Origin of the sequence: Microcoleus sp. PH2017_35_SFW_U_B (assembly GCF_020737865.1) — a bacterium.
Lineage (GTDB): Bacteria > Cyanobacteriota > Cyanobacteriia > Cyanobacteriales > Microcoleaceae > Microcoleus.
The window spans coordinates 1-46675 of the sequence record NZ_JAEQDE010000067.1 but is presented as its reverse complement, the minus strand read 5'-3'; the positions used below and the strand labels follow the sequence as shown (position 1 = coordinate 46675).

Genomic DNA, 46675 nt, shown 5'->3' with positions numbered 1-46675 from the left:
TGTGGCTGAAGCCGCGCACTCGCTCCAAGGCGACTGAAGTCGCTAATCGGCTAGACCCCAGCCTTAAAAGGACGGGGCTTGCGCCTCGTTTTTCGGTCAAGCTTAATGGGGATCGAAACTACCACGCCAACCACCCTATCGCCCAGCAAGCATACCGAATCGGATTGCAGTATCTTTTTCTCCCCTAATTTCACAGCGCTAGAGCCTAAACTCAAGCCTTTTTGCTTTCCAGGGCCCAGCGAGCTAGCTCTGTCCGGTTATGCAGACCTGTTTTGCCCAGCATATTGCTAACGTGGCTCTCTATAGTGCGCTGGCTGACATTCATCACGTCTGCGATCTGGCGGTTTGCCATACCCTGCGCTAGCAACTGTACCACCTTTAACTCAGTGGGAGTCAATTCGACATTGCGGCGCGCCTTAATTTTCGGGCCGCTCTCTATACCTGGATTTGAGTGACGAATCAAGCGGGATGCTGCTTTCAGAGAAGATTCTACTTGGGCTACCAGTTCTTCGGGCTCAAAAGGCTTAACTATATAAACATCAGCTCCAGTGCTCAAGCCTTTTACTCGATCGGAACTTTGACCTTTGGCGGACAAGAAAAGAACCGGAATCCAGCTCGTGCGCGGGTCTTCTCTGATGTGTTTGACTAAAGTGTACCCGTCCATTTCTGGCATCATCACATCACAGATGATCAAATCGGGGACTTCTTGTTCGAGTTTTTCTAGAGCGTGTCTGCCGTTTTCTGCTGTGATGACGTTGTAGCCCCGAAACTCTAAGTAATCCTTGACTAGCAAGATCAAGTTCGGGTCGTCGTCAACCAGCATCAGCCGTTTTTGCTCTCCTGAATTATTGTCCTTCATGTTTCTTCCCGCTAGAGTATCCCGCACAATTCCTTGTTTTTCACTCCTGTTTTTTCCGTCAGTCCAGTGTCAGCCCGGGAAAGTTGGGGGTTGAGGACGGCGGTGGGGTGAAGGGATGGCGGTGAGGGGAAAGCGGGGCGGGTATTACCGCTTCCTCTCCCAGTGTTCGATGCCCGTTTGTGAATGTCTTGCGACCTGGAACGGAGCCAAAACCTGTAATGGACGATCGCCTGTCACGATCGGCCTTGATTGATGGAAGACTCACGCTCCCTAGCCCAAGTTAAATATTTAATCTCGATCGGTTCAATTGCAAGTTGATGCCCCGGTTTTAAATGATACTTCTGATATAGAGAAATTTAAGCAGGCTCCCTACTTACGTATTTAACTATTTCTAGTGTAGTTTGGCAAACTGCCGGATGTCTGCTACTGAGAAACTTTTCGGCAAACTCTCGCCAGAGGGCGATCGAACTGCTTCGATACACCTCTTAAAAAAACACACAGCGACAAGCAAGACTACCAGAAACAGGTAGGAGAGTACAGTTGTTCGATCGATCCGCAGGTGCGATCGCCCAACGCGCTCACGCTCTCTACTTTACCGTCTTAAACCTAACACCTTACTTATCCTGCTGTGCTTTTTCACCGCGCTATAGTTAAATATCTGCTTTCGCCTCAGCAGGCTCCGGCAAAGGATGAGTCAAAAAAGCGTATTCTTCAACCACCTGTGAGCCGATCAGATGTTCCTGAATAATTCTCTCCATGACGAGGGGAGTAACATCGCGATACCACACTCCGTCTGGGTAGACTACCATAATCGGGCCAGACGCGCACACTTGCAGGCAGTTAGCTTTAGTCCGAAAAATGCAGGTTTGCCGATCGGCTTTTGGCTTGTCCAACCCCAATTCTTGCAAGCGTTTTTTTAAGTAATTCCAAGCCACCAGACTGCTTTCTCGATCGCAACACTTGGGCACGGTTTGGTCGGCACAGATAAAAATATGCCGTTCAATTCGCTCTATTCCCAGGCTTTGGACGCAAGCGCTCAAGCCTTGGCTGCAAGATTCATCGTTGTTATTTTCAGATATTTTATTCATTCGTTAATAATAATTAATTAGCGATCGAAACTCATCACCACTCTCCCACTCTCCCACTCTCCCACTCTCCCACTCTCCCACTCTCCCACTCTCCCACTCTCCCATTCCCCCACTCCCCCACTCATCCTCGGTTCGGGAACCCGTACAGACAGATAAGTTGCGATCGCCCCTTACTAAAGCTAAATTAGCACTCAGGAGTCGAGAGTGCTAATATGTCAGTGTAAGCAGTCAGCCGTTGCTTTCATCGCGACCACTGACGGCTAACTGACTAGGATCTGTAATCTGGAGATTTATTTATGGCAGCAGTATCACTGAGTGTTTCTACCGTTAAACCGCTAGGCGAGCGCGTGTTCGTGAAAGTAAGCGCTAGCGAAGAAAAAACCGCCGGCGGCATCCTTCTACCCGACACAGCTAAGGAAAAGCCCCAAGTAGGCGAAGTTGCGGCCGTGGGCCCCGGCAAGCGCAACGACGACGGCAAGCGCGTTGAAATGGAAGTCAAAGTCGGCGACAAAGTTCTCTACTCGAAATACGCCGGCACCGACATCAAACTCGGCACCGACGAATACGTCTTGTTGGCCGAAAAAGATATTCTGGCGATCGTCAACTAATTAATCATTAGTCATCAGTCATCAGTCATCAGTCATCAGTCATTAGTTTAAAGCGAACGCCGCCAAAAAACTAATGACACAAGACAAATGACTCGCCATCCATCCCCAATCTAAAATCTCAAACCCTCTCATCCCCAAAAACTATGGCTAAGCGTATAATCTACAACGAAAATGCACGTCGCGCCCTCGAACGCGGTATGGACATTCTCGCCGAAGCAGTCGCCGTTACCCTCGGCCCCAAAGGTCGTAACGTGGTTCTCGAAAAGAAATTCGGAGCTCCTCAAATCGTCAATGACGGCGTAACCATCGCCAAAGAAATCGAACTCGAAGACCACGTAGAAAATACAGGCGTTGCCTTGATCCGTCAAGCTGCTTCCAAAACCAACGACGCAGCAGGCGACGGCACCACAACTGCTACCGTTCTGGCTCACGCAATGGTCAAAGAAGGTCTGCGTAACGTAGCTGCTGGTGCAAATGCGATCGCCCTCAAGCGCGGTGTTGACAAAGCAACCGGCTTCTTGGTCGAAAAGATTGCCGAACACGCCAAACAAGTAGAAGATTCCAAATCCATCGCTCAAGTCGGCTCAATCTCTGCTGGTAACGACGATGAAGTCGGCCAAATGATTGCCAATGCAATGGACAAAGTGGGCAAGGAAGGCGTAATTTCCCTGGAAGAAGGGAAGTCTATGACCACCGAACTCGAAATCACCGAAGGGATGCGCTTCGACAAAGGCTACATTTCTCCCTACTTCGTCACCGACACCGAACGGATGGAAGCGATTCTAGAAGAACCCTTCATCTTGCTGACAGACAAGAAAATCGGCTTGGTACAAGACTTAGTACCAGTGCTCGAACAAGTAGCTCGTTCCGGCCGCCCGCTGTTGATCATTGCAGAAGACATTGAGAAGGAAGCACTAGCTACTCTCGTTGTCAACAAACTGCGCGGTGTGTTGAATGTAACTGCTGTTAAAGCACCTGGTTTTGGCGATCGACGCAAAGCCATGTTAGAAGATATCGCCGTATTGACCGGCGGTCAACTAATCACCGAAGACGCCGGTTTGAAACTGGAAAACACCAAGCTGGACATGATCGGCAAAGCCCGCCGCATCACCATCACCAAAGACAGCACGACAATTGTTGCCGAAGGTAACGAAGTCGCAGTCAAATCTCGCTGCGAACAAATTCGCCGTCAAATGGACGAAACCGAATCTTCCTACGACAAAGAAAAGCTGCAAGAACGTTTGGCTAAATTGGCCGGCGGCGTCGCAGTCATCAAAGTCGGCGCTGCGACTGAAACCGAAATGAAGGATCGCAAACTGCGTCTTGAAGATGCGATCAACGCAACCAAAGCTGCTGTCGAAGAAGGCATCGTTCCTGGTGGCGGTACAACTTTGGCTCACCTAACTCCTCAATTGGAAGAGTGGGCGAATGCCAATCTGAAGGGCGAAGAGTTAACCGGTGCTTTGATTGTGGCACGGGCTCTGGCTGCTCCCCTGAAGCGGATTGCTGAAAATGCTGGTTTGAATGGCGCTGTCATCGCTGAGCGCGTCAAAGAAAAGCCGTTTAACGTTGGTTTCAATGCAGCGACAAATGAGTTTGTCGATATGTTTGAAGCTGGTATCGTTGACCCTGCGAAGGTAACTCGTTCTGCTCTGCAAAATGCCGCATCTATTGCCGGCATGGTGCTGACAACCGAGTGCATCGTCGTTGACAAGCCTGAACCCAAAGAAGGCGCTGCTTCTGGCGGCGGCGGCGGCATGGGCGGCGGCGACTTCGATTATTAATCGATAGTTTGAGAGGGCGGGCTTTCGGGTCCGCCTTTTTCATAGAAATAGCTGTCGCTCCCAGGGGACAGCTAAATTTTTGTATGGCCTGACTGATATACTAAGAATGATTGAGTATCCGTAAAGCGATCGCATCGCAAGAGGTCAGGCCAATGTCAGCCACTATTACAATTAGCCCCAGCGAAATTCGGCAGATATTTCAGCCGCGCACATCCAGCGCTTCAAGGTTTTGGGAACTGGCTCAAAAAGCAAACAATTTAGCTGTCATAATTGACGCTCGTTGGGAGCAGATTCCCCCTGAGACTAGAGAATTACTCAAAATTTTTGCCTATGCCTTAATTGAACCCCCTCAAGGAATTAAGGGAGTTTTTAGTGAATTTTTAGGGCGTTTTTATTTGGCTTTTTCTTTATTTTCAATTGCAATCAAAGGTGAGCAAGACGCTTTTATAGCTTACGGTGCAGCATTTCAACGTCTTCTTAATGCGATCTTGAGTGGAGTAGAACGGGAAGATATTGCTTATCAAAAAGCACTATCTGAAGCCCTGGAACAGACTTTTGAAGAGTTAGAAACTATCGAGGCGATGACAGCGGAGGAGGCCTGTGAACGAATCAGAGCAATTTCATATCAAGCTCTCGAAGAACTTTGATAAAACTCAGCAAAAACTAATCCGCGATCACTATCGTAAAAATCAGGTAGGATTAGTGAAATTTGTCGAATTAATCCAAAAATTCCTCAGAATTTTGAGTGTTGACCCCCGTCCCCGTCCACCGTTGGGACATTTAGAACCTTGGCCCAAAGGCTGTAGCCGTGAGGGGTTGGAATTTTGGAAGCTTGAGTTTAAAATGCCTCAGCTTCGGGGAGCCGCTGAACAGGGGCGACTTATCTATTTGTTAGATATTACAAAAAAAGAAGTTGTGTTAATTTGGATTTACACACACGCAGAATTTGAGAAACGACCACCGGATAAGAATTTAAAGCATTTATTGCTTGAAATTATGGATAATTATGAAGTTTCAGATGAAAGTAACAATTTAGCCGATAGTGGAGACGGTGAAACGGTCGAGGATAAACTTGGAGAAAATAAATCAAATGACAGCTAAGCAATATGAATTTATCATTTAAAGATTTAAGGTTTATTATAGAAGCGATCGAACATCAAATCAATGCCTATCAAGAACGTTTGCAGGTAATTGAAGATATAGAAGAGGATGAGGCTGCGGATCTAGGGAACGATATTAAATTTTTAGAGCTTCTACTCGCAGATATGAAGAAAAGTTTAGAGCATAATACTTCAGTCAAGCCTTTAAGTTCTGATGAGGTTTTTTCGCCAGATCGGAATGATAATTCTTCCGAATATGCAAAAGAAGAATTATCTTTTCAAGAATTAATGAAATTAACGCTTAATTTGTCACTTAGCGAGCGATTATTTCTAGTAGAGGCGATTACCTCGTCTGTGCGCCAGGAAGTCACTATCAATCAATAATCAGCCCATCAAGAGTGTGAGAACATTCTTAATTGCCCAAATCCTTGTCTTCAGAGACTGCCAAATTTTTAGTCATCAGAAAACGGTTATGACTTTGATAACCTACTCTGTGATAAAGACGCTGTGCATCGGGATTTTCAAAATCTACTTCCAGATGAAGAGCTTGGACTCCCAAAACTCGGCAGGTATCCTCTGCAAATGCTAAAGTCTGAGTTCCAATGCCTTGTCCGCGATAGTTGGGTCGGATATAAAACTCGTCAATAAAGGCATCCCTGCCTCGGTATTCTAAACTGTAACCCAGCGTCAAAATAATATAGCCGATCGCCTCATCTTCTTGCTGAATCAGCCACACTTGTCCCAAAGACGCATCAGCCAAAAGATTTGCTAAAACATCACGATCGACTTTTTCGTCGAATTCCAATTGTTCTTTTTTATGAAACTCTTTAACAAGTTCTAAAAGAAGCGTAATATCAGCGATCGCTGCAACTCGGTAGTTAACGGTCATAATACAGCCTCGAAACTTGACAAGCGATCAACCGCTGTGTGCTGTACCAGTTTAGCAGCGTAAGTTATCAAATGCTATCCAAGCTCGATCGCACTACAGGTAATGATGTCCGATTGTGCCAGAAGTACGATCGCCCCCTGTGCGTGTAAAATTGACTAAAATCTAAATATTTTCAGTAGCCCGATCGGCAACTCAATCCTCAAAAGCTGACTCTCTCAACAAACAGGCACAAAATTTATGAAACTTTACCATACTCCCATTTCCACCAACTCCAGCCGCGTGTGGGTTGCCCTCATCGAAAAAAACCTCGACTTTGAATTAATAACAATCTACTTGGACGGCGATCATTTAGAGCCTGAATTTGTCGCAATGAATCCTTTTCATCGCGTCCCTGTTTTGGTCGATGATGGTTTCACCGTCGTCGAGTCTCTGGCAATTCTTGACTATCTAGAAGCGAAGTATCCCGAACCGGCCATGCTACCCAAAGATGCGAAAGATTTGGCAATTGTGAAAATGGTACAATTGGTCACGATTAACGAACTTGGGCCGGCACTTTACCCCCTCAGCAGTGAAAAAATGGGCTGGGGAATTCCTGAAGCGCAGGTAATCGCAAAGGCTAAGGAAAAAGTCGATACTGTGCTGACATTTTTTGAAGGTTTGTTGGACGATCGCCCTTTTTTCGGTAGCAACACCTTAACATATGCTGAATGCGTTGCTGGTACGGTCGTCCCTCTGCTATCTTGGGTTGATGTATCCACAGACGGATATCCCAAAATTCAAGCTTGGTGCGATCGGCTAATGTCTCGTCCCTCATGGCAAAAAACCCGATTCACCGAGGCAGATTTGGCAGTTTACGCCTCTCGGAGACAAAAATTTCTCGAACAATCTCAAGCCTGATGAACCAATTCATTATCAAGGAATCGCTATTTGTTGAGGCTCAAGTTCAACTAGAAGTGAAGCAGCAGGTAGAAATTGGGTAGTGCTGCTTTCTTCAATGATGCAATTGATACAACCCTTTCTCCATAACGATTGAGCGTGCGAAAAGCAGGCGCTCATGCAACACTACCCATACTTAGGTGATGAGAGGGAAATCTGCTTGCGTAAAAATAGCCGGCGCGGCTGGCCGAACAGCCAATAAGTCCAATGCCAATCTACCTGTTGCAAGCGGTAGCCTGCTTGATAGTACAATTGTCGCGCCCCGTGATTGTTTTCCAAAACGTGGAGGTAAATCTCCGAAAATCCCCATTCTCGGGCTGTATTCTCGCAGTTGTCGAGCAGTTGTTGAGCAATTCCCTGCCGCCGATACTCCGGGTGAACTGCTAAATTTGACAAGTAAGGATAGTCGGAATTCGGTATTTGCCAAGGGAATCGAGAACGCAGAGCCATTTCTATTGTTCCTGCTATAGACTGAGTTTGGTGCGATCGATAATTCTGCATTCCTGACTCCCGCGAGACTAGCTCAGCAACGAGACAAATATAGTGTTCTGCTTTAGAACGGAGTCGATTTTTTAAATCTTCGTAAATGCCTAAACGCAACACTGGATACACCCATTCTACAAACCCCTCGCGGGAGTGAAAGCTCATGGCCAAAATATCCGCTAGTTGCGTCAAGTCATTTGATGCAGCCACCCGGATCGAAAAGCCAGAAAGTCCGGGAGTTTGTTGTTGGTGAGAAGCTGAGGAAAAAAAGGAAGGATTCACAATTCCAGGTCACTATATTAATTTTTCTACGCGGGTTACCGATCTGCCCATCTGAGAAATTTCACTTCTGGTGATAATGTAATATCACTTTTAAAAAAAGAATGTAACTTTAGACCAACTCCCAATCATAATATTTGTCATCGAGAATCTTAAATTTAAGAGATTAAATTGTATGACTTATACTCAGAGTTTATGAATGCGATTCAGTCACATTCTTTTTGTACTTTCCTCTAACTATTATCTGATGTAAATTGGAGATATTCAGTATTTTAGACTAAATTTATTTCCAATGAAAACCCATCCCTTAATACTAGATTTGTGGGTAGCGGGAAAGTTATTAAAAACAATCAAAAAGGTTTTAACGTCTGGTTCCCGGAAGCGTACCGCTCTCTGCTTGCAGAAATACCCGATCGAATATAATTTATCCGTCTAGCGGTAATTGACAATATCAAGTATCTACTAGACTAATACCGGGCGCGATCGCAAGTCGGATGTTGGCTGCCTGTCCCAGAACCCGACAACCCAGCTTTCAGCAGTGCTGGGCAATCAGGAAGCCCGTCCCCTCGCGAACAGGCCTTACCTGTTGCGCCGGAGGGCTAGATATTGTCCAGCGATATTGTGCTGCGATACTGTGCTGCGGGCGATCGAGAGCTTCAAAACTTCGATCGAGCGGCTCGATCGGTTTCCACAGAGTACATCCCTAGCTAAGATTAACAGATGGATGCTCAAGATAGCGGTGTTTCGCCGCAGTAATTGCCTTGGGCGTTGGTCTGGACGAGGCATAAAAAATGCCGCGCTCTGCCCAAAAAGTGCCAGTCTCACTAAAATGGTACAGCAATTGCGTCACTCGCACTTCCCCGCCTGTGTTGTCTGTCTGTCTCCCCCCCCGAATATCAGTCAGGGACACAGGGGCCGGAGAGGAAAGCCATATCCTTGGCAGAATGTGAAAGTTGCTGTCACCTAGGCAGCAAAAACACAGGGGAAGATGTTGGTTGTCTATTGTATCCTGCTACAGACAGTTTTTACACACCAAATAAAACAGGAAGATGAGCGATAATAACACATAAAGAAAGGCAAATCCACTCACAATCAGGACGATTATTCCTATGTATTATGAGATATCCAGAGGGCAGTTAAAAGTTGCGGATTCCTATTTTCACGCTCAACATAGAGGTGAGGGGTTAAGGACACTTCCCGCAAGACGAGATTTTTGTGAATATCATTAAATAATAAAATTGGGGTGCACTACAGGCAACTGTGGCGATCGAAGAATTCGGAATTGAAAACCCATAAATTAAAAATCAAGGTTGATTCTTGCCTCGACCCACTCACAACAACTTCAGATTCACGAATTTGTGTGACACCAGTTTCAAAAAATAATGCAACTGCCGGCAAACTCCAAACCCTTATGTCATCAGTCATCAGTCATCAGTCATCAGTCATCAGTCATCAGTCATCAGTCATTAGTAGTAGGTAACAACTGTCAACTGTCAACTGTCAACTGTCAACTGTCGTATGACTCGTGCAATTGAAACCTGCGAATTCTTTTTTTCAACAGACTTATTAAATCGAACTGCCCCGGGGCACAGGAGAACGGTGCATGAATTCCCAATCAAATCCTAAGCTCAAACTTCTAATCGTCGATGACGAACCGGATAACCTCGATTTGCTTTACCGCACCTTCCATCGAGACTATAAAGTGCTCAGAGCCGAATCTGGCCCCGCCGCCCTCGAAATTTTGGCAAAAGAGGGAGAGGTTGCTGTGATTATTTCCGATCAGCGAATGCCAAAAATGAGCGGTACGGAGTTTCTCAGCCTGACTGCGGCTCAATATCCTGATGTGATCCGAATTATTTTAACTGGCTATACGGATGTTGAAGATTTAGTTGAAGCTATTAATGCTGGCAAAGTATTCAAATTCGTTACTAAGCCTTGGGATGCTGAAGAACTCAGAGCTCTTGTCAGTCAAGCTGTTGATACTCACAATGTCCTGAAAGCCCGCACGAATGAACTGCGTAGGGCTCTCTCGCAAGAATCGCTGCTTTATGCCGTTACCAATACTATTCGATCGGCTCCCAATTACCAGCAAATGCTGCAAAGAATTGTGGAAACTGTCGGGCAGATGTTTGAGGTGAGTTGCTGTTTGCTGCGGCCGTTCCAAGACGGCCGGGTGGCTGATGAGTGGTTCGTTTACCAGAAGGCCGAAAGTAAAGGGTTGCGGGGCGATTCTGAAGCTAGACGAGATGCTTCTAGCGCCCGACTTTCGCCGGATTTGTTGCCGGATTTGGTTTGGGAAACTCTGGATGTGGAGGTGATTCAAGATGCTCAAACTGACGATCGAGTTTTAAGCTGGGACAATGAGCAGCGATTGCAGGCTTACCAAGCTGCGAATATTCGATCGAGCTTAATCGTACCGCTGTTTTACCAAATGGAACTGATGGCAGTCTTGGCGCTGCACCAGTTCGATCGACCGCGCCAGTGGGAAGACCACGAGGTACAGTTAGTAATTACGGTGGCCGACCAAGCGGCTTTGGCCCTTTCTCAGGCCCGGGCTTACGAACAGGTGCGGGCGCTGGCAAAGCGCGAGACCTTAGTCAATACTATTACTACGGCAATTCGATCGAGCCTCGACCCCCAAAATATTTTTGCAGCGATTACTCAACAACTCGGCCAAGCTTTGCAAGTTGACGGCTGCGCCCTATCTCTGTGGACAGAAGATGATGAATATGTCCAGTGCGTTGGTCTCTACGACACAAATAGGGATACCGTGGCTGTAAAACAGGGTTTTAACAATTCAGAGGTAGTTGCGAATCCTCCAAGCCCTCAAACTGCTGCTGAGAGTGCTGCTGCGAACCCTCCCGGCTGGGTTTTTGCCCATCCTTCCCTGCCGCAGTCTTTGGTGCCGATTCGCGGCAATCCGGTGTTGCTGCAAGTTATGGTATCAAAAGAGCCCGTGGCGATTGAAGACCTCAACGAACGCCCCGATTTAAATGTTACAGAACTGCAAGTGCGATCGCCAGCCAGGGCTCTGTTAGTCGTGCCCTTAATCTCCGAAGGCAAAATCATCGGCAGCATTTCGCTGCGCCAAAATTGCAGCACCCGCCGCTGGAACCTCTCAGACATTGACCTGGCTCAAATAGTGGCAACTCAAGCTGCTTTGGCGGTGCAGCAGTCGCGCCTCTACCAGACTACCAGACAGCAGGCGGAACGGCTTTTGGAAGCCGATCGGCTCAAAACCGAATTTTTCCAAAATATCTCCCACGAATTCCGCACCCCTCTCACCCTAACTATCGGCCCTCTAGAATCAGCTTGCGGCCGCAAAGAAGACTTACCCTACGAACAAGCCGTCATCGCCTTGCGTAATTCCCGCCGCCTCCTGCGGTTGGTAAATCAACTGCTGGACTTGCAGCGCCTCGATGCAGGACGGATGCAGCCGAGTTTTCGCCCGTGCGATTTAGTCGGTTTTTGTTACTCTACGGCAGAGTCTTTCCGCGCCTACTGCGACAAAAAAGGACTGCACTTAATTACCCAACTGCAAGACTGTCCTTTACTTTATTTAGATATTGAAAGATTTGACAAAGTTATTTACAACCTGCTATCAAATGCTGTCAAATTCACCCCAGAAGGGGGAACAATCACCCTGACAGTTGAACCAGCCGGCGCTCACTGTTTGTTGCAAGTAAAAGACACCGGCATCGGCATTCGCACCGAACAAATTCCCTATTTATTCGAGCGCTTTCACCAAGCCGAAGGTTCCGCCAGCCGTTCCTACGAAGGCAGCGGTTTAGGTTTGGCACTTGTCAAAGAATTAGTCGAACTCCACGGCGGTCAAATTTCCGTCGATTCAGTTTACGGCGAAGGTACTACTTTTACCGTTTGGCTGCACTTCGGTTCGACTCATTTGCCCCCAGAACGGGTACTGGAAATCCCCGCCGAGTTTCACGCATCCAAAGCTGCGGTGGAACTGGCAGATGTGGAAGCTGACTTGTCGGAAGATGAAGCAGAAAATCATAACTTTGAGGCTCTAGAACCGATAAATTCCGAAACAGTAGCTGGCACGGTTTTGGTGGTTGACGACAATCCAGATTTGCGCTTTTATGTGTCGGGAATTCTGCGAGAGTCTGGCTTTGCAGTTTTGCTCGCCCGCAACGGAGAAGAAGGATTTGCCGTGGCAAAAAACCGCCGTCCGGATTTAATTGTCACGGATTTGATGATGCCTGTGATCTCGGGTTTGGATTTGATTCGGATGATTCGACAGGATGAAGACTTGCGGGGAACTCCGGCAATTTTGCTAACTGCTAAAGCCGACGCAGATACTCGGATTGAAGGAGTAGAACGGGGTGCTGATGCTTATTTATCGAAGCCTTTTAACGATCGCGAATTGTTGGCAGAAGTGCGGAATTTAATCGCCCTCAAGCAAAACGAGCGGCGAGTGCAGCAGTTGAACAATTATTTAACTGAGTCGGTGCTGCGCCGATTTTTGCCGCCGTCGATGGTGAAAGCCGCTGCGGCTGGAGATTTGGCCTTGGATTTGCGCCCGGAACCGCGATTGATTACTATTTTGTTTAGCGATATTGTCGGTTTTACTCAAATGGCAAATACGCTGCGATCGCGCCGGGTAGCTGAGCTGTTGAATGAATATTTGGCGGCAATGACTAAGGCTATTTTTGACAGCGGCGGTACGGTGGACAAGTTTGTGGGAGATGCGGTAATGGCTCTCTTTGGCGCGCCGGAGGAACTAACGCCAAACGAGCAAGTGCGCCGCGCTATAGCTGCTGCAAGGCTTATGCTGCGAGCTCTGAAGCAACTTAACGAGCGCTGGTTGGAGCAGGGAATTGTGGGGGAAAATGGGGTGCCTCCGGTGCGGTTTCGCTGCGGTATTCACCAGGGTACTGCGGTGGTGGGGATGTTTGGCGGCCCCGATCGATCGGATTATACTGCGATCGGGCCGAGCGTGAATATTGCTGCTCGTTTGCAAGAGGTGGCGGAACCAAACTCTGTGCTGATTTCGGCTGCGGTTGCAGATTATGTTGAGGAGAATCGAATTGTTAAATATAAGCCGCTGCAACTCAAGGGAATTGATGAAACAGTGTTGACTTTTATGCTGAATTGTGATTAGTCATTGGTTGTTTGTTATTGGTTATTAGTTGTTTGTTATTAGTTATTGGTTATTTGTTGTTTGTTGTTTGCGACCAACGCTCAATATCTAATAGCCATCTCTAATAATTATTGTGGAACAGGCATCCTGCCTGTTCAATACGAGTCTCGATCGCTATGAATGAGTAGGGAATTGGCGATCGCAATTTGTAGAATCATCGAAGTGTTTGGTATTTGGTGTCAGGGGCGATTCACGAAGAGGGATAACTTCGCTTCACGCTCTTTTTTCGGTGGGGCGAATCCGGTCGAGATAGCTACGCCGCGCGTACATTTCAACCGAGGACGTTGCAAGTGCACTTGAACCAGAGTGCGATCGAGAATAACGGTGAAATTGAGCAGCGGCGCGAAATCTCAAAACGCAGACGAGAAGACTTGATACCGTCCGCGACTATGAGTTATTCGCACGAACAGCAAATACAGAATGGGAATTGTTTTGAGATATACTTTTATCTATGCGTAGGAGGTAAACTTTCCACTTTGAGTTTAGAGCCGAGTAGTTTAGATGATATCCGTCTAGAGATAGCTAAAATTGCTACCCTTTATGGAGTTTTTCAATGTGTTGAATGTAGTCAGGCAATCAAAGAGTTCTTGACAGTCAGAAAGGTGCATGGGAAGCAAATTAAGCTCGATTTAGGCAGGCAAGACCTACCTTGGTCAGTGATTTATGATTTACGACGAGGGCAGCAAATTGCTACTAATGGCTACCACATCGGAATATCAATTACAGTTGACGGAGAGGAAATTGTTTTTGACAATATAGATCGTAGTGGCGTAACTCGGCAGGAATGGCTACAAAATTTAACATCTCCTACTCTGGAACTGGGTATGGGAAGTTTTAAGATTATAGAAGAGGAATTTTGAGCGGCAAAGCTGACCAACTTTTGAAAAATATTGAGGTGGATAATGCACGATTTATATACGCTGATTCACAAAATCAAGAAAGCTCCTTCAATGTACTTGGGAAGACACTCAATTATTTGCCTTCAGGCTTTTTTATCGGGTTACAGCGTTGCTAAACATGAGTTGGGAGAACAGCCAACAAAACAAGACAGCGATTTTATGTCGTTTCCTGAATGGATACGAAAAAGATTCAACGTGCAGACTAGCCAATCTTGGGCTAACATCATTCTTTTTTATTCTGAAGACGAAAGTAAAGCACTCGATCAATTTTTTGAACTGTTAGATGAATTTATCGATCGGAATTCTTCTACTGACACTTTACGCGAAGGCGAATTGGATATAGGGGAGAAGTTGCCAGCGCATCATTAGTTCAGAGAAAGTGCGATCGCTCTTGTTTGAAAAAAATAAGGACGATCGCTGCTGTTTCAAAATAATTTATAAGGGAGATCGCTGCCTTCTTTATGACCACAATCATCGTTTTTTTATTTGAGACATTACTATCGTAGGGCTGGGGAAGGCGATATCGACTCTACTGTTTTTTCTTCGGGTTGACTGGTAAGATAGAGGGTATCCGGACTAAAATCTTGCTCGTGGGGCCATTGAATGCTGCCAAAAGTAAGTTTGACTTGCTGAAAATATTCGATATTTTGAAGTTCGGTGAATATTCCTTTGTCGAGATAGGGAGTGACATTAAAGAGACGAATTTCGCCATTACTAAAGGTGAGGCGAAGTCGATAGTTTTCTAAGGGTTCGACCTTGATGACTTTGGGAGACATATAATTACTCCGAATCACTGGAGGGGGTTGATTTTGAAGACTTGTTGCCCATTGACTGCGAGTTGCCAATCCGCCATCAGTTCATCTTGATGGATTTCGATCCAGGCTTGAACCAGCTTGAGTTTAGATCTTTGTAGTTGCCCCTCAAGGATATCGCCATTAGGGATGGCAAATACGGCTTCATCGTCTTGATAGCTGACGTGGATGTGCGGGCATTGATGTTTTTGGTTATCAAAGTAGTACATTCTGACGATGACACCATAAAACATTGAAATTACAGGCATGGCGACTGATTTTGGGCGTTGATTATACTTTCTATTGTAAGCGATCGCGCTAAATCTTGCGATATTTGTGGGGTTTGGGCGATCTCGTTCTTGACGCTCGGTGGGGATCTCGCTCCGGGTTGAACAATAATAAGGGCCAGCGCTCTTTCATTTTCAACTATAGCTCATCAGAAACAAGAAAGGGCGATCGATCTGGGAAAACGGCAATTTACCACCAGGAGTTCATTTTTGCGATCGATCATCACCAAAGTCACATTAAACGCCGATGAATGTTAGGCTGAGAGAGGAAACTCAACTGACGGGAGAGGGGCGATGCCACTATATTTCCGTAGTAAAGCGTCGAATAAAGTTTTCCAAATTTCTCTTAGAGATGAGCCCTTTAACCATTTTCTTTGCAAAATTTTCTAGCTCATGTATTGAAACCCTAACATTATCAACATAAAGCTTTTTAGCTCTATATCCTATCATTCCAGCACAAATTACATAGCACAGCGTTTGTAGAACAACTCCAGCAGCATAGCCAGCAGCAGTTCCAAAACCCAGCGATACAGTAGTTCCAGAAAATCCCGCTACAAGTTTTGATATGCCAGTTCCCCATTTAATAAATTCAAATTTCCAGCCGAATTCTTGATGAAACTCACTATAAAAATTTTTTGCTTGCAATTCAGCGTCTTCAATATCTTCTTTAGTCAAGTTGCTGATAGATTTGCAAGCTAGAATTATTTTGTGGATCATTTGTATAATTTCTTCATCAAACTTCGGTATTTCATGGATTGGAATTCCTGAAGCTGCAAGAGAAGTTACTTTTATCATTGTTTCACGAATAACACTTGCACAGTCTTTTGATTTACTTCTAAGAATTAGATTGAACAAAAAAGCTTTCTGAGAATCTTCAAGTCCTCTGGCAATAGCCTCTTTTAATTCTTCAATTCCAATTTCTTGTGCCACCAGACTGCAAATTCCTAAAATTTTTGGAGAGGAATGACCTAAATCTCTTTCGATTTGATGCTTTATCTTTAACCAGTCCTCTCTTGGGGGAACTGTGTCTATTTTAGAGATGGCTATAACGATGTGAGAGGCATATATTTGTTTTAATATAAAAAAATCTGTCTTATTACTCGCAGTCCAGCCAGATGCAGCATTAACGAAATAAACAACTAAATCTGCTCCCCTGTAGAAACTTACATCTGTTCCTGGTGCTCTCAGTCCAGGCGTATCAATAATTTTCACAGCTTTAGACAATGTGGGTACTTCGTATGGATCATCAGTTACTGTAGATCCCGTGATGATAGATACCTCTGCAACTTCTTCGCCCCGAATAGCATTGACTGTAGAAGACTTGCCACTATTAACTTCTCCAACAAAAGCTATTTTTAACCCCTCTCTTAACTTTTTAATCAATTGCTTTGTGGATTCCGTATTTCTAAAATTTTGCATATGTCGAAGATTGCGTTTGTAGGTGTGTTGGCTGTTAAGGAAATTGAGCGCTATACGTCCTATGCTTACTCGGGCCACTTTGTGTATTGCAAGTTATACAAATCCGATGAGCTTACCCTGGATTTTTCAGCTTTTCTTGACTCCGGTTGGGAATCCGTTTGAGGCGATTTCACTTGTCATGAGGCATCAGTAGATTTAGCAAATAGCCAGAAACACCTTGATAATTTCCTCATTATTCCTTAGAAATAACGAATTTGCCTATCCAAAAAATGTTCTATTTTGCCGCCATTATTTTACCTACTTTCACTTTATTTAATCTGGTTTTATACGAAACTGTATGAAAATGTACCAAAAAGCTGGAAATGTGAGCTACAATACATAAAACATCACACTCCGTGACCAGATGGATCTTAAAGAAGTGTTAAAACTCGCAGATGATATAGTATTTGCTAAAACGGGTCAGCACCTTGACGATTTACAAGCAGCAGTATTGCAAGGAACTCTACAACGTGAGACATACAAGCAAATAGCGAAGGATTTTGACTGTTCTGAAAGTCGCATCAGGGAAATCGGATCGGAATTATGGCAGATACTTTCAGAAGACTTAGGGGAAGATGTTAATAAAAAGAATTTTCGATCGGCAATGGAGAGGTGGCAAGTTTCAAATGTCTCCAATTTTGCAAAAGATGCTGTAGGGATTGGTATCTTTAACATTTGTGGAGAAGCTAGACACCCGCCAAACGTACCAAACCCACACTCACCAAATCAAGAAACATCGCATCACGAGTTAAGCGAGATGCCGGAATTAGGTGCTTTCTACGATCGCACTTCCGAACTCAAAACCCTCACAACCTCGATTCTACAACAAAACAGCCGCCTCATAACCATCACCGGCGGACTCGGTATCGGCAAAACATCCCTAGCAATACAACTCGTACAACAAATAAAAGACGAATTTGAATACGTCATTTGGTGCAATCTCGACACATCCCCCACCCTCGGTGAATTTGAAGCTAACCTAATCCAGTTTTTCTCGCAGTCAGACAAGCAAGATTCACCCACAACCAACCAGAAAGCATTACCCCTAATTAAATATTTACAAAAACATCGCTGCTTAGTAGTCTTAGATGATATTCACAATTTGTTCAGCAGCGGCGAATTAGCAGGAAAATATAAACCAGGATACGAAGAATATCGCTCTTTATTTAAACAAATAGAAAAATTATCCCATCAAAGTTGCTTCCTGCTAGTCGGTTGGGAACCACCCAAAGAAGTTCCTCAACTCACCAGCGAAAATACTCCCATTCGTATTTTACAACTCACAGGCTTAGACACTGCGGCCGCGCGGGAAATACTCCGAGATAAAGGATTAACAGAAATCGAGAACTGCGAAACACTCATTCACCGCTACCAAGGCAATCCGTTATGGTTAAAAAGCGCGGCGACTCTGATTCAAGAGTTGGGAATCGGCGCGACAGAGTTATTATTAAATGATACCGTATTGTTGCCAGAAGATTTGAAAGATGTTTTACAGCAGCAGTTTAGTCGCTTATCGGAAATAGAAAAACAAGTCCTCTCCTTGTTTTGTAGGGAAAGCGAACCAGTTAACCTGGCAAAATTACTCGAATATGGCACTATGCGATCGCCAGATTTGCTCAATGCCCTACAATCTTTATCGCGGCGTTGCTTCATTGACAAAACAGGAAGTTTTTATACTTTGCCACCTGTCTTGAGGCAGTATGTCCAAGAATTATGATTGAACTGTTAAAAATCGCCTAATATGGTGTTGACTTTTCTCGGTCTTTTGCTGTACTATGAGAATGTATATAGAATAATGGAAATAGTGAGTTTTTTATTTTTAATGCGCCAATTCCCATTATAAATAAAGTATATGTCAATTCGCCAGAATTTGCAATACTAAAACAATACTTTTTTCCCGCCGATCGCACTTAAGCACCAATAAATGAAATATTCTGCATCCAGCCCCAGAAACAACAGCCAAACATCTCGCTTTGACGGATTATCTTTGGACGATCGCAATCCCGACTTCATAAAACTAATGCTGCCACTCTGGGAATGGCTGTACCGCTACTATTTTCGCGTCCAAAGCGACGGCTGGCACCACGTCCCCGCACGCGGAAAAATGCTCGTTGTCGGCTCTCACAACGGGGGAATCGCCGCTCCTGATATGTTTATGTTCCTATACGAATGGTTCCACAGATACGGCACTGAACGCTTGGCCTACGGATTGATGCACCCGACGGTTTGGGAAGTTTCTGCTGATATTGCTGGCATGGCGGTGCGGTGTGGCGCGATCAAAGCGCATCCAAAAATGGCGATCGCAGCTTTGCGAAAAAATGCCCCGGTTCTAGTCTATCCTGGTGGTGCCGAAGATACTTTTCGTCCCTATCACTTACGCAATAAAATCCACTTTGCCGGACGCAAGGGATTTATTAAGTTAGCATTGCGAGAAGAAGTGCCAATTGTACCAATTATATCCCACGGTGCCCACGATACTTTGATAGTTTTGGCAGATTTGTACGAAGAAGTTAAGCAATTGCATGAATTGGGGATGCCGTGGTTGTTGGGCATCGATCCGGTAGTATTTCCGGTGTATTTGGGATTGCCTTGGGGGTTGAGTATTGGGCCTTTGCCAAATCTGCCTTTTCCCGTGCAAATTCGGACTCGCGTGTGCGAACCGATCGTATTTGAGAGGTACGGTAAGGAAGCTGCGGGCGATCGCGATTATGTCGATGCTTGTTTCGATCTAGTTACAACTCAAATGCAACGGGAATTAGATTGTTTGATTGGCAATTGAGCATTGCACAAGTTTATTAATTCGGCCGACTGGTGACTAATTGCCCGATCGCCTTTACCGCAATTTTAGGATGAAAAAGTAAAGTCGGTGGTTCAATCATGTGCAGAACTTCCAAAAAAGCTTGACAAACTTTCGCATCTGTGGTCAACGCTTTTAACACCAGATCCATGTAATTAATTGTCAGTCGCGTAGCCAGGTTTGGTTTCGCACCCTCACTTCCCCGATAGCGCGAATCCTGGCTGATAGCAAACGTCCAAGGAATAGTATGTAATTTTGCGAGTTTTTGTTGAAAATGTCGCCCAAAGCCTGTTAAATCGCCTTCAGGATAGCGCTGCCGCTGTTTTTGCAGACATTCATCCAGCATCTGAGCATCCAATCCAGCAACCGTCATTCCTTGGCCGTAAACAGGGTTGAAAGCGCAAACTGCATGGCCGACAATTACCAAATTTTCAGGATAATGGGAGAGGCGTTCGTAGTGGCGCAAACGGTTTTCTGTACCTCGATAACTATACACAGGTGCGATCGCCTTTGCATCTTTAATCGCATCATAAATCATCGGAGTTGGCAGACTGCGCGCAAATTCTACAAAACCTGCTGCGTCTGCGGGCGGATAATCGCGATCGCCCCCACCGAGAGTCACCAGCCAGCGATTCCCCTCGATCGGGAAAATTGCACCGCCGCGAGTGCGAAATGGCGGTGCAGTTGACACAAATACAGGCGCTGTATCTGACAATTTACCGCTGCATTCATAGATGCGCGTCGCATAGCCGACAAAAGCATTGATAACCGTTTCAGGTGGCGGTTCATAGCCGAGTTTTTTCAACCATTTAGGCGTTTGAGAAACTTTGCCGCTAGCATCGACTACTAAATCTGCATTCAAATTCTCTTCATTAATGTTACCTGGGTTTTGGCGATCGCAAAAACGCACCGACACACCAGCAATCGCCGTGCCCTGAGTATTCGCCAGCAACCCCGTTACAGTCCCTCCTTCCAGGAAATGCACGTTCGTATTTTCAGTCAAGCGGTGGCGAATTTGGCGATCGAGTAAATCCCGACTGAACATAATTAAATCATCTGGATCGGGGGTAAAATGTGTCGCCCAACCAGCCGGACTAAACCAGGCGATCGACTTCGGATCTAACCTCGGAGCACCCGCAGCTATCAGTTCGTTTTCTAAGCCGGCAAACAACTGTTCTAAGATGATTTTTCCACGAGTCAAAAGGATGTGCAGGTGTCGGGATTGAGGAATACCGGGGCGAGGCGCAGCTTGTTCGGGAAAAAAATCTCGTTCAACAATACTTACGCGATCGAAGTGTTTCGCTAATACTCTAGCGGCCAACAGTCCTGCTAAACTCCCGCCCATAATAATCGCGTGACTTTCTCGCTGCATAATCAATTTTTTTGAAGGTTAATAACTAATACCATGTTTACAAAGTTTTCGACCAAACAAGTGTGGCGTTTGTTTACAGTCTACAAGCGATTAAATAGGTGCGTCGCGATCGGATTGTCGATATTTATTTAGGGATTTTTGATGTATCCGCACCCTACGACTCACAATTTTTTTCTCTCTCTTCTCTTCCTCAGCGTTCTCTGCGTCCTCTGCGGTTCGTTAAACAAAGTCTATTTGACAACGGACAGAAAACTGACATAGCACAATTATCCCTGAATCAACAGCAGGCCGCAGACATATTTATACACTTCCGACTGTAGGGGGATGCTTTAGCTCGTCAATAAAGCGATGCTTGCCATTGGGGGCATGAGTTTAACACTATACATTGGTCAAGTCGCGCCAATGAACGCGCGCACCCACCCTTTAACGAGGAATATACTATGTATCAAAATTTGCCAATAAATCCACAACTGTATAACATCGGGTTCTGGCTGGCCCAAGTGCCTGTAGAACAGACTACAACAACAACAAGCAGAGTAGAAGATGCAGCACTCCTTTATTCCGGGCCACAATTTTTTATCGCCTTAATATCTGGAGTCGTACTAGCCTGTGCTTTCCAACTCTTGCTGACAAATTTATCAGTAGCCGCAGGCCTTTCCTACATCGGACAATCCCACGACGATGGACACAAATCTGATAGCAGTAGTCCCGTCCGCCACATCGGCAGCAAAGTCGGTACTTGGACGCTAATTACTGTCACTGTCGCCCTATTCTTCGCTTGCTTGCTAGCAGTTAAGCTTAGTTTGATTAGCAGTCCTGGTTTAGGTGCGATCGTCGGTTTAGTCGTGTGGGCGGCCTATTTCTCACTCCTCGTCTGGGTGAGCTCCACCACCGTCGGTTCCCTGATCGGTTCCGTGGTTAACACCGCAACATCTGGCGTTCAAGCTATTTTCGGCACCGCAGCCGCAGCCCTCGGCGCCAAAGCAGCTAGCAATCAAGTAGTCGCCACGGCGAAAGCAGCAGCAGCAGCGGTGGGCCACGAACTCGGTAGCGCGATCGACCCTACAAGCTTGCGGGAAAACGTCGAAGACTACATCCAAGCCCTCAAACCGCCGGAATTAGACATCAAAGCGATGCGTAGCGAGTTTGAAAAATTGCTCAACGATCCGCAACTCAAAAGCATTGCGGGCGAAAATTTGCCGAATCTCGATCGACAAACTCTCGTAGATTTAGTCAGTTCGCGATCGTCCTGGTCAAAACGCGATGTCAACCGGATTGTAGACCAACTCCAAGATGCTTGGAAACAAGTAGGAAAACAAGACCAGAAATCAGACGGCATCGCCCAATTGATAGATTATCTCAAATCAGCAAAATCGGGAGATTTGCTCTCAGATACGCTGACAAGTAGGGTAGAAAAAGTTCTCGGCAATCTGGGCGGGCAAAATTCTGGACAAAACTCCACAATGATGTCCCAAGCAACGTCAATGGCAGTCAATGCTTTAATGGGAGTAGTTTTGGGTCGCACGGATATTTCCGACTTAGATGTCGAAAAAGTAATGGGTCAGCTTAAAACAGCTAAGGACAAAGTTAGCCAACAAGCTGATAAAATTACCGCTCAAGTCAAAGGCGAACCAGAAACTTACAGCCCAATTCGTGCTGACGTAGAAAACTACTTGCTCAACACTTATTCGTGGCAGATGAACCCTACCGCGATCGAGCGCGAATTTCGTGACGTGCTCTACGATCCAACGGCAGATCCGGGAACTGTGCGCCACGAATTGGAAAAACTAAATCAGTCCAAGTTTGCGGAAATCCTGGCAAGTCGAGGCGTTTTTACCCAAGACAAAATTAAAGAAATTTCCCAGGAATTAGAAGGAATCAGACAGCGAGTTTTACAAACTGCGATCTTTGCCGAGGAGCAAGAAAAAGCTCGCGATTTGCAGTGGCGCGTGGAAACTTATTTGAAGCTGACGCCCAAAGCAGAACTGACAGCAGCAGGTATCGGGAGCGATTTTAAGAAAATCTTAGAGGATTCTGATGTTACTTACGAACAGTTGCGCGATCGGCTTTCTCCTTTCACCAGCGATAGTTTCGTGCAAATTCTCAGAGGCCGCGAAAACTTCGGCTTCCAGGAAGTAGACCAGATTGTTAAAGAGTTGGAAAGGACGCGAGATGTAGTTTTAGCAGATGCTAAAGGTCTGCAAGAAGCAGCGCAAGTCCGACTAGACAATCAGTGGCAAAAAGTACAAGAATACTTGAAGTCTACGGGCAAAGAAGAACTCAATCCCGAAGGACTCAAACGCGATTTCAAAACGCTGCTGGACAACCCGGAAGCGGGAATGTGGGCGCTAAAAGCTAGAGCTTCTCGGTTCGATCGCGAAACTTTGGTAAAATTGCTATCTCAGCGCAAAGACCTCAGCGAAGACCAAGTAAACCAGCTTCTCGACAGTGCCGAAGAAACTTGGCACAGCGCGCTGGAAGCACCGCAAAAGTTGGCTGAAAAAGCCAAGGATCAGTACGACCAAACTACTACCGCCCTGGCAGATTACCTGCGGAAGACTGGCAAGGAAGAACTCAATCCTGAAGGGATTAAGCGGGATTTGACCAAATTGATAGAAAATCCCAAGGAAGGGGCTTTAGCGCTGCGCGGAAGGCTATCTCAGGTCGATCGCGATACTTTGGTCAAGCTGCTTTCTCAGAGAGAAGATTTGACCGAGGAACAAGTCAATCAAATTATCGACCAAGTGCAGGAAACTCTAGGATCGATCGTGAAAGCGCCGCGCCGTTTGGCGAAGCGGGTGCAAACTCAAGTCCAGGATTTTCAGAGCATTTTAGAGGATTATTTGCGAAATACGGGCAAGGATGAATTAAATCCCGAAGCCATCAAGCGGGACTTGCAACTGCTGCTACACGATCCAAAAGTCGGCGCTTACAGCTTGGGCGAACGACTGTCGCATATCGATCGAGCTACTATGATTTCTCTGCTGTCTCAGCGGCCGGATATTTCCGAAGCAGAAGCTGCTCGGATTGTCGATCAAATTTTGTCGGTGCGCGACCAATTCGCACTGCAAATCCAGAAAATTCAGGAGGGCATTCAATCGGTAATTGACGGAATTCTTGGAAAAATTCGCGATTATCTCAATTCGCTCGATCGCCCGGAACTCAATTATGAAGGTATCACGCGGGATGTGCGGAAGTTATTTGACGATCCGCAAGCCGGATTTGATGCTTTGCGCGATCGCCTCGGTCATTTCAACCGCGATACTTTAGTGGCTTTAATTAGTTCGCGCGAGGACATTTCTGAAGCAGATGCGAACCGTTTGATCGACCAAATCGAAAGAAGCCGCAACAGCGTCTTGCAAAGAGCAGAACGCTTGCAGCAAGAAGCGCAGCTTCGCCTCGAAAACATCAGATTGCAAGCTGAAAAACAAGCTGAAGAAACTCGGAAAGCAGCGGAAGTTGCCTCTTGGTGGCTGTTTTTCACGGCTCTTACCTCGGCGGCTGCGGCTGCGGGTGCTGGTGCTTTAGCTGTTATCCGATAAACAAGAGTCAATTTGTGCGCTCGGATTTCTAATAGTGCCTGATGTTAGTAGAAACTCACATCAGGCACTATTTTTATCGACCTTCTTAAAAGCGGTGAGGTATTTCTGCTTAAGAGCATTTCGCCTCGATTCACCATTGTAAAACAGGTTCGTAGTGAGGACTTTAGTCCGCATTCAAGAAGGACTAAAGTCCTCACTACGAACCGTAAAGCAAATCGATTCACCATTGTAAAACAGGTTTGTAGTGAGGACTTTAGTCCGCATTTAGGAAGGACTAAAGTCCTCACTACGAACCGTAAAGCAAAACAAAATTGTTATCAGGATTCTCAAGGGCGGTGAGGTGTTTCTGGTAAGTTCGTGTCGCCTCGATTCACTATTATACAACTGGTTCGATCGTTCGGAATGCAAGTCCTCCAGAAGAAGGACTTGCATTCCGAACGATCGAACCGTAAAGCAAAACAGAATTGCGATCGGGCGAATCAAAAGCGGTTCTCAATCCAGCACGCCTGTTGTGTCAACCGCCACCGGCACCCCGCCCAGGGCGGGGCGAGTATCAAACGCGAAGTTTTTTCGTGGCGCGATCGCCCGTTTCTTTTGAAAATCGCGGTTAGCTCATGACTCGCAGGCGATCGGTTGTGCATAATGAAGGGAACTAAAGATGTGAAAATACTACACTGACTGTGGGGGGCTAGATACCCGATACCTTGGAAATACCGAGGGCTTTTGCAAATGAGCCCACAACAGTCAAAACACGCAGGCCAGGCTCGATCGCCAATGCTAAACAACCTACGTCTCCAACCTCCCCAGGCTACTTGCTTAGTAACACCGTGAGGAGGCCGACGCCATGCAACTCCGAAAAAAAACACTATTAATTATCGGTGCAGCTCTGATCAGCCTGATTGTGGTTCTCTATGCCACTGCATCAACCATTTTGCTGCACGATTTTAACAACCTGGAGGCACAGTACGTCCGCCAGGATGTCGCGCGGGCTTTGGATGCCTTAGATGATGACTTGTCGAATTTAGACACCAGCGCTCAAGATTACGCCGAGTGGGATGATACGTACTCTTTTGTCGATACACGGAACCAAGAATTTGTCAAGTCAAATTTTGTAAATTCGACATTTGTTTACTTGAGATTAAACTTATTGGTGCTGCTGGACTCCGACGGTAAGACCATCTTCAGCAAAGGTTTTGACCTGAAATCCAAAACCGAAATCCCAATTCCGGCAAGCTTGCAACAGCACTTGACCGAGGCGCTGATCGAGTCCCAGACAAGTTCTGAGGAGGGGTACCCCGCCAAAACAGGCGTCGTCACCCTGCCAGAAGCCACGCTGCTGATAGCCTCAAAACCGATCGTCAACAGCAACGCTCAAGGCCCGCCGCGGGGGACGCTGATCCTGGCACGCTACCTCGACAACACCGAAATTGGTTTGCTTTCGGAACTGACTCACCTGTCAGTGGATTTTAGATTGCCGAGTTTAGATTTTAAAGTGGGAGCCACGAACTACTCCGGACAAGGTGCTAAGGTGCTGGCTCGCTCCAGGCAGGATTTGGACAATCTCAAACTCAAAATTTCCAACCTCAAATCAGTAGAAATTTTAATCGAGCCGCTCAGCGACAGCGTAGTCGCAGGATACGCCCTGATTCGGGACATCCGGGGCAAGCTAGCGCTGCTGCTGCGAGTAGAAGTAGACCGAGTAATCTCTAGGCAAGGTCAGGCTACCCTAGAACTCTTTACTTTCTCGATATTGGCAGTAGGTTTAATATTTAGCGCGATCGCCATGCTGTTGTTAGAAAACTTAGTCTTGGCGAGATTGGCCGACTTGAGCACTAGCGTCAGCAACATCGCAGCCAACGGCGATCCAGACTTGCGCGTTCAAATAATGCCAGGAGGCGATGAACTCGCCAGCTTGGCCGACACCATCAACCAAATGTTAGAAGCATTGGGCAATTCTCAAGTCGAACGCAAGGAGAGCGAATACCGCTATCGGTTGATCGCCGAAAACTCAACCGACATGATTACCAGACACGACCCCAAAGGCGTGTTTATCTACGTCTCGCCCGCCAGCCACGCTTTGCTGGGATACGAACCTTCGGAACTGATTGGGCGCCTTCCCAACGATTATTTTCACCCCGACGATTTAGAAACCGTCGCCAAAGCTCACTCGAAAGTCCTGGCGCTGCCAGTTACTTACACCGTCAGCTACCGCATCCGCCACAAAGACGGCAAATACATTTGGTTTGAAACCACCAGCCGCACGATCCGCGATCCCGAAACCGGTGGAGTGCAAGAAATTATCGGCGTTTCGCGCGACATTAGCGTACGCAAGCAAACAGAACAAGAACTGCGAGAAAGCGAAGCTGCAATTAAAGCTTTGTACCAAGTGACTTCTGCTCCCCGTACAGACCCGCAGGGCCGCCTTTCTACCTTTGATTTGCGCCTCGAAGAACTGCTGGCAATGGGATGCCGGCATTTAGGCCTTTCCGTGGGAATTTTGTCGCACATTCAAGGCGACAACTATCAAATAATTGCTGTTGAATGTCCCGATGAGTCGATCGTCAAATCACAAATCTACGATCTGGAAAAAACCTTTTGCGTAGCTACAGCAATGGCAAAAGAACCGATGTACTTTGAGTCGGTGAGGTTTTCGGGTTTGTGTTTCAATACTCCCAATCCTGCCTTCAACATCGAAGCTTACATGGGCACTGCCGTCACGGTGGCAGGTGAAGTTTACGGCACTCTATGCTTCTTTGCTCCGACTCCTCTGACAGAACCGTTCCGAGCTGTAGATAGAGAGTTGGTGAAACTGATGGCTCAGTGGGTGGGCAGCGAACTAGAACGCCAGCAAACAGGCGTAGATTTGGCAAAAGCTCGCGACGAAGCACTGGCAGCTACGAAAGCCAAAAGCGAATTTTTAGCCACCATGAGCCACGAAATTCGCACTCCGATGAATGGAGTCATCGGCATGACAGGTTTGCTGCTGGATACCCACTTAAGTCGGGAACAGCGCGATTTTGTAGAAACTATCCGCAGCAGTGGCGATGCTTTGCTGACGCTGATCAACGATATTCTGGATTTCTCGAAAATTGAGTCGGGCAAATTGGACTTGGAGGAACATCCGTTTGACATCCGCACTTGCATTGAGGAATCTCTCGATTTGGTAGCTGCTAAGGCGGCACAAAAAAAACTGGAATTGGGTTACTTGATCGATCGCTCCGTACCACCAACGGCGATCGGTGACAGTGCCCGCTTGAGGCAAATTTTAATCAACTTGCTCAGCAATGCTGTTAAATTTACTGAAAGGGGAGAAGTGGTGGTTTCGGTGACTGCCAAAAAGCTTGCAGTGTCCACGATCGGCGCTCAAGAACTGCCAGCAATTAATGGCGAACCACGAGCAATTCACAAAGTATACGAAATACAATTTGCGGTTAAAGATACTGGTATCGGCATTCCGTGCGATCGCATGGATCGGTTGTTTAAATCTTTCAGCCAGGTTGATTCTTCAACGAGCAGGCAGTACGGCGGTACGGGATTGGGCTTAGCAATTAGCAAGCGTTTAGCCGAAATGATGGGCGGCAGGATGTGGGTGCAAAGTATGGGTTGTCTGGCTGGCAATCCTCCGGGAGATTTTAAAGTGGCAGTTTTTGAGATCGCAGGTGAAGAATCTTGCGAAATTGCCGAAAAATATGGCTCTAGCAAATCTTTACTCAGCAGCGAGCCGATCGACCAAAATCCCAAATCCGCAGGCTCTACTTTTTATTTCAGCACGATCGTTTCAGGCTGCAACAGTTCCTTACCAGTTAATTTGAGCACTACTCAACCTGAATTAACTGGGAAGCGAGTCTTAATTGTCGATGACAATGCAACCAACCGCCAAATTTTGACTCTCCAAGCTCAGTCTTGGGGAATGGTGCCTAGGGCTTCAGCTTCGGCTCGTTTGGCTTTAGATTGGATCGCGGCTAAAGAGGTGTTTGACTTGGCAATTTTGGATATGCAAATGCCACAAATGGACGGGTTGGCTTTAGCTGCGGAAATTCGCCTGTATCCCGAGTGCCAAAAGTTGCCGTTAGTGATGCTAACTTCGATCGGCAGACAAGAAATTAACACCCCTACGATTGAGGTGGATTTTGCTGCTTTTTTGAACAAGCCGATCAAACAATCTCAGCTTTACAATGTTTTAATCAATATTTTTGGGAAACAGACTGCTGAAATTAGAGTGCAGCGAACCAGCGGGCCTTTATTGCAAAGCATACCCGTGCTGGCCGAGAATTTGCCGCTGCGGATTCTGTTGGCTGACGATCATTTGGTGAATCAGAAGGTGGCTTTGCAAATTTTGCAGCGGATGGGGTATCGGGCGGATGTGGCAGGAAATGGTATCGAAGTGCTCGAAGCTTTGCACCGCCAGCCTTACGATGTTGTGCTGATGGACGTGCAAATGCCGGAAATGGACGGTTTGGAAGCTACCCGTCGCATCCGGGAGGGATTTTCAGCGGCTTTGAACTTAGAAAATGCCAGGGAAGAATCAGAAGTTTCAATAAGTGAGGAGGAATTTAACAATGGAAAATCCCAAATCGAAAATCCCGAATTTAGTGATGAGCAATCTAACAATCCAAAATCCAAAATCCCCAATCCCGAATTTAGTGATGAGCAATCTAACAATCCAAAATCCAAAATGCAAAATCTAAAATGGACGAGGCCTTGGATTGTGGCGATGACGGCAAATGCGATGCAGGGCGATCGCGAAGAGTGCATGGCTGCGGGGATGGACGACTATTTGAGTAAGCCGATCGCCATTGAGGAGTTGGTGCGAGCTTTGAGCGCGTGTAAATCTCGCTCAAATGGGGAATTCGATTGCCCGCAGCCGATTTTTTGTGTGAGCTCGCAGATTGAACCGACAGTAGGAACAAGTGAATTAGAAGTGCGATCCTCTTCGAGGGCTGCGCTAACGAATGCTGCTGTTGGGGAAAATCAACAAGTGACTATGCCCAATTCGTCCTCCGCCGTCAGGTGGGGTGCATCAAATGTCGATCGGGCTTTGTCACAAAACGGCGATTGTCTGAGTGCCAAGATTATAGAGGGACTGCGAGATGTCGAAGCTTTGGAAGAGGCGATCGACCTTTACCTCGAAACAGCCCCCGAACTGCTGCAAGGCATCTCCGTGGCTCTGTGCAACGCCGATCCGCTAGCTTTGCGGCGAACTGCTCACTCCTTGAAATCAATTAGCGGTACTCTCGGTGCTTTTCACTTGTTTGAGTTGTGCGAGGAACTCGAAATCATGGGCCGGATGGGGACAGAGGCAAATAAGCCTTTATCTGGGATGGAATCCGGGCTTTTAGAACAGGTTGAGGCCGAGTATCAAAGAGTCGAAACGGCCTTGAAAATAGAACGGGAATACAGCTAGACAGTCACAGAATAATAATTAACCTGAATCGGGCAAATCCACGCGATAAACATGATGAGGTACGTTGTTGGGCTTCAGCCCTCTTATACCATTTTTTAAAAGTTATACCATTTTTATAAAATTGTGCAACAGCCTTCGACCCCCCCTAGCCCCCCCCTTGTAAAGGGGGGACAAGAATACTGTTATTTCATTTAAAACTGGTATTATCACAGACTTTAGCAAACAGGGAAAGTCGATAAATTGCAATCTCTTGTCGTCCTCGAACTCTATCGGATATTTGAAAAATGGTATTATACAAGCTCTCAGTCATACCTCATCTTTTTGAGAAAAGCTATAATTGCTTTGACAGTAAAGTTCGATCGACTGGTCTTGAACTATGGCTGTTTCTACGATGTCTAGTTTGTGAAATAAGGTTTTTCGATTAGCAATGGCAACTCTATATTTCCACACACTAATCCTGCACAATTCCACTGCCGCAGATACTCACAAACTTCAGAAATAATCGCATTTGCTGCATCTAAATCTTGTGCTTGAGAAGCATGATAGTGCGCTCTGATTAAGGGCTGAATATCCTCGATATCTTGCCATTCCGATTCCGGCTTGAGGGGAATGCTGATATAATAATTATAAGCTTGGCTGTGCGCTGTACGGACATTTTCAGGATTTTGATTTAGCAGATGTTCGCCCTTTTCTCGAATTAGCGGATGCAACTGATAGGATTTGAGATGGCGATCGTAATATAGCAATTGTCGGCGTTTGAGTGCTTGAATAATATTTTCTTTAAGTTCGTATTTGCTAACTTCTGGCATTTGAGCGCTAATTCCTGCAAAAGATAGCGGATATTCTGAGGTTTGATAGACAGAAATTCGGCTGAGACAAGTTTGCTCGCCTTCGCTGAGACGCGCTAGGATTTTCTCAATCAATCTTTCAATATCTCGAATCAGCAACCAGTCTCTCTGGTGTAAAAAATTCCCGACATTTCCTTGAAATTCGGTGTCATCTCGAATCAAGGCTGCTACGAGTTGTAAGGCTTTGGGATGTCCTGAATAGCGATCGCCCATTTCCGCTAATTCCTCTGCATTTGCTGTCAGATTAAAAGATTGCAATAGGGAAATTGCGCTATCTCGATCCAATCCGTTTAGCTGGATTTCGCGGGTGACAGTTGGCGGCAATTCTGCCAAGCTTTCGCGACTGGTGAAGAGGATTTTGCTTTGATGTTCTGTTTCTAATAGTTGTTTGAATAACCAAGCATATTCTGCACAATCGTCTGCGAAATAACCGGCGGCTTTGGCTTCTCCTGTTTTCAAAAGTGTGTCGGCGCGATCGAATACAATTAAGCAAGGTTTAGCTTTAATAATTTTTATCAGCTTTTCGATTTTTTGGAAAGAGTCTTCTTGAGGAGTGACGGCGGTGGTGATGTCGCCGTTGGAGAGGGTGAATAGCAGGGAGTCAATTGTGCGATCGCAGGGGGGTGCTTTGCCTGTTGCGGATTGCAAGGATTGCCAAGCGGCGCAGGTGAAGGGGGTATTTTCTGTGTGGAGTTGGCGAATTAGTTGGCTGATGAGGGTGGTTTTTCCGATTCCCGGTAATCCGACTATTGAGATGGCGGTGATATCTGAGTTAACGATAGTAGTTTTTAAGATTTCGAGTTCTTTGGTGCGCTGTACCCAATTTCTGACGGGGGGTAAGTTTTCGGGGAGGGGGAAAGTGCGATCGGTTTGGTTGTCTTGAGGGATATCTGCGATCGCGGCGGCTAAAAATATCTTCCCAGTTATTGATTCCTACAGCTTTACAAATATCGATAAATGTTTCGCGTCGAATTCGGTTTTGCGCCCAAAATCTCCTTAAAGTGGCTTTGGAAGTTAGGGCGGCTTTGCACCAAGTATCCTCAGTTTTATTCCATTCGAGGTTGCGTCGCACCATGTCGATGATTTTCAGCCCTTCTTCAGATGCTCTGAGCAAACCTGCCATTGGTATTTACATATTACGATTTTTCCTTGAGGCAATTTTACCAGATTTGGTGAGCTAAATGAGCCAAATGAGCTAAATGAGCCAAATGAGCTTTTTATGTTGAGCCAAATGATGAGCCGTTGAGCCGATACAGAGCAAGGATTAGGGATTATTGTCAGAGGATGAGCTTAGCTCGCGGCTACAGATCGGGGTGAAGCCAAGGTGAGTAAGCATTTGCCTTGCAGTTAGGTATCGGTTTCTAAATTCTTGGGTAAATAGTTGTTATTTATACTGTTTCCCCTGTAAGGGATGAGTGAAAGACCGATCTAATTTAGTTATCAGTTTTTTCAATAGCTTAGTTCAATATTGACATTCAGAAGGAGTTTGAATCATGGTACAGGCTAGTTTTGGAGAGATTAACTTTAATACATGGGGGAATAACGGTTTCCAGTCACGACCCATTGATCCAAATCAGAATACTTATGTAATAACTCATGGATGGAATAATACAGGTGGTAACGCAAAGAATAATTTTACGCCTGCTGACTGGGTAGCAGAGAAAGCTCAAGTTATCCGAGAGCAAGATCCTAATGCTAATATTGTCGCGATGGACTGGGAAAGTGGTGCTAAGACTGATTACTCGAAAGCTGCTGCAAATACAAAAGAAGCAGGTCAAAAGCTCGGTGAGTATCTGAACAATATTGGTGTTAACCCTAAAAAACTCGAACTGATTGGTCATAGTTTAGGGGGTCATATCGTTGGTTCTGCTGGCGCTAAGTATCGAGAACTAACAGGTAATCTGATAAATCTTATCACCGCTTTAGATCCTGCTGGATCTGGTTTTAAGATCAGAGCTAGACAGATAGAAGGAGGAACTAATATGATTGAAGAACCAGTTCCTCCAAGCGATCGCCTAGACCCTACTGATGCTAAGCAAGTGAATGCGTTCCATACCAGTAAATTAGGATACCAAGATCCCATAGGAACAAGAGATTTCTATTTTAATAAAAATTTACCGACGCAACCAGGAGAAACCCCTCTTGTTGGTAGTCATGGCTCTTCTTACAAACAGGACACATTCTTCAGAAAGGGAGGGTCTTATACTCTAGCGGATGGGACGAGATTGGATTCAAATCGGTTGCGTTCTCCAGGAACAGGCAATATAGATGTTGATACTACCAACCCAAATTTCACAGGTTCAACCACTGGTACTTTTAGAGGCGGCAGCAATAAATTTAGTTTAGGTATACCTGAATTTGTGAGTTTTGTGCAGTTTGACGGAGCTCCCTTTACTACACCAACAAATATGCTTTTTAATCTTGGTAAACTTACTTATAAGAATGGAGTAAATGCCGAAAACTCACCCAGATTAATAGATACAACTCTTAACATTAATCTTTCGATAACCCAACCAGAAAATATCCCCCAGACGTTTAATTTTGCAATCAAAAATCAAGCAACAAATAACACAACTGGGGATGCAGTTCTGGATGCAGATCGCCTAACTTTTTCAGGTGCGGGTTTATCCCAAGAGAGGATTAAGGTTATAAATGTTGAATATACCCTCGATCTATATGGGTTTGCTTCAAATGGAGAACCTGTAGGACAGTTTGATTCACCGGAGAATAGCACAGCTACCGCTGATTTATTTGGTAAAATCGTACCAGTGAGTATTTTTACTCAGGATCAACAGACGCTTCGTCAATTTAGCAATGATATTAAAGAGGCTGTTAAGGGCTTTAGAAACACAATTGCTGATGCACAAAATGGAATTTTGAGAGATCTAGTTTACCCATTGGCAGGGGCTGTAGTAGATGTTCTAATAGGTGCTCCAAGAACAATAAGAAGTGCTAGCCAAGTTAATCCCCCAACAGATACGGGAACTACATTTCAGATTACTCAAGCAATAATGGCTGAAAATCCGGGGGGTGTGCTAGGTTCTGATAATAATGAAAAAATCTTAGGATCGCCCGTAACTGATGTAGTATTCGCAGCCAGAGGTGCTGATACTATCGAAGGGGCTATCGGCAATGATTACCTGCGAGGCGGAAAAGGAAGCGATCGCATTTTAGGCGATGATGGCAATGATATTCTCAACGGCAACGAAGGTGATGATTTCATCTCAGGAGGTGCTGGCAATGATTTAGTGCGGGGTGGACAAAACAATGATGAAATTTTTGGCAATGACGGAGACGATATTTTAATCGGTGAGAAGGGAACAGATCGGCTAACTGGTGGTAGCGGGACAGATGTTTTTATCTTAAGAACAGATACAGGTATAGAAGAAACCAATCCTGCTACTGCTGATTGGTTACTTGACTTCAATGCGAGTGAAGGCGATCTAATTGGCATCAATGGAGGCGTACCGATAGACATTCTCACTTTCACCCCTACTGAGGTGAATCAAGATGGCATTGCAGACACTATTATCCAATACACAGAAACGAATGAAATTTTTGGTGTCTATACAAACATCTTTGGTGTCGTCATCAACACGCAGCCAGACATTGTGAAAAATTCCTTGTTTACTATACCGCTGAATGACCCAATCACCCAGATAGGATGATGCTGTAGGAAAGTCGCCCAAGAGTTTCGTCATCGCAATATTAATGAGTGCGATCGCCCTTACGACAAAAAGTACGATCGCCCTTAACACAAAAAGTGCGATCGCCCTTAAAAACAATCCCCAATACCCACACTTCCCCACAACCACCTTCCTTAAATCCCAACCCTCTCATAGACCTTGAATCATGATTAAACTAAAATTCAAGATATTAGGAATACTAGCCCTAATCAGTGCAATTGGCATAGATTGTACCAGTCTAGTAAAACCAGCCACTGCACAAACCGCCGCATCTCTAGCCTACCATCTCAAACAAGCAGGCGCTAAGCTATATGGCGCTTCTTGGTGTCCTTACACTCGAAGACAGGCGCAATTGTTCGGAGATTCCTTCAGCCAAGTTCAATACATTGAATGCTACCCCAATGGTAGAAATGGTGAATTTAATTCGCAGTGCCAAAGAGCCAGAGTTTTTACCTATCCTACATGGGTAATTGGTGCTCGCACGAATGAGAGTATGATGTCTATTGAACAACTAGCCAACTTTTCTAACTACGGTACACCTTCAAACACCAACGACAAAGTAAAAATATGTGACTATAAAGCCGACCTGATTTTCTATGAAAGAAATCCTCAAATGTTGGGTCGGAAAATTTCTAGTTCTCAATCTAGTTTAGCTAATGAATGGTCAGGAATTAGAAGGAATATTCGCGGATGTCAGTAACGCACTAAAGCCCTAGAATAAGTATTGCAGGACTTATGCGCTCCGACAAAGAAACCGGGTTTTTACCGAATCTGTTGGCTTCGGCGAAGTATTTTCGCAAAAACCCGGTTTCTGGGCCCTATGCGTAAGTCATAATACGGATAAATCGCGTTTTTATCTATCCGCATCCATTCCGTTTATCTGCGCTTGCTAAAAAGAGCGATCGCCCTTCATCCATGATAGGATTAAGTCAAATTAGTCAAAGCTAACTCGCATAAATGACAGACGAAACTCGACGAGAAATAGCGAGACGACTAGCTAGAGAACTAGCATCAAGGACAATCATTTCACCTATAAGACCCGGACAAGGGTTTCAAACTTTTGGTGAATTCAAAAGAACGATGGGGGTGGCAGGATCGGGGTTAGCGTGGCATCATATAGTTGGGCAAACAACATCAAATTTACAGAGATTCGGGGCTCAAGCAATACACAATACAGGCAATCTCGTCCGACTCGAACACGGTACTGGGTCAATTCATCAGGAAATTACCAATTTCTACAACTCCCTCCAACCTGAACTCACAGGTACGATCACTCTAACCGTGAGAGGATGGCTCAGCACTCAATCTTTTGCAGAACAACAAGACTTTGGCATTAGAGTTATTATAGCTTTCGGAGGAACAGTTTAATGCTGACTCTAGATATCCAATCAATTCTAAATTCTATTCCCAATGAAATTAGCTGGCAAGACATCGTACAGTTTGAAAAACTAGACGATCGCGTTAGCATTGCTAATGACCTTTGTGCCAACATTATTGGTGTCAATGAAGGTACGATCGAATGGTGTCCTAATGAAGATTCTGCCGATCGTTTAGAGCAACTGGTTTGGTGGTGGGTTGTGCGTCCAGATTTAGGAGCGGCGATTGCCAAAGAATCTCCTCAAGAATTCAAAAATATTATCAGTCAATACATTTTGCAATCTTGACAAAAACCAGCGCTCGTCTGTGGTTCAAAAAAATGCGATCGCCCTTAACGACAAAAAGTGCGATCGCCCTTTCGACAAAAAGCCTTAGAATAAGTAATAGCTCCTCCACTTTGAGGGTTTTACCAGTGACAACCATCACCATTGAAGTTCCCGACGATCTCTCAGAGCAACTCGCACTCTTGGGCGAACAACTGCCAGAACTCTTGCGCCTGTGCGTCGAGCAACCAGTATTGCCCTCCCGCACCTACCGCTATATTTTAAACTTTCTTGCCAGCGCGCCCACAGCAGAAGAAATCGCAGCCTTCCGCCCCACTCCTGAGATGCAAGAACGCCTGCGGATATTGGTAACACGCAGCAAAGCCGGTGAACTGACTTCCCCAGAACAACTAGAACTAGATGAATACGAGCGGATTGAACATCTAGTAATCATGCTCAAAATGGGCAACCTACCTTATCTCACTCGCCAATCTTGATTTGTGACTTATATTTCTGCCACCCTTCGCCGATATATTGAAGAACGCGCTTCCTACCGCTGCGAGTATTGTCTGCTGGGAATTTCTTTGAGTTTCTTCCCTCACGAAATTGACCACATAATTGCAGTGAAGCACGGAGGTACAACTGATGCGGATAATCTCGCCTTGGCTTGCTGGCGGTGCAACCGATATAAAGGGACAGATCTCGGTTCTTTCGATCCCCAGACTAGCGCTTTTAGTTTCCTCTTCAACCCCCGGACGCAGAACTGGCCCGAACACTTTACATTGGATGATGATGCCCTGATTATTGGGTTAACTCCAGAAGGGCGCACAACTGTCAATTTGCTACAGCTTAACAGCGATGAGCGACTGGCCGAACGCAGGCGATTCCCTTCGGGATAGCTTCGCTTCACGCTCTCTAGTTCATAATAGGGCGATCGATACGCACTACGACTAAAGAAACCGGGTTTTTACCGAATCTGTTGGCTGCGGCGAAGTATTTTCGCAAAAACCCGGTTTCTGGGCCCTATGTGTTAGTTAGTAAATAAACTCGGCTCTACATGAAACAAACTACCCAGAATCAACGCCTGCTCTTTGCTGAAATATCCCTCACCGTTAACCAGTTGATATACTCCTTCTTCAGAGCCAATAATTCCCACTAAATCCGCAGGTTTTAGCGATCGCTGTTCCATCAAAAACAACAACAGTGAACGACGTGTAGCCGTTGCTCCCGGTGCGTAGTATTCTTGCTCAAATTTTTCAATCAATGCAATCAACAATTCATATAACTCATCTTCTTCAGGAGTGCGATCGCGACGGTGCATCAACTCTTCCACAACCACTAAAGCTTTTTCATTATCAGCTTCATTTCTAATTATTTTAGGCTGATATTGAGACAATAACTCTTTGTATTTATCGGAATTAAAAATAAGGGTCATTTTTCCATTTCTCCTTATCATATTCAGCATGAGTAAAAATGTATTTGATATAAATTAACTGGCTTTCATAATCGATACTAACTATCAATCGATAGTTGTTACCTTTGATGTTAAAAACCGTAAAACCTCCCACGGCTTCAGCTTTAGGGAAAACAAATTGCACTTCAACTAAATTTGACCATTTAGCTTTGTTAGCAATTTTAAACCAGTTATCCAGGGCTTCCAGACAATCAGCATGACTTTCGCTATATTCACGCATCTGCCGGTAGCTGATTATGTGCATATGTTATAGGCAATTTCAACTAAACTTTATCTTAGCTAAGCTGATTTTTTTTGTCAAGTATGCGCGAAATGAGGTAGCTTATTCCCATTGTTCCAGTTCCTCGAAAGGTAGCGGTTCAAAAAAAGCATCACCGAGTTTTCCCGTCAGTAAACCAGGGGTGCGCGGCTGTGGCTGTTCTCGTCCTAATCCGAGGCGAAAATAGTGAATCAAGTCATAGATTTCTGCGAGTTTGTCTTCGGGGATGTCTTGTAATTCTTGAACGATCTTCTCAATTAGCATAAATCAAACACTCCAATAGTTGCTGGTTAATCGATCGCACTACAAGAGTTGCGGTCTTGTCTATTATGGCTCATCGTATAATGACACAAGTTGGCTACGGGCTACGGCGATCGCCCTTTACGACAAAAAGTGCGATCGCCCGCCAATAAATCTGCCACAAATTCACCGAATCAAACTTCTCCAATTTCCGGTGCGATTTCTGCATCTACCTCTTCAAAATTCACCTTATTATAGATATCTGCCACAGAAATTTCAAAGGATACTGAAGCAAGCGCGATCGACTCATCCGATTCATTGTACTCAGCAAACGACCATCGCTTATTATCCGTCTTAGAAAAATGTTCGATATATTTCCGATTTTGATCCAGCAACAAATATTCCTCAACCGTGGGAATCGTGCGGTATCCCTCAAACTTTTTGCCGCGATCGTATCCTTTAGTTGACTCTGACAAAACCTCAATAATAACTCTGGGATTAGTAATCATATCCGTGCGGTTATTATAATATTCCGGCTTGCCACATACTACCATCACATCGGGATAGGTATAGATGCGCCTCTTGGGCATCCACAAGCGGACATCACTCATGAAAACTTCATAATCTTCAGTCTTGAAAGCAAAATTTAACGCCGCGTAGAAATTGCCAGCAATCCGATTGTGATTTGTAGAGCCACCGGCTATAGGAAATATTTCACCGTCAATATATTCGCTTTTGCACTCAGCAGCCTCCTCTAGTGCTAGATATTCCTCGGTCGAGTAGTATCGCTGTTCGGTAAGTTGCATAGTTCGATCGCAGAGCATTTGACTCAGACTTTTGTCTAGTGTAACATTTTTGGGCAAGCTTTTTAAGGTTGAGTTTGTGTAGCGGGTTTTTGAGATTGTTGGTAAACCCGTCCGCACCCAGCCGATCGCCTAATTTATCTGATATGCGATCGCCTTAAAAAAATATAGATTTCGATTATTTGTTGGGTGAGGGCGGGTTTATGATATTGTTGGTTTCTCATATAGATAGTTGGTGAAACGGCTGCATCCCATTTTTGCTTTCAGAGCGTGGACGGTTGCATCAGAATAATATATTTGGATGATATCAGTGCGAGCGTCTCGCTCGCGATTCATGTCGCGAGCGAGACGCTCGCACTCCTAAAAAACGCTTTTTACCAAATTGGGATGCTCCCGGTGAAACCCGCTCCTACGGTATCTTTTGGCAACACGATCGCTTATTTTCTAGTTACTAAAACCCAATCATCGGCTGTTTTGACAACCTCAGCATTCTTCAAACCTAGATGTTTTAAAACAGGTTTCTCTAACAAAAAATAAGGTGGCGGGAGAGTTTGCCATTTCTGTTGTAGCGTCGGGCTGTCGGCGACAATAACTTGTCTCTCGCTATAAAAATTCAGCGACGGACGAGGTAATTTATGAGATGTAAAGACTTGCTGGCCGGCTGGGGTTCCTTGGCGGACAATTTCGGCGATCGGCTTCACTGGATAATCCTCCGCGAGTTCCCAAACCCAGTTATCGGAAGCGACAAATACTAACAGCGTAACGTAAGTTCCCCAAATTAAAACTAACAGAAACTGTCGGTCTTTGCGGTGGAGCAATACGGCGGCTTGCGCCATTGTCAAAGCTACAAACATCAGCATTAACTGCAAATCGCCCTGGGGGGACACAATTTGTCCGCCCAGCCGTATCCAGCCACTGAAGTACGCGCAGCCGACGACACCAACTACGGCTATTACTACCAAAATTGCCGGATGAGGCAACAAAGATATAGCATTAAAATATTCTTCTGTTTCATCTTTTGCGGATTCTTCCGGGACTGACATTTGTTCCCAAACTTCAGCGAGATAGCTACCAACTGCCAAAGCAAAAGCTGGATAAACTGGCAAAACATACCAAGGTAATTTGGTATTCATCACAGAAATAGCCAGCAGATATACTCCCGTCCAAGCTAATACTAATTTTGCACCGGGAAAATTGCGATTTTCCCAACTCAAGCGCAGCCCTTGCAGCCAAAATAACTGCCACGGCCATGCTGATTCTAAAATTTCTAACAGATAATACCAGGGCGGGCCTTTGTGATTGCCTACGGGTTCCCAAATGCGCCGGAAAGATTGGTTAAATAAATTAGCGTTGATGAAATCTTGGCCGTAGTGCAGCCATTGGGCAAAATACCAAGCCGCTACTGGCAAAGTTCCGATCGCCAATCCGCCCCAAAGATACCCAGAAGTTAGCAGTCGCGGGGTATCCCAAACCAGGAAAACAAAGCCGATCGCGCACAGTAGCAGCCCCAACATCACGCCTTTAGTCAAGCAAATGAGTCCGAAGCCAATCCCCGCGCCCAAAGCGTAGCGCAAGTCGCGGCGCGATCGCAGCAAACACCACATCGATGCCAGCAAAAAACACAAAACTGCTCCGTCTAACATCGCCAAACGTCCGTGCCGCAGTACCGGAAGCAGCGTCAGATAAACGAGAGCCGAAAAAATGGCGATCGAGCGTCTGGGAAACAACTCCCTGCCAATGGCGTAAAGAAGTGGCACAGAAGAAGCTGTCAGCATTGCCGGTACCAACCTCGCCGTCAATTCGCTGACACCACCGACGCGAAAACACAGCCCGATCAGCCAGTGTACCAGCGGCGGCTTGTTTAAATAAGGCATAGAGCCGATCGTCGGATACAGCCAATTTAAATTACCGCGCCAAATTTCGCGGCTTACCTGGGCTGCAATCCCTTCATCCCAATCCCGCAACGCCACGCCGCCCAGATTCAGCGCGAAAATCAGCACCGCAGCCAACAGAAAAGCCAGCATCCACAGTTTGTCTGTCAAGCTGTCATTGAAGCGAGTTTTCGGTTTGCGGCTTAGGAATCGAAAGATTTCTGACATAACTTAAGAGAGTTTTTAGCGTCCCAAAGAGAAGGTAAACTTATACAGCAGTTATTTGCGATCGGGGAAATACCATGAACTTACCTGTAATCATAGATATTATAATTGGCTTAGTGTTTATCTACCTGACTTTAAGCTTGCTAGCTTCCGAAATTCAGGAACTGATTGCTACTGTTTTGCAGTGGCGGGCGGAACATTTAAAGAAGTCGATCGAAGTGCTGATTTCTGGAGGCAGCGAAGCCACCAAAGATCCGCTGCAATTGCAGCGAGTCGGACTGTTGGCAAATTCAATTTATGCCAATCCGATTATCAAGGATTTGAATCAAGGAGCGAAAGGTCTTCTATCACAGGGATTTCGTTCGTTTACCCACCGCATGGGAGATTTATACCGCCGAATGACTGGTACTAAGAATGTTTTTGGCAATAAATCAACAGGGCCGTCTTATATTCCAGCCGATAGTTTTGCTGCGAGTCTTTTGGATACTTTAAAAATTTCTCCTTTGGTGGAATCGCTGTCTAAAAGCAGACTGGAAAGATTTAAAGATTTACAGTTGGCACAAATTCAAGTGATTGGAGAGGGTCTGAATCTGCCGGAGTCTACTAAACCAATTATTGAGCAAGAATTTGGCTGGCTGACTGCGGAGTTCAATCGAGTTGTTGAAGATTATAAAAACGATTTGGGAAGTTTGAACAACAGTTTGGATCGAATGTCGGAAAAATTGGGATTTTATATTAATGATTCTCAGGTTTATCTGCCGGAAACCGAGCAGGGAGGAAGAGAATTTCAGAGACAGATGGCTTTTATTAAGGCGAGTTTTGATAGCGAGTTTGAGCGGGCAGCGTTGCGGGCGCAACTGCAACCGAGTTTGAGCAATTTGTTAAATACGGTGAGGAAAGTTAGGAAAAGTCAGGATACGGTAGCACAAATTATGGATGAGAAAGAGGAGAGTCCGATTTACAAACAAATTCAAGAAACCTTGGACAGTATGCCAGAATCTTTGAAACGCAGTCTTTATATTTTGGCGCAGCGCGCTGAAACAGGCGGTGGAGATACTCAAGAGCAGTTGCAGCGGTTTCAGAAAGAAATTGAAGGTTGGTTCGATCGATCGATGGAGCGTGCTTCGGGGGTTTACAAGCGGAATTCTAGAGGGGTGGCGATTTTGCTCGGAACTACGATCGCCCTGGCTGCTAACGCTGATAGCATTAATATTGTTAATCGGTTGTCGAAGGATTCGATGTTGCGATCGACTGTTAATTTGTACGCTAAGCAGTTGGTTGAAAAAAATGCTAACACAAAATTGGATAATTTAACCAATCTCACAAAAGTTCAAAATCAGGTCGATCGAGCTTTGGATAATGTAGCTCTACCTTTTGGCTGGAGCGAACCGAACAGGTTAGAACTAGACGCCCAGGGGAATGTATTGTTGCCGGCTTTGATGGCAAAATTGTTTGGTTGGATGTTGAGTGGCGTAGCGATTTCTATGGGAGCTGGTTTTTGGTTCGAGGCGCTCAACAAGATTATTAACATCCGGAATGCTGGGAAGAAACCGCCCTCTACTACAGACTCGTGAACGGTGGTGTTGTCGGGCCGGAGGCAACTTTGACATTAAATATAAGGTACTTCATAAGGTACGTAGTTGCGCTTGGGCGCTCTTATATATTGAAAGAGCGCTGAAGCGCAACTACGTAATTAAGGTATGTAGTTGCGCTTGGGCGCTCTTATATATTGAAAGAGCGCTGAAGCGCAACTACGTACCTAACTTGCGAGCGAGCATTTGAGGTTTGAGATGTTAGATGGGGTCGATCGATCGGAATCGGGGGGTTTGGAGGACTCTTTGTTGAAGCGGTCACCTACAGGATACTCGATTAGATCGGTAATTACTGACCGATCGCCAATTGGGGAAAATACAGAAAATATAAATTCCGTGCGATCGCGGATGGCAGCACCAGAGAAATAGGCGAAACTGATAGATGAGTGCAATAGCCGCGAGCCAAACCAACCTAGTTCCTGCCTGTTTCCAACGCTCTGACTCCAAGGGTACATCTACCAGCCAACACCCTTTTGGAGGAAGGAATATGTTCACTTCTTTGACGGAAACCAATCCCGCCTCGGAATACCAAAATCCCGGATCCAGAAGTTTTGCATTTAATGACTCCAGCATCATTGACGGCGGATATTTTGTCTCTGGGATTTTCGCGACGCTTGCAGTAATTTTAGTCAAGTCTATGTCTGACGGGATCCAGCAAGTTATCTCGGCACTTCAAAAATATGCCTCTATCCTGATTAGAGAGATTGACAAAGTTTGCACAATTTTTGGCGGCAGTTCAGATTGCCTCGAACCAGATGACAGCCAATTGCTAAAATGGCACAGTTCCCTGAGTGACAAAAACGGACTGGGTTCGTGTTATGCCGATCGAGATAGCGACACACTCAGCAACGGCCGCGCGCGCGATCGGTTGTTTGCTAAGGAGAGTAATGTAATTGAGGCTGTGGAGCGTAAAACACGGTGATTGGCCACAATGGAATTGTCATTAACCGCCTGACGGGGCGCGAGGATGCGATCTGACTGAATCTGCGATCGATCGTATCAACTCCCGTTGAATAATTCTCATAGCCTTTGTAGTGTAGTGACGGCCCAACTCCGCAAAGTTCCTGTGCCCGCGCGCAAACAACTTAAGTGCGATCGATTAATCGGCACTTAATGTCAGACTGTTTTGATGCTTAGTAAATGCCACCAAACCTACTTGGTATCAGTATTCTGGTGTCTCAAAAATCTAGCCAGCCACGCAGCCTATCTCATACAATTTTAGATTTTCAAAGTGGGGATGACTGAGGTCGCTCTTCAGTTGACAGTTGACAGTTGACAGTTGACAGTTGACAGCTTGCCCGAAAAGCCGGTCGTTGGGTTGAGGGCGACCTCTACCGGGAAGTCCGAGGATTGGAGTAATGAATAGTCTTCTTTTAATTACTCCCGGGACTCCGGCTTTCAACCAATTCTTTCTGGTAATTTCGATCGCGCCTAAAGTTGCATTCTTTGTTTTAATTGGCTGAATTATTCAAAATGTATTATATAATTCATTTTAAAATTTGACCTAATACAGGTATGGACACGACTAAACCGTGTCTATCTACGCAAATTATCTGAGTAAAATCAACAATAGTAAATCTAATTTAGAGGGGTTACTCAGTAAGTAATTACCGTTGCACCCATTTTTTAATGCCTATAATTATCGGTATTTGCAGCCAATAATGCTGAAAAAGTCCGGCTTCAAAAAAGCTGAATTTTTTTGAATATGCGCCACATATTTGTTAGATATTTCAACAATCCTCACCAAAAAATTGAGTAACTACAAGCGGAAGTAAGTACAATCCGGAAAATAAAACATTTAAATAATTGATTAGTAAATGTTGCACTATTTTCAAAATAGGTGTTAATATGAATTCAAATAAGACTGATAAGAACACTCCTGGGCTGTATCTACCAATAACGCCCTTAATGGAGTATCACAAATGAGTTCTACATTCGCTCAAACCAACTCACAATCTTCTTTGGAAAAATTGCACCCACGTTCCTTAGTATTCATTGATTCCGGGGTGGAAGATTACGAGTCAATTGCAGCGGGAGTGCTACCTGGGCAGCAGGTAGTAATCCTCGATAGCACCAAAAATGGCATCCAACAAATTACGTCTGAAATTGAAAACTACGCCTCTACCAACGGGGCGATCGACTCGGTACACATTATTTCTCACGGCAGTTCTGGCAGCCTGCAACTCGGTAATACCGCTCTGGGTTCAGATAACATCGATCAATACAAAAGCCAGTTGGAAAAGTGGCAGACTTCACTAGCTCCAGAAGCCGACATCATGCTGTACGGCTGCGATGTAGCAGCAGGTACAGGCGCTAATTTCGTTGACAAGTTAAGCCAATTAACGGGGGCTGACGTTGCCGCATCCACCAACATTACTGGTAAAGACGGCGACTGGAATTTAGAATTTTCTAAGGGTCAAATTGAATCGGACTTAGCCTTGAACTCCGATGTGATGGCAAATTACCAAGGTGATTTAGCTACTATCGTCGTCACGAGTAATAGCGATAGCGGAGCAGGTTCCTTGAGAGCTGCGATCGCCTCCGCTGTTGCCGGGGACACAATTACCTTCGCTCCTGGTCTAGCTGGTCAAACCATCGCCCTTACCAGCGGTCAAATCGATATTCCCGTTGGCAAAAACCTCACCATTGACGGCGCCGGTGCAGCGGGTTTAACCATCAGCGGTAACAACTCATCCCGTGCCTTTTTTGTCAATGCAAACGTTGTGACTGCGACGAATTTTGCGGTCAAAAATCTCACTCTTGCCAACGGTAAAACGACTGGGACAGGTGGGGCGATCGGCACAACGGACGAAGTAAGGCTCACAGTAGACAACGTTCAGTTTAATAACAACGTTGCCGATAAAGGTGGTGGGGCAATTTTCGGCAATTTCAACAATACCCTGACAGTATCGAACAGTAAATTCAACGGCAACATCGCGACGGGGGGTAATGACGAACGCGGTGCAGGTGCGATCGGCTTTTTGAGCTCCAAAGCTTTTACTGTCACCAACAGCGACTTCACCAACAACAAGGGAATTAACGGTGGGGCAATTAACAGCCTTCAGGGCAAGTTAACAATTGACAATTCGCGATTCATCGGCAACGACACCAGCGCAGCCTCTTACGCAACAGGTCAAGGTAATCCTGGTTTAAGGGGTAACGGTGGCGCTATTTACACAGACAGAGCCAGCGGTCTAAATGAAGCTTCCGGCACAATCAAGATTACCAATAGCGTATTTCAGAACAATCAAGGTCGAGGTGAAGGAGGTGCAGCTTATCTGTTCACGGGCAGCCAAGACAATGTAATTTTGGAAAACACCACCTTCCAAAATAACGAAGTTATGGCGCTAACAGGCAGTCCCGGCGGTGGAAATCCTGGAAACGGTGGTGCGGTAACGGTTTTGAGCGACAGCACCAACCAGGGATTGACTATTACCAACACTAGCTTTGCTGGCAACAAAGCCAACAATCAAGGTGGTGGCCTGTGGATGCGAAATGCCCCTGCTACGATTACTAACAGCACGTTTTCTGGCAACTCCACCGCGTTTGCTGCTGGTGATTTCAACAAACTGGGCGGTGCCATGACTCTTGGTGCACGCACAACTATTGTCAACACGACGATCGCCGATAATAGCGCCGGTTGGGTTGGTGGAGGTATCTTCGCCGATGCCAATAATGTCACCCTCAAAAACACGGTTCTTTCCAACAATACAGCGGCTAACGGAGGAAACCCTTGGGGAATTCAGCAACACGTCACCGCCCAATATAGCGATCAAGGAGGGAATTTTCAGTGGCCGCCCAAAAACCCCAATGACGGCAGCGATGTCAATGCTACGGCAAGTGTGACCCTCGCAGATCCCAAACTCGGCCCCCTGCAAAACATCAACGGCGCTTTCGTAAGGCCTCTGCTATTAGGAAGTCCAGCAATTGATAAAGGGGTTGCAAGTGGCGCACCGGCTTTGGATCAACGCGGCGTGACTCGCCCTCAAGATGGCGATACTATTCCAGGGGCGATCGTTGACAGCGGCTCTTTTGAATACACCAATGGAGTCGTGCCAACTCCAACTCCCACACCAACTCCGGCGCCGACACCAACACCCGCGCCAACTCCAACTCCCACACCAACTCCGGCGCCGACACCAACGCCCGCGCCAACTCCCACTCCCACACCAACTCCGGCGCCGACACCAACACCCGCGCCGACTCCCACTCCCACACCAACTCCGGCGCCGACACCAACACCCGCGCCGACTCCCACTCCCACACCAACTCCGGCGCCAACTCCGACACCCGCGCCGAC

Annotated in this window: 40 protein-coding genes; 23 read left to right on the top strand and 17 right to left on the bottom strand. The window is 45.8% G+C overall.

The window, feature by feature from the left end:
* Positions 1-211: 211 nt before the first annotated feature.
* Positions 212-859, bottom strand: a complete 648-nt coding sequence (locus JGK36_RS18910; RefSeq protein WP_293125294.1) for a response regulator transcription factor — start codon at positions 857-859, stop codon at positions 212-214.
* 650 nt (positions 860-1509) lie between these two features.
* Positions 1510-1947 (bottom strand): ferredoxin, encoded by a 438-nt coding sequence (locus JGK36_RS18905; protein WP_293178992.1) that lies wholly within the window; start codon positions 1945-1947, stop codon positions 1510-1512.
* A 296-nt stretch (positions 1948-2243) separates the two neighbouring features.
* On the opposite strand from JGK36_RS18905, the gene groES reads away from it, so the two are divergent.
* From groES to JGK36_RS18880, 5 genes are all read left to right on the top strand, one after another.
* Positions 2244-2555, top strand: a complete 312-nt coding sequence (gene groES / locus JGK36_RS18900; protein ID WP_194008182.1) for a co-chaperone GroES — start codon at positions 2244-2246, stop codon at positions 2553-2555.
* Positions 2556-2698: 143 nt separating this feature from the next.
* Positions 2699-4339: a chaperonin GroEL gene (gene groL / locus JGK36_RS18895; RefSeq protein ID WP_293178995.1), complete on the top strand. Its 1641-nt coding sequence runs from the start codon at positions 2699-2701 to the stop codon at positions 4337-4339.
* A 152-nt stretch (positions 4340-4491) separates the two neighbouring features.
* Positions 4492-4986, top strand: coding sequence for a hypothetical protein (locus JGK36_RS18890; protein WP_293178998.1), 495 nt, complete (start codon positions 4492-4494; stop codon positions 4984-4986).
* Positions 4940-5440: a hypothetical protein gene (locus JGK36_RS18885; RefSeq protein WP_293179001.1), complete on the top strand. Its 501-nt coding sequence runs from the start codon at positions 4940-4942 to the stop codon at positions 5438-5440. The genes JGK36_RS18890 and JGK36_RS18885 overlap by 47 nt, the downstream gene beginning before the upstream one ends.
* 5 nt (positions 5441-5445) lie before the next feature.
* Positions 5446-5823 carry a hypothetical protein gene (locus JGK36_RS18880; RefSeq protein ID WP_293179004.1) on the top strand — a complete coding sequence of 126 codons (378 nt, stop codon included), beginning with the start codon at positions 5446-5448 and terminating at the stop codon, positions 5821-5823.
* 28 nt (positions 5824-5851) lie between these two features.
* Here the strand turns inward: JGK36_RS18880 and JGK36_RS18875 are convergent, their stop codons facing one another.
* Positions 5852-6328: an N-acetyltransferase gene (locus JGK36_RS18875; RefSeq protein WP_293179007.1), complete on the bottom strand. Its 477-nt coding sequence runs from the start codon at positions 6326-6328 to the stop codon at positions 5852-5854.
* Between the two features lie 237 nt (positions 6329-6565).
* On the opposite strand from JGK36_RS18875, the gene JGK36_RS18870 reads away from it, so the two are divergent.
* Positions 6566-7225 carry a glutathione S-transferase family protein gene (locus JGK36_RS18870; protein ID WP_293179010.1) on the top strand — a complete coding sequence of 220 codons (660 nt, stop codon included), beginning with the start codon at positions 6566-6568 and terminating at the stop codon, positions 7223-7225.
* Positions 7226-7390: 165 nt separating this feature from the next.
* On the opposite strand, the gene JGK36_RS18865 is transcribed toward JGK36_RS18870, so the two are convergent.
* Together JGK36_RS18865 and JGK36_RS18860 are read right to left on the bottom strand one after the other, a co-directional pair.
* Complete coding sequence (locus JGK36_RS18865) at positions 7391-8029, bottom strand: GNAT family N-acetyltransferase (RefSeq protein ID WP_293196924.1); 639 nt, start codon at positions 8027-8029, stop codon at positions 7391-7393.
* Positions 8030-8605: 576 nt separating this feature from the next.
* Positions 8606-8812: a hypothetical protein gene (locus JGK36_RS18860; protein ID WP_293179016.1), complete on the bottom strand. Its 207-nt coding sequence runs from the start codon at positions 8810-8812 to the stop codon at positions 8606-8608.
* 817 nt (positions 8813-9629) lie between these two features.
* On the opposite strand from JGK36_RS18860, the gene JGK36_RS18855 reads away from it, so the two are divergent.
* The 3 genes from JGK36_RS18855 (at position 9630) to JGK36_RS18845 (ending at position 14455) form a co-directional block, all read left to right on the top strand.
* On the top strand, positions 9630-13148 hold the full coding sequence (locus tag JGK36_RS18855; RefSeq protein WP_293179019.1) for a response regulator: 3519 nt from the start codon (positions 9630-9632) through the stop codon (positions 13146-13148).
* Between the two features lie 329 nt (positions 13149-13477).
* On the top strand, positions 13478-14047 hold the full coding sequence (locus JGK36_RS18850; RefSeq protein ID WP_293196923.1) for a papain fold toxin domain-containing protein: 570 nt from the start codon (positions 13478-13480) through the stop codon (positions 14045-14047).
* A 42-nt stretch (positions 14048-14089) separates the two neighbouring features.
* A complete protein-coding gene (locus tag JGK36_RS18845) occupies positions 14090-14455 on the top strand; it encodes a hypothetical protein (protein WP_293196922.1) in 366 nt (121 codons plus the stop codon).
* Between the two features lie 128 nt (positions 14456-14583).
* Here the strand turns inward: JGK36_RS18845 and JGK36_RS18840 are convergent, their stop codons facing one another.
* The 3 genes from JGK36_RS18840 to JGK36_RS18830 form a co-directional block, all read right to left on the bottom strand.
* The gene (locus JGK36_RS18840; RefSeq protein WP_293196921.1) at positions 14584-14862 is read right to left on the bottom strand and encodes a DUF2442 domain-containing protein; all 279 of its coding nucleotides are present in this window, start codon (positions 14860-14862) and stop codon (positions 14584-14586) included.
* 14 nt (positions 14863-14876) lie between these two features.
* A complete protein-coding gene (locus JGK36_RS18835) occupies positions 14877-15146 on the bottom strand; it encodes a DUF4160 domain-containing protein (protein WP_293196920.1) in 270 nt (89 codons plus the stop codon).
* A 318-nt stretch (positions 15147-15464) separates the two neighbouring features.
* The gene (locus tag JGK36_RS18830) at positions 15465-16583 is read right to left on the bottom strand and encodes a GTPase domain-containing protein (RefSeq protein ID WP_293196919.1); all 1119 of its coding nucleotides are present in this window, start codon (positions 16581-16583) and stop codon (positions 15465-15467) included.
* 403 nt (positions 16584-16986) lie between these two features.
* Here JGK36_RS18830 and JGK36_RS18825 point away from each other — a divergent pair, with 403 nt between their 5' ends.
* The gene (locus JGK36_RS18825; RefSeq protein ID WP_293196918.1) at positions 16987-18339 is read left to right on the top strand and encodes an NB-ARC domain-containing protein; all 1353 of its coding nucleotides are present in this window, start codon (positions 16987-16989) and stop codon (positions 18337-18339) included.
* A 207-nt stretch (positions 18340-18546) separates the two neighbouring features.
* Complete coding sequence (locus tag JGK36_RS18820; RefSeq protein ID WP_293190487.1) at positions 18547-19401, top strand: glycerol acyltransferase; 855 nt, start codon at positions 18547-18549, stop codon at positions 19399-19401.
* 16 nt (positions 19402-19417) lie between these two features.
* Here the strand turns inward: JGK36_RS18820 and JGK36_RS18815 are convergent, their stop codons facing one another.
* Positions 19418-20791: a 2-polyprenyl-6-methoxyphenol hydroxylase-like oxidoreductase gene (locus JGK36_RS18815; protein WP_293190486.1), complete on the bottom strand. Its 1374-nt coding sequence runs from the start codon at positions 20789-20791 to the stop codon at positions 19418-19420.
* A 440-nt stretch (positions 20792-21231) separates the two neighbouring features.
* Between JGK36_RS18815 and JGK36_RS18810 the strand changes: the two genes are divergently transcribed.
* Together JGK36_RS18810 and JGK36_RS18805 are read left to right on the top strand one after the other, a co-directional pair.
* Positions 21232-24333 (top strand): MFS transporter, encoded by a 3102-nt coding sequence (locus JGK36_RS18810; protein ID WP_293196917.1) that lies wholly within the window; start codon positions 21232-21234, stop codon positions 24331-24333.
* An 844-nt stretch (positions 24334-25177) separates the two neighbouring features.
* A complete protein-coding gene (locus JGK36_RS18805) occupies positions 25178-29737 on the top strand; it encodes a response regulator (protein ID WP_293196916.1) in 4560 nt (1519 codons plus the stop codon).
* Positions 29738-30132: 395 nt separating this feature from the next.
* Here JGK36_RS18805 and JGK36_RS18800 read toward each other — a convergent pair whose 3' ends face one another.
* Entirely contained in the window at positions 30133-31335 is a 1203-nt protein-coding gene (locus JGK36_RS18800; RefSeq protein WP_293201048.1) for an AAA family ATPase, read from the bottom strand.
* Positions 31336-31357: 22 nt separating this feature from the next.
* A complete protein-coding gene (locus JGK36_RS18795; protein ID WP_293201045.1) occupies positions 31358-31708 on the bottom strand; it encodes a hypothetical protein in 351 nt (116 codons plus the stop codon).
* 370 nt (positions 31709-32078) lie between these two features.
* Between JGK36_RS18795 and JGK36_RS18790 the strand changes: the two genes are divergently transcribed.
* Positions 32079-34253 carry a choice-of-anchor K domain-containing protein gene (locus tag JGK36_RS18790; protein ID WP_293196914.1) on the top strand — a complete coding sequence of 725 codons (2175 nt, stop codon included), beginning with the start codon at positions 32079-32081 and terminating at the stop codon, positions 34251-34253.
* Positions 34254-34293: 40 nt separating this feature from the next.
* On the opposite strand, the gene JGK36_RS18785 is transcribed toward JGK36_RS18790, so the two are convergent.
* Positions 34294-34425, bottom strand: a complete 132-nt coding sequence (locus JGK36_RS18785; RefSeq protein ID WP_293196913.1) for a hypothetical protein — start codon at positions 34423-34425, stop codon at positions 34294-34296.
* A 12-nt stretch (positions 34426-34437) separates the two neighbouring features.
* Between JGK36_RS18785 and JGK36_RS18780 the strand changes: the two genes are divergently transcribed.
* The 5 genes from JGK36_RS18780 (at position 34438) to JGK36_RS18760 (ending at position 36810) form a co-directional block, all read left to right on the top strand.
* On the top strand, positions 34438-34971 hold the full coding sequence (locus tag JGK36_RS18780) for a hypothetical protein (protein WP_293196912.1): 534 nt from the start codon (positions 34438-34440) through the stop codon (positions 34969-34971).
* 257 nt (positions 34972-35228) lie between these two features.
* Positions 35229-35639 (top strand): hypothetical protein, encoded by a 411-nt coding sequence (locus JGK36_RS18775; RefSeq protein WP_293196911.1) that lies wholly within the window; start codon positions 35229-35231, stop codon positions 35637-35639.
* Complete coding sequence (locus JGK36_RS18770) at positions 35639-35935, top strand: hypothetical protein (RefSeq protein WP_293196910.1); 297 nt, start codon at positions 35639-35641, stop codon at positions 35933-35935. Before JGK36_RS18775 ends, JGK36_RS18770 begins: the two co-directional genes overlap by 1 nt.
* Positions 35932-36408: a hypothetical protein gene (locus JGK36_RS18765; RefSeq protein ID WP_293179076.1), complete on the top strand. Its 477-nt coding sequence runs from the start codon at positions 35932-35934 to the stop codon at positions 36406-36408. Before JGK36_RS18770 ends, JGK36_RS18765 begins: the two co-directional genes overlap by 4 nt.
* Before the next feature lie 3 nt (positions 36409-36411).
* On the top strand, positions 36412-36810 hold the full coding sequence (locus JGK36_RS18760; RefSeq protein ID WP_293179079.1) for an HNH endonuclease signature motif containing protein: 399 nt from the start codon (positions 36412-36414) through the stop codon (positions 36808-36810).
* A gap of 131 nt (positions 36811-36941) precedes the next feature.
* On the opposite strand, the gene JGK36_RS18755 is transcribed toward JGK36_RS18760, so the two are convergent.
* The 5 genes from JGK36_RS18755 to JGK36_RS18735 form a co-directional block, all read right to left on the bottom strand.
* Positions 36942-37346 carry a transcriptional regulator gene (locus tag JGK36_RS18755; protein WP_293196909.1) on the bottom strand — a complete coding sequence of 135 codons (405 nt, stop codon included), beginning with the start codon at positions 37344-37346 and terminating at the stop codon, positions 36942-36944.
* Positions 37330-37629, bottom strand: a complete 300-nt coding sequence (locus tag JGK36_RS18750; RefSeq protein WP_293201043.1) for a type II toxin-antitoxin system HigB family toxin — start codon at positions 37627-37629, stop codon at positions 37330-37332. Before JGK36_RS18750 ends, JGK36_RS18755 begins: the two co-directional genes overlap by 17 nt.
* 78 nt (positions 37630-37707) lie before the next feature.
* Positions 37708-37908 (bottom strand): hypothetical protein, encoded by a 201-nt coding sequence (locus tag JGK36_RS18745; protein WP_106148181.1) that lies wholly within the window; start codon positions 37906-37908, stop codon positions 37708-37710.
* 170 nt (positions 37909-38078) lie between these two features.
* Complete coding sequence (locus JGK36_RS18740; protein WP_293179094.1) at positions 38079-38690, bottom strand: Uma2 family endonuclease; 612 nt, start codon at positions 38688-38690, stop codon at positions 38079-38081.
* Positions 38691-39124: 434 nt separating this feature from the next.
* Positions 39125-40786 (bottom strand): glycosyltransferase family 39 protein, encoded by a 1662-nt coding sequence (locus JGK36_RS18735; protein ID WP_293179097.1) that lies wholly within the window; start codon positions 40784-40786, stop codon positions 39125-39127.
* A 74-nt stretch (positions 40787-40860) separates the two neighbouring features.
* Here JGK36_RS18735 and JGK36_RS18730 point away from each other — a divergent pair, with 74 nt between their 5' ends.
* The 4 genes from JGK36_RS18730 to JGK36_RS18715 form a co-directional block, all read left to right on the top strand.
* On the top strand, positions 40861-42357 hold the full coding sequence (locus JGK36_RS18730) for a hypothetical protein (protein WP_293179099.1): 1497 nt from the start codon (positions 40861-40863) through the stop codon (positions 42355-42357).
* A 216-nt stretch (positions 42358-42573) separates the two neighbouring features.
* On the top strand, positions 42574-42744 hold the full coding sequence (locus tag JGK36_RS18725) for a hypothetical protein (RefSeq protein ID WP_293179102.1): 171 nt from the start codon (positions 42574-42576) through the stop codon (positions 42742-42744).
* A gap of 13 nt (positions 42745-42757) precedes the next feature.
* Positions 42758-43297, top strand: a complete 540-nt coding sequence (locus JGK36_RS18720; protein ID WP_293190475.1) for a hypothetical protein — start codon at positions 42758-42760, stop codon at positions 43295-43297.
* Positions 43298-44297: 1000 nt separating this feature from the next.
* Positions 44298-46675: DUF4347 domain-containing protein (locus JGK36_RS18715; protein WP_293201041.1), on the top strand; the 2378-nt coding region annotated here is incomplete at its 3' end.

Coding starts and splice junctions, on each gene's coding strand:
- groES (WP_194008182.1), top strand. CDS start 2,244: ATGGCAGCAGTATCACTGAGTGTTTCTACCGTTAAACCGCTAGGCGAG.
- JGK36_RS18740 (WP_293179094.1), bottom strand. CDS start 38,690: ATGCAACTTACCGAACAGCGATACTACTCGACCGAGGAATATCTAGCA.
- JGK36_RS18820 (WP_293190487.1), top strand. CDS start 18,547: ATGAAATATTCTGCATCCAGCCCCAGAAACAACAGCCAAACATCTCGC.
- JGK36_RS18775 (WP_293196911.1), top strand. CDS start 35,229: ATGACAGACGAAACTCGACGAGAAATAGCGAGACGACTAGCTAGAGAA.
- JGK36_RS18795 (WP_293201045.1), bottom strand. CDS start 31,708: ATGGCAGGTTTGCTCAGAGCATCTGAAGAAGGGCTGAAAATCATCGAC.
- JGK36_RS18870 (WP_293179010.1), top strand. CDS start 6,566: ATGAAACTTTACCATACTCCCATTTCCACCAACTCCAGCCGCGTGTGG.
- JGK36_RS18835 (WP_293196920.1), bottom strand. CDS start 15,146: ATGCCTGTAATTTCAATGTTTTATGGTGTCATCGTCAGAATGTACTAC.
- JGK36_RS18770 (WP_293196910.1), top strand. CDS start 35,639: ATGCTGACTCTAGATATCCAATCAATTCTAAATTCTATTCCCAATGAA.
- JGK36_RS18880 (WP_293179004.1), top strand. CDS start 5,446: ATGAATTTATCATTTAAAGATTTAAGGTTTATTATAGAAGCGATCGAA.
- JGK36_RS18730 (WP_293179099.1), top strand. CDS start 40,861: ATGAACTTACCTGTAATCATAGATATTATAATTGGCTTAGTGTTTATC.
- JGK36_RS18805 (WP_293196916.1), top strand. CDS start 25,178: ATGCAACTCCGAAAAAAAACACTATTAATTATCGGTGCAGCTCTGATC.
- JGK36_RS18780 (WP_293196912.1), top strand. CDS start 34,438: ATGATTAAACTAAAATTCAAGATATTAGGAATACTAGCCCTAATCAGT.
- JGK36_RS18905 (WP_293178992.1), bottom strand. CDS start 1,947: ATGAATAAAATATCTGAAAATAACAACGATGAATCTTGCAGCCAAGGC.
- JGK36_RS18750 (WP_293201043.1), bottom strand. CDS start 37,629: ATGCACATAATCAGCTACCGGCAGATGCGTGAATATAGCGAAAGTCAT.
- JGK36_RS18745 (WP_106148181.1), bottom strand. CDS start 37,908: ATGCTAATTGAGAAGATCGTTCAAGAATTACAAGACATCCCCGAAGAC.
- JGK36_RS18875 (WP_293179007.1), bottom strand. CDS start 6,328: ATGACCGTTAACTACCGAGTTGCAGCGATCGCTGATATTACGCTTCTT.
- JGK36_RS18815 (WP_293190486.1), bottom strand. CDS start 20,791: ATGCAGCGAGAAAGTCACGCGATTATTATGGGCGGGAGTTTAGCAGGA.
- JGK36_RS18735 (WP_293179097.1), bottom strand. CDS start 40,786: ATGTCAGAAATCTTTCGATTCCTAAGCCGCAAACCGAAAACTCGCTTC.
- JGK36_RS18785 (WP_293196913.1), bottom strand. CDS start 34,425: ATGAGAGGGTTGGGATTTAAGGAAGGTGGTTGTGGGGAAGTGTGGGTA.
- JGK36_RS18910 (WP_293125294.1), bottom strand. CDS start 859: ATGAAGGACAATAATTCAGGAGAGCAAAAACGGCTGATGCTGGTTGAC.
- JGK36_RS18860 (WP_293179016.1), bottom strand. CDS start 8,812: ATGCCTCGTCCAGACCAACGCCCAAGGCAATTACTGCGGCGAAACACC.
- JGK36_RS18725 (WP_293179102.1), top strand. CDS start 42,574: ATGTTAGATGGGGTCGATCGATCGGAATCGGGGGGTTTGGAGGACTCT.
- groL (WP_293178995.1), top strand. CDS start 2,699: ATGGCTAAGCGTATAATCTACAACGAAAATGCACGTCGCGCCCTCGAA.
- JGK36_RS18810 (WP_293196917.1), top strand. CDS start 21,232: ATGTATCAAAATTTGCCAATAAATCCACAACTGTATAACATCGGGTTC.
- JGK36_RS18840 (WP_293196921.1), bottom strand. CDS start 14,862: ATGTCTCCCAAAGTCATCAAGGTCGAACCCTTAGAAAACTATCGACTT.
- JGK36_RS18830 (WP_293196919.1), bottom strand. CDS start 16,583: ATGCAAAATTTTAGAAATACGGAATCCACAAAGCAATTGATTAAAAAG.
- JGK36_RS18755 (WP_293196909.1), bottom strand. CDS start 37,346: ATGACCCTTATTTTTAATTCCGATAAATACAAAGAGTTATTGTCTCAA.
- JGK36_RS18825 (WP_293196918.1), top strand. CDS start 16,987: ATGGATCTTAAAGAAGTGTTAAAACTCGCAGATGATATAGTATTTGCT.
- JGK36_RS18890 (WP_293178998.1), top strand. CDS start 4,492: ATGTCAGCCACTATTACAATTAGCCCCAGCGAAATTCGGCAGATATTT.
- JGK36_RS18855 (WP_293179019.1), top strand. CDS start 9,630: ATGAATTCCCAATCAAATCCTAAGCTCAAACTTCTAATCGTCGATGAC.
- JGK36_RS18845 (WP_293196922.1), top strand. CDS start 14,090: ATGCACGATTTATATACGCTGATTCACAAAATCAAGAAAGCTCCTTCA.
- JGK36_RS18720 (WP_293190475.1), top strand. CDS start 42,758: ATGAGTGCAATAGCCGCGAGCCAAACCAACCTAGTTCCTGCCTGTTTC.
- JGK36_RS18790 (WP_293196914.1), top strand. CDS start 32,079: ATGGTACAGGCTAGTTTTGGAGAGATTAACTTTAATACATGGGGGAAT.